Origin of the sequence: Streptomyces sp. A5-4, from assembly GCF_051131715.1 — a bacterium.
GTDB lineage: Bacteria > Actinomycetota > Actinomycetes > Streptomycetales > Streptomycetaceae > Streptomyces.
The window spans coordinates 3,503,243-3,558,375 of record NZ_CP178591.1 but is presented as its reverse complement, the minus strand read 5'-3'; the positions used below and the strand labels follow the sequence as shown (position 1 = coordinate 3,558,375).

55 protein-coding genes and 1 pseudogene are annotated in these 55,133 nt (G+C 70.0%); 27 read left to right on the top strand and 29 right to left on the bottom strand.

Features of this window, described 5'->3' with window-relative positions:
- Positions 1–360: 360 nt before the first annotated feature.
- A complete protein-coding gene (locus ACLLJJ_RS16305; protein WP_434591647.1) occupies positions 361–705 on the top strand; it encodes a VOC family protein in 345 nt (114 codons plus the stop codon).
- A gap of 81 nt (positions 706–786) precedes the next feature.
- On the opposite strand, the gene ACLLJJ_RS16300 is transcribed toward ACLLJJ_RS16305, so the two are convergent.
- The gene (locus tag ACLLJJ_RS16300) at positions 787–990 is read right to left on the bottom strand and encodes a hypothetical protein (protein ID WP_185299136.1); all 204 of its coding nucleotides are present in this window, start codon (positions 988–990) and stop codon (positions 787–789) included.
- A 512-nt stretch (positions 991–1,502) separates the two neighbouring features.
- On the opposite strand from ACLLJJ_RS16300, the gene ACLLJJ_RS16295 reads away from it, so the two are divergent.
- Complete coding sequence (locus tag ACLLJJ_RS16295) at positions 1,503–1,775, top strand: winged helix-turn-helix domain-containing protein (protein ID WP_258049941.1); 273 nt, start codon at positions 1,503–1,505, stop codon at positions 1,773–1,775.
- A 25-nt stretch (positions 1,776–1,800) separates the two neighbouring features.
- On the opposite strand, the gene ACLLJJ_RS16290 is transcribed toward ACLLJJ_RS16295, so the two are convergent.
- The gene (locus ACLLJJ_RS16290; protein WP_185299137.1) at positions 1,801–2,454 is read right to left on the bottom strand and encodes a hypothetical protein; all 654 of its coding nucleotides are present in this window, start codon (positions 2,452–2,454) and stop codon (positions 1,801–1,803) included.
- 242 nt (positions 2,455–2,696) lie between these two features.
- On the opposite strand from ACLLJJ_RS16290, the gene ACLLJJ_RS16285 reads away from it, so the two are divergent.
- Positions 2,697–3,101 (top strand): hypothetical protein, encoded by a 405-nt coding sequence (locus tag ACLLJJ_RS16285; RefSeq protein ID WP_185299138.1) that lies wholly within the window; start codon positions 2,697–2,699, stop codon positions 3,099–3,101.
- A gap of 3 nt (positions 3,102–3,104) precedes the next feature.
- Here ACLLJJ_RS16285 and ACLLJJ_RS16280 read toward each other — a convergent pair whose 3' ends face one another.
- Positions 3,105–3,677 (bottom strand): hypothetical protein, encoded by a 573-nt coding sequence (locus tag ACLLJJ_RS16280; protein ID WP_185299139.1) that lies wholly within the window; start codon positions 3,675–3,677, stop codon positions 3,105–3,107.
- Positions 3,678–3,736: 59 nt separating this feature from the next.
- Positions 3,737–4,285 (bottom strand): hypothetical protein, encoded by a 549-nt coding sequence (locus ACLLJJ_RS16275; protein ID WP_258049942.1) that lies wholly within the window; start codon positions 4,283–4,285, stop codon positions 3,737–3,739.
- Positions 4,286–4,426: 141 nt separating this feature from the next.
- Between ACLLJJ_RS16275 and ACLLJJ_RS16270 the strand changes: the two genes are divergently transcribed.
- Positions 4,427–5,767: a tetratricopeptide repeat protein gene (locus ACLLJJ_RS16270; RefSeq protein ID WP_185299140.1), complete on the top strand. Its 1,341-nt coding sequence runs from the start codon at positions 4,427–4,429 to the stop codon at positions 5,765–5,767.
- Positions 5,768–6,768: 1,001 nt separating this feature from the next.
- Here ACLLJJ_RS16270 and ACLLJJ_RS16265 read toward each other — a convergent pair.
- The 4 genes from ACLLJJ_RS16265 to ACLLJJ_RS16250 all read right to left on the bottom strand — a co-directional run bounded on the left by ACLLJJ_RS16265 (position 6,769) and on the right by ACLLJJ_RS16250 (position 11,417).
- A complete protein-coding gene (locus ACLLJJ_RS16265; protein ID WP_185297178.1) occupies positions 6,769–7,929 on the bottom strand; it encodes an IS4 family transposase in 1,161 nt (386 codons plus the stop codon).
- A gap of 118 nt (positions 7,930–8,047) precedes the next feature.
- Complete coding sequence (locus ACLLJJ_RS16260; RefSeq protein ID WP_185299141.1) at positions 8,048–8,545, bottom strand: hypothetical protein; 498 nt, start codon at positions 8,543–8,545, stop codon at positions 8,048–8,050.
- A gap of 2 nt (positions 8,546–8,547) precedes the next feature.
- The gene (locus tag ACLLJJ_RS16255; protein WP_185299142.1) at positions 8,548–8,784 is read right to left on the bottom strand and encodes a hypothetical protein; all 237 of its coding nucleotides are present in this window, start codon (positions 8,782–8,784) and stop codon (positions 8,548–8,550) included.
- Positions 8,785–9,650: 866 nt separating this feature from the next.
- Positions 9,651–11,417: a recombinase family protein gene (locus ACLLJJ_RS16250; protein WP_258050262.1), complete on the bottom strand. Its 1,767-nt coding sequence runs from the start codon at positions 11,415–11,417 to the stop codon at positions 9,651–9,653.
- Between the two features lie 365 nt (positions 11,418–11,782).
- Here ACLLJJ_RS16250 and ACLLJJ_RS16245 point away from each other — a divergent pair, with 365 nt between their 5' ends.
- The 3 genes from ACLLJJ_RS16245 to ACLLJJ_RS16235 all read left to right on the top strand — a co-directional run bounded on the left by ACLLJJ_RS16245 (position 11,783) and on the right by ACLLJJ_RS16235 (position 15,226).
- Complete coding sequence (locus ACLLJJ_RS16245; protein WP_434591640.1) at positions 11,783–13,009, top strand: 4-hydroxybenzoate 3-monooxygenase; 1,227 nt, start codon at positions 11,783–11,785, stop codon at positions 13,007–13,009.
- A gap of 178 nt (positions 13,010–13,187) precedes the next feature.
- Complete coding sequence (locus tag ACLLJJ_RS16240) at positions 13,188–14,213, top strand: NlpC/P60 family protein (protein ID WP_434591637.1); 1,026 nt, start codon at positions 13,188–13,190, stop codon at positions 14,211–14,213.
- 284 nt (positions 14,214–14,497) lie between these two features.
- The gene (locus ACLLJJ_RS16235) at positions 14,498–15,226 is read left to right on the top strand and encodes a phosphatase PAP2 family protein (RefSeq protein WP_434591635.1); all 729 of its coding nucleotides are present in this window, start codon (positions 14,498–14,500) and stop codon (positions 15,224–15,226) included.
- Positions 15,227–15,268: 42 nt separating this feature from the next.
- Here ACLLJJ_RS16235 and ACLLJJ_RS16230 read toward each other — a convergent pair whose 3' ends face one another.
- Positions 15,269–16,855, bottom strand: coding sequence for an FAD-binding oxidoreductase (locus tag ACLLJJ_RS16230; RefSeq protein ID WP_434591633.1), 1,587 nt, complete (start codon positions 16,853–16,855; stop codon positions 15,269–15,271).
- Between the two features lie 827 nt (positions 16,856–17,682).
- Here ACLLJJ_RS16230 and ACLLJJ_RS16225 point away from each other — a divergent pair.
- Complete coding sequence (locus ACLLJJ_RS16225; protein ID WP_434591630.1) at positions 17,683–18,513, top strand: hypothetical protein; 831 nt, start codon at positions 17,683–17,685, stop codon at positions 18,511–18,513.
- A gap of 93 nt (positions 18,514–18,606) precedes the next feature.
- Positions 18,607–18,873: a hypothetical protein gene (locus tag ACLLJJ_RS16220; RefSeq protein WP_434600690.1), complete on the top strand. Its 267-nt coding sequence runs from the start codon at positions 18,607–18,609 to the stop codon at positions 18,871–18,873.
- Positions 18,874–18,910: 37 nt separating this feature from the next.
- Here ACLLJJ_RS16220 and ACLLJJ_RS16215 read toward each other — a convergent pair whose 3' ends face one another.
- A complete protein-coding gene (locus ACLLJJ_RS16215) occupies positions 18,911–19,336 on the bottom strand; it encodes a metal-sensitive transcriptional regulator (protein WP_434591627.1) in 426 nt (141 codons plus the stop codon).
- A gap of 195 nt (positions 19,337–19,531) precedes the next feature.
- Here ACLLJJ_RS16215 and ACLLJJ_RS16210 point away from each other — a divergent pair, with 195 nt between their 5' ends.
- The gene (locus tag ACLLJJ_RS16210) at positions 19,532–20,152 is read left to right on the top strand and encodes a DUF47 domain-containing protein (RefSeq protein ID WP_283522732.1); all 621 of its coding nucleotides are present in this window, start codon (positions 19,532–19,534) and stop codon (positions 20,150–20,152) included.
- 6 nt (positions 20,153–20,158) lie between these two features.
- Complete coding sequence (locus tag ACLLJJ_RS16205) at positions 20,159–21,157, top strand: inorganic phosphate transporter (RefSeq protein ID WP_434591624.1); 999 nt, start codon at positions 20,159–20,161, stop codon at positions 21,155–21,157.
- A gap of 71 nt (positions 21,158–21,228) precedes the next feature.
- On the opposite strand, the gene pstB is transcribed toward ACLLJJ_RS16205, so the two are convergent.
- The 8 genes from pstB to mshD form a co-directional block, all read right to left on the bottom strand.
- Positions 21,229–22,005, bottom strand: a complete 777-nt coding sequence (pstB, locus tag ACLLJJ_RS16200) for a phosphate ABC transporter ATP-binding protein PstB (RefSeq protein WP_434600436.1) — start codon at positions 22,003–22,005, stop codon at positions 21,229–21,231.
- Between the two features lie 29 nt (positions 22,006–22,034).
- Positions 22,035–23,108, bottom strand: coding sequence for a phosphate ABC transporter permease PstA (gene pstA / locus ACLLJJ_RS16195; protein WP_434591622.1), 1,074 nt, complete (start codon positions 23,106–23,108; stop codon positions 22,035–22,037).
- Positions 23,105–23,998, bottom strand: coding sequence for a phosphate ABC transporter permease subunit PstC (gene pstC, locus ACLLJJ_RS16190; protein WP_283522738.1), 894 nt, complete (start codon positions 23,996–23,998; stop codon positions 23,105–23,107). Before pstC ends, pstA begins: the two co-directional genes overlap by 4 nt.
- Before the next feature lie 218 nt (positions 23,999–24,216).
- Positions 24,217–25,350, bottom strand: coding sequence for a phosphate ABC transporter substrate-binding protein PstS (gene pstS, locus ACLLJJ_RS16185; protein WP_434591619.1), 1,134 nt, complete (start codon positions 25,348–25,350; stop codon positions 24,217–24,219).
- 252 nt (positions 25,351–25,602) lie between these two features.
- Complete coding sequence (locus ACLLJJ_RS16180) at positions 25,603–26,031, bottom strand: NUDIX hydrolase (protein WP_434591616.1); 429 nt, start codon at positions 26,029–26,031, stop codon at positions 25,603–25,605.
- Positions 26,028–27,041, bottom strand: a complete 1,014-nt coding sequence (locus ACLLJJ_RS16175) for a CHAD domain-containing protein (RefSeq protein WP_434591613.1) — start codon at positions 27,039–27,041, stop codon at positions 26,028–26,030. Before ACLLJJ_RS16175 ends, ACLLJJ_RS16180 begins: the two co-directional genes overlap by 4 nt.
- The gene (locus ACLLJJ_RS16170) at positions 27,028–29,256 is read right to left on the bottom strand and encodes an RNA degradosome polyphosphate kinase (protein WP_434591610.1); all 2,229 of its coding nucleotides are present in this window, start codon (positions 29,254–29,256) and stop codon (positions 27,028–27,030) included. The genes ACLLJJ_RS16175 and ACLLJJ_RS16170 overlap by 14 nt, the downstream gene beginning before the upstream one ends.
- A 320-nt stretch (positions 29,257–29,576) precedes the next feature.
- Positions 29,577–30,503, bottom strand: coding sequence for a mycothiol synthase (gene mshD, locus ACLLJJ_RS16165; protein ID WP_434591608.1), 927 nt, complete (start codon positions 30,501–30,503; stop codon positions 29,577–29,579).
- A gap of 486 nt (positions 30,504–30,989) precedes the next feature.
- Between mshD and ACLLJJ_RS16160 the strand changes: the two genes are divergently transcribed.
- On the top strand, positions 30,990–32,861 hold the full coding sequence (locus ACLLJJ_RS16160) for a bifunctional metallophosphatase/5'-nucleotidase (RefSeq protein ID WP_434591605.1): 1,872 nt from the start codon (positions 30,990–30,992) through the stop codon (positions 32,859–32,861).
- A 95-nt stretch (positions 32,862–32,956) separates the two neighbouring features.
- Here the strand turns inward: ACLLJJ_RS16160 and ACLLJJ_RS16155 are convergent, their stop codons facing one another.
- From ACLLJJ_RS16155 to ACLLJJ_RS16130, 6 genes are all read right to left on the bottom strand, one after another.
- Complete coding sequence (locus tag ACLLJJ_RS16155; RefSeq protein ID WP_434591602.1) at positions 32,957–33,355, bottom strand: hypothetical protein; 399 nt, start codon at positions 33,353–33,355, stop codon at positions 32,957–32,959.
- A 224-nt stretch (positions 33,356–33,579) separates the two neighbouring features.
- Positions 33,580–35,079 (bottom strand): sensor histidine kinase, encoded by a 1,500-nt coding sequence (locus ACLLJJ_RS16150; RefSeq protein WP_434591600.1) that lies wholly within the window; start codon positions 35,077–35,079, stop codon positions 33,580–33,582.
- Positions 35,076–35,804, bottom strand: a complete 729-nt coding sequence (locus ACLLJJ_RS16145) for a response regulator transcription factor (RefSeq protein WP_434591597.1) — start codon at positions 35,802–35,804, stop codon at positions 35,076–35,078. Before ACLLJJ_RS16145 ends, ACLLJJ_RS16150 begins: the two co-directional genes overlap by 4 nt.
- Positions 35,805–35,909: 105 nt before the next feature.
- Positions 35,910–37,001 carry a S1C family serine protease gene (locus ACLLJJ_RS16140; protein WP_434591594.1) on the bottom strand — a complete coding sequence of 364 codons (1,092 nt, stop codon included), beginning with the start codon at positions 36,999–37,001 and terminating at the stop codon, positions 35,910–35,912.
- A gap of 91 nt (positions 37,002–37,092) precedes the next feature.
- Entirely contained in the window at positions 37,093–38,121 is a 1,029-nt protein-coding gene (locus tag ACLLJJ_RS16135; RefSeq protein WP_434591591.1) for a LacI family DNA-binding transcriptional regulator, read from the bottom strand.
- Positions 38,122–38,190: 69 nt separating this feature from the next.
- Entirely contained in the window at positions 38,191–38,991 is an 801-nt protein-coding gene (locus tag ACLLJJ_RS16130; RefSeq protein ID WP_434591588.1) for a response regulator transcription factor, read from the bottom strand.
- 513 nt (positions 38,992–39,504) lie between these two features.
- Here ACLLJJ_RS16130 and ACLLJJ_RS16125 point away from each other — a divergent pair.
- From ACLLJJ_RS16125 to ACLLJJ_RS16095, 7 genes are all read left to right on the top strand, one after another.
- Positions 39,505–39,759 carry a MoaD/ThiS family protein gene (locus ACLLJJ_RS16125; RefSeq protein WP_434591585.1) on the top strand — a complete coding sequence of 85 codons (255 nt, stop codon included), beginning with the start codon at positions 39,505–39,507 and terminating at the stop codon, positions 39,757–39,759.
- 10 nt (positions 39,760–39,769) lie between these two features.
- Positions 39,770–41,014 (top strand): hypothetical protein, encoded by a 1,245-nt coding sequence (locus ACLLJJ_RS16120; RefSeq protein WP_434591582.1) that lies wholly within the window; start codon positions 39,770–39,772, stop codon positions 41,012–41,014.
- Between the two features lie 95 nt (positions 41,015–41,109).
- Positions 41,110–41,808, top strand: coding sequence for an LmeA family phospholipid-binding protein (locus ACLLJJ_RS16115; protein ID WP_434591580.1), 699 nt, complete (start codon positions 41,110–41,112; stop codon positions 41,806–41,808).
- 191 nt (positions 41,809–41,999) lie between these two features.
- Positions 42,000–42,083, top strand: a complete 84-nt coding sequence (locus ACLLJJ_RS16110; RefSeq protein WP_434600435.1) for a putative leader peptide — start codon at positions 42,000–42,002, stop codon at positions 42,081–42,083.
- 160 nt (positions 42,084–42,243) lie between these two features.
- A complete protein-coding gene (locus ACLLJJ_RS16105; protein ID WP_434591577.1) occupies positions 42,244–43,083 on the top strand; it encodes a sulfurtransferase in 840 nt (279 codons plus the stop codon).
- A gap of 56 nt (positions 43,084–43,139) precedes the next feature.
- A complete protein-coding gene (locus tag ACLLJJ_RS16100) occupies positions 43,140–43,427 on the top strand; it encodes a DUF1416 domain-containing protein (RefSeq protein WP_283522498.1) in 288 nt (95 codons plus the stop codon).
- A 140-nt stretch (positions 43,428–43,567) separates the two neighbouring features.
- A complete protein-coding gene (locus ACLLJJ_RS16095) occupies positions 43,568–43,831 on the top strand; it encodes a DUF3099 domain-containing protein (protein WP_434591575.1) in 264 nt (87 codons plus the stop codon).
- A gap of 46 nt (positions 43,832–43,877) precedes the next feature.
- Here the strand turns inward: ACLLJJ_RS16095 and ACLLJJ_RS16090 are convergent, their stop codons facing one another.
- Both ACLLJJ_RS16090 and ACLLJJ_RS16085 read right to left on the bottom strand, forming a co-directional pair.
- A complete protein-coding gene (locus ACLLJJ_RS16090; RefSeq protein ID WP_434591572.1) occupies positions 43,878–44,753 on the bottom strand; it encodes a serine hydrolase in 876 nt (291 codons plus the stop codon).
- Positions 44,750–45,717 (bottom strand): annotated as a pseudogene (locus tag ACLLJJ_RS16085) (LysR family transcriptional regulator). Before ACLLJJ_RS16085 ends, ACLLJJ_RS16090 begins: the two are co-directional and overlap by 4 nt.
- 85 nt (positions 45,718–45,802) lie before the next feature.
- Between ACLLJJ_RS16085 and ACLLJJ_RS16080 the strand changes: the two are divergent.
- Positions 45,803–46,837: an alpha/beta hydrolase family esterase gene (locus ACLLJJ_RS16080; RefSeq protein WP_434591569.1), complete on the top strand. Its 1,035-nt coding sequence runs from the start codon at positions 45,803–45,805 to the stop codon at positions 46,835–46,837.
- 53 nt (positions 46,838–46,890) lie between these two features.
- Positions 46,891–48,537 carry a penicillin-binding transpeptidase domain-containing protein gene (locus ACLLJJ_RS16075; RefSeq protein ID WP_434591566.1) on the top strand — a complete coding sequence of 549 codons (1,647 nt, stop codon included), beginning with the start codon at positions 46,891–46,893 and terminating at the stop codon, positions 48,535–48,537.
- Positions 48,538–48,582: 45 nt separating this feature from the next.
- Here the strand turns inward: ACLLJJ_RS16075 and ACLLJJ_RS16070 are convergent, their stop codons facing one another.
- Positions 48,583–48,945, bottom strand: a complete 363-nt coding sequence (locus tag ACLLJJ_RS16070) for a DsrE family protein (RefSeq protein ID WP_434591564.1) — start codon at positions 48,943–48,945, stop codon at positions 48,583–48,585.
- A 259-nt stretch (positions 48,946–49,204) separates the two neighbouring features.
- Here ACLLJJ_RS16070 and ACLLJJ_RS16065 point away from each other — a divergent pair, with 259 nt between their 5' ends.
- From ACLLJJ_RS16065 to ACLLJJ_RS16055, 3 genes are all read left to right on the top strand, one after another.
- A complete protein-coding gene (locus tag ACLLJJ_RS16065; RefSeq protein ID WP_434591561.1) occupies positions 49,205–49,768 on the top strand; it encodes an FABP family protein in 564 nt (187 codons plus the stop codon).
- 61 nt (positions 49,769–49,829) lie between these two features.
- Entirely contained in the window at positions 49,830–50,279 is a 450-nt protein-coding gene (locus ACLLJJ_RS16060) for a Fur family transcriptional regulator (protein ID WP_434591558.1), read from the top strand.
- A 10-nt stretch (positions 50,280–50,289) separates the two neighbouring features.
- Positions 50,290–51,255, top strand: a complete 966-nt coding sequence (locus ACLLJJ_RS16055) for a YgfZ/GcvT domain-containing protein (protein ID WP_434591556.1) — start codon at positions 50,290–50,292, stop codon at positions 51,253–51,255.
- A gap of 25 nt (positions 51,256–51,280) precedes the next feature.
- Here ACLLJJ_RS16055 and dtd read toward each other — a convergent pair whose 3' ends face one another.
- Positions 51,281–51,706, bottom strand: a complete 426-nt coding sequence (gene dtd, locus ACLLJJ_RS16050; RefSeq protein ID WP_434591554.1) for a D-aminoacyl-tRNA deacylase — start codon at positions 51,704–51,706, stop codon at positions 51,281–51,283.
- 115 nt (positions 51,707–51,821) lie between these two features.
- Between dtd and ACLLJJ_RS16045 the strand changes: the two genes are divergently transcribed.
- The 3 genes from ACLLJJ_RS16045 to ACLLJJ_RS16035 all read left to right on the top strand — a co-directional run bounded on the left by ACLLJJ_RS16045 (position 51,822) and on the right by ACLLJJ_RS16035 (position 54,786).
- The gene (locus ACLLJJ_RS16045; RefSeq protein WP_434591552.1) at positions 51,822–52,436 is read left to right on the top strand and encodes an RsiG family protein; all 615 of its coding nucleotides are present in this window, start codon (positions 51,822–51,824) and stop codon (positions 52,434–52,436) included.
- A gap of 59 nt (positions 52,437–52,495) precedes the next feature.
- Positions 52,496–53,455, top strand: a complete 960-nt coding sequence (locus tag ACLLJJ_RS16040) for an asparaginase (protein ID WP_434591549.1) — start codon at positions 52,496–52,498, stop codon at positions 53,453–53,455.
- An 86-nt stretch (positions 53,456–53,541) separates the two neighbouring features.
- Positions 53,542–54,786: a GNAT family N-acetyltransferase gene (locus ACLLJJ_RS16035; RefSeq protein ID WP_434591546.1), complete on the top strand. Its 1,245-nt coding sequence runs from the start codon at positions 53,542–53,544 to the stop codon at positions 54,784–54,786.
- Positions 54,787–54,813: 27 nt separating this feature from the next.
- Here the strand turns inward: ACLLJJ_RS16035 and ACLLJJ_RS16030 are convergent, their stop codons facing one another.
- On the bottom strand, positions 54,814–55,002 hold the full coding sequence (locus ACLLJJ_RS16030) for a hypothetical protein (protein WP_434591544.1): 189 nt from the start codon (positions 55,000–55,002) through the stop codon (positions 54,814–54,816).
- Positions 55,003–55,133: the final 131 nt, after the last annotated feature.

The following is a 55,133-nucleotide window of genomic DNA, read 5'->3' as shown; positions in this document are numbered from 1 at the left end:
AACGGGACGAGAGCTTCCCAGCCATAGCTGGGCATACTGACCGGTGAACAGGTCGCCACCACCAGCCCATAGTTGGTCTAACTTGCGCAATAGGGATAGTCCAGGCGGTGCGCATATCGGATTTTTTGCTACAGAACGGGAGCGAACGTCCTCTCAGTCGCCGTTTTGTCGGTGGCTGCCCGTAAATTACTGATGGTGCGGTATGCGCGCGGTGAGTGGTTCCGTTACGGATCGAGGTATCGGGTGGCGGTACGGGACGGGAGGCGGGCCCGTGGGGACGGGGACGGCGTCCAGGTGCGGCGGCCCGCAGCGCGTCGAGCCCATTCCCCGGCCGCCTCGCCCTCACCCATACTGGCCCGCATGCCCTTGGCCCTGCACCACATTGTCGTCGACACCCACGACCTGCCACGGCTCGCCCGGTTCTGGGCGGAGGCGCTCCGCTGGCGCGTGCTCTCCGAGCGCGAGCGCGAGGTCGTCATCGGGCCGGACGAGTCCGCGCCCGTCGGGATGTGCTTCATGCCGGTGACGGACCCCAAGGCCGTCAAGAACCGCCTCCACCTCGACCTGACCACCACCGCCGAGGACCGTGACGCCGAGATCGACCGCCTCCTCACGCTCGGTGCGCGGCGAGTGGACGTCGGGCAGACCGGCGAGGAGTCGTGGACGGTGCTGGCGGACCCCAACACTCCTGACTACCAGTTCTGAGGATACGCGCACGTCAGCGCCAACGACAGAGCCCCGCACGGCACTTGGCCGAACGGGGCGTTTTGCTGTCTGTGCGCTTGCCTACCGGGCGGGTAGCTCGTCCTCGGGGGTCGGTCCCGCGCCGAGCGTCACGGCGTGCGTCGGGCAGGCGTACAGGGTGGTTCCGGGGCCGCTGGTGCTCTGTATCCATCGGACCGGGATCGGTGCGCGCGTGATGGTCTTGCACTCGACACAGAGCGCGACGAATCCCGCGAGGACGACCGGGAACAGTTCTTCGGCGGTCATGCGGACACCCCCGCAGCAGCGAACGCGGACCGGGGGAACGGGGCACCCTCGTATGTGTATGGGTAGTCCACGCCTTCCGTAGCAAGTACAGCAGCGCGCCGACGTTCCCGGATCACGTGCAGCTCTAGCGTCCGCTCCGCTTCCCGCACCAGTAGCCACGGCCCTATGCGGTGGTGCCATGGGGACGGAATGGAGCGAGCGAGGACGTGCGCGGGAATCGGGGTCGTGGGGGCGCAGATCACGAGGGGCAGGGGTGCGGGGGCAGGGGCGGGGACTGCCGCGTGTCGTCCACGGGCGGGCAGCAGTATCCGCAGCACCCAAAGCAGTGCATGGGCGATAGAATCGCGCATGTCGTTTCAGCTCCCTAAAGCTGTTTCGGCGGAGCCCCGGCGGACCGATACCAGCGGTCTTCCGGGGCGCTTTCGTATGCGGAGAATCACGCTAAGCCAACTCGTCTAACTCGTCTACCTGTCTAACTCGCCTATCTTTGGCCCGTTGTCTACGCTCTCCCCATGCCTGAGCACTCGCCCGACCCGTACGCGCCGCACGCTCCGTATATGCGGGTGCTGGACGCGCTCACGGCAGATATCAAGGCGGGCAGGCTCGGGCCGGGCGACCGCATCCCTTCCGAAGCTGATCTGTGCGAGCGGCACAAGGTAGCTCGGGAGACTGCCCGCCGAGCCGTGAGGATTCTCCGGGAACGCGGAGTCATCCGGACCGAATGGGGGCGGGGGTCGTTCGTCGCCGAGCGTGCCACCGAGGACGAGCGCCAGGGCGACGCGTAGGGCCCTTCCGGGGGCTCGCTGTCTCTCATGACGCTTGCACCAGGTCGGGGGGAAGGTCTGCGGGGTCCACTACGGTCACGCCCCGGAGCTTGCGATACAGCCGTTGCGCGAGCATCCCGGGGCAGCGTGGCTTGGTGAAGCTGGAATACGCGTCGCTGTCGGACGGAATCCAGGTCCGCAGATCATCGGCGACGCGGTAGAGAGTTCCGGATACTCCACTCAGCACCGACTTACGGGCGAGCAGCACCACAGCGGTTCTGTCGTCCCGTAGGAACGGGCACGCCAGGAACGCCAACGGGAGGCACGTCAGGCATACAGGGGGCGCGTCGGTCGTGATCCGGTTGAGCGGTGTCGGTTCCTCCCCCGGCCGCTCCCACTCCACGAACAGCGCGCCCGTGTCGGTCTCGGCCGGTTTCGCGCATACCTGGCACAGCAGCCCTTCCATGCACTCGCGCTGTCGCAGCGGGTCCATGGAAGCCCACATGACGCGCCCGCGCTCGCTCTCGGGCGGACGGGTCATGCGGGCCCACAGATTGCCGTGCGCGTCCCGGTCGTCCGGGCGAGGGTGTGTATACGCGATGTGGGGAACGCCGTTGCGCGGTACCTCCAAGCACATGTCGGACTCACGGGGGCCAAGCTCGTTGCTGTAGGCGGCGACGTAGGGAACGAGAGCGGGCACGGCTGAACTCTCTGCGTGAGGGCGGAAAGGGACGCCCCGCCCATGTGCCACCAGGGCAGTACACGAGCGGGGCGGCGGAACCTTGCACAGTGCGCACCGTGGGTTGGTCCCTCATCCGTTGCTGAACACGCCCAGCGGCCCCGCAACGGGTCTTGCAACCCGCTTGCGCCGCTCGTCCCCCGTGAGGGGGCGGTGCGGTCGGAACGGGCGTCTGTGGGGCTGGTGAGGGCTAGGCTCCGGTCATGCCCGAGCCTTTCGTGAACGGCGACGTACACCACCGCGCGTGCGGCATCTGTCCGTCCCGCGTCCACGCTGTTGGAGAGTTCGACGTGTTCGAGCGCCCGACTGCGGAATGCCCGTTCAACAAGGCTGACGGGCACCGGTACTTGAGCGACGGGACACCGGTCTGTGTCCACCCCGAAAAGGTCGGGCTGCCCGCGAGGCGCTACAAGAGCGAGAACGCCCCGCTGACTGTCGAGCTGCAACTACCGCCCGACCCTTCCGCGGTGGTGCCGTACTTGCATGACGTGCTGTACGGCGCGGCCCCGGTCCTGCTGGACGACCTGATCTCTCAGGCACAGCAGCAGATCCGGCAGCACTTCCCGGAGTTGGACCCGCTCGCGGTCATGCGGCAGGCACTCAGCTAGCCGCTACGCGGGGACGGGCTCGAACGTGATGCTGTGCGCGAGGCCCATCCGGCGGAAGCCCGCCGCCTCGTACTTCGCCCGCAGGATGCCGAGCCGGCGAGCAACCTCGGCGTGCGTGATCCAGTACCGGGCGGGCGGCTCGCCCCACGCGGCGCGGTACGCCTGGTGGGTGTAGTCGTCCCGCGTCCAGTCGGTGTGTTCCTGGTCGGTCTGGTGGATGATCTGCGCGCCGACCCTGGCCGTGATCCGGGCGAGGATCTGCGGCTGAGCGATCATCGCGTGTGTCATCTCGTCCACGGGCACGGCGACGGGGATTTCCGCCGCGCGCTCGTCGCCGGTCGCCTCGAACACTGCGGCCTTGAGGCAGAGCGCCCGCAGACCCTCGGTGAACAGCGGGGCCGCGTCGTCGGCCTGGTCGTACTCACTGATGACCGGACCGCCGGAAAAGCACGTCCAGTCTTCGTCATAGCGCAGGCTCGCGGCCCTGAACGCGGCGAACTCCGGATCGGCCGCAACGGCCGTCAGGATTTCGCGTGCGCGCTCTGCGGTGCGCTCGGCATGGGGAAGGGTGTTCACGACTGTTCTCCTTCGGTCATGGTGCGCGGTTGGACTCGGTGTCGAGCGGCCCGCCCTGATCACAGAAAGGGAATGAGCCAACCCGACGTGCGACGGGCCTTCCTGTGGCTCGTGTGACCAGGGCGGGGGTTTGTGGACTGTCCGTCATCGGCGGGCAGTGTCGGGCTGGACTCAGGCGGGGGCACAGCCACGGGCCACACGGTCAAGGTGAAGCGGCACCCCCTGTCAGGAATGACCACAGACAGGGGTGCGCCGTCCTTGAGCTGGTCCCGCGCGGCCTGGTGCTCCTCGGGGTCCTCGGCCCAGAAGCGCAGTTCCGTGGGGCAGTCGGGCACGGGCACGGTGTCCACCCGCATCCACGGCATGACCCACGCGGAGCGCCCGGGGTCGGGGTCGAGCCGGTCCGCGATGCGCTCGGCCTCGCCCTGTAACCACCGCAGCGCGAATTTCGGCGAGATCGTTCGGAAGGTGCCGAGCACGTACGCGACCGTTTCGCGCGTCCCGTACACCTCGCCTTCCGCGAGCACTTCGCACCAGTAGGCCCGAACCGGTATCCCCGTGGCGGACCGCTCGGGGTTCCCCGTTGCCGTTCGTGCGTGCGTCTCCATGTTCGGGCCCTCCTCGCGGTGTCATCCCTTGCGGTGGTGCTTGCTCGCACTAGGCAACCGTCTGACCACACACAGCGGTACCGTTGGGAAGAGGGCAGGAGTTAAGAGCGTTAAGCGGTGAGAGCACGGGAGTTGGGGCCAGTGACGACACGACAGCCGAACACCGGACTTGAGCGGCTGTACCGCGAGAGCGGGTGGACCCTGCGGCAGTTCGCCCAAGAGGTCAACCGCATCGGAACCGAACGCGGAACCCCGCTGAAGTACCAACAGCCCTCAGTTCACCAGTGGTTGAGCGGACACCTGCCGAAGGAGTCTGTCCGGCCGCTGATTCTGGAAGCGCTAGCCCGGAGACTGCTCCGCCCCATCACTCACGCCGAAGTGGGATTCCCCGCGCCCCCGAAAACGTCGAACAGCCACCCGACTACCGTGGAAGGGCTGATCGACCTCGGGAGGCAAGACATGGACCCATCACGCCGAAGCGTTCTGAGTGCAGGGCTGTTCTCTGTCGCGCTGACCGTTCCCGGATGGCCGGATGTAGTGGGCCGCATGGAAGCGGTTCAGGCTGGAAAGGTCCAGCGGATAGGAATGGCCGAAGTGAATATGGTCATCTCCATGACAGAGCGCGTATCTGACTTGGATGACCAATTCGGGGGGAGGCACGCTCGGCCGATGGCAGCCGCATTCCTCGTGAATACGGTGGCCCCGTACCTTCGAGCTGACGCTAAAGACGATGCACGCAAGGCCATGATGTCGGCTGCTTCCGATCTGTGTTACCTCACCGGATATATGGCGGTTGATGAGGGAATTCATGGCCTGGCGCAGCAGTACTACTTGAAAGCGCTGGAACTGGCAGGGTCCTCGGAAGATCACCTCACCTACTGCACGACGTTGCGGGGCATGAGCGTCCAAGCCGTTGACCTACGGCACGGAAAGGCAGCCATGCGTCTTGCGGACGCCGCTGCCTCCGCCTCTCCGCAGGCAGGGCCCCGCATGCGGGCATTCTTGGCCGGTCAGCAAGCGCACGCAGCTGCGCAACTTGGCGAGCGAACGAAAGCGCTCATGTACCTTCGTGAGGCAGAGGTAGCGATGGAGAAAGCCGAGTCTCAGTCATCGACTTTTGGTTCATACAATCCCTCATCGCTTACTTATCATGCAGGTCAGGTTCGCTACGAACTGGGAGACGTTCGCGGATCAGTCAAAGAACTTGAGGAGTCCGATAAGCTGCGACACGGCTCCTTCAAAAGGAACCGAATTCGCTATCTCTCAATGCTTGCTGAACGTCAACTTGAGATCGGTCACCTTGAAAGTGCGTGCGCCACATGGAGCAAAGTCGTGGAAATCTATCCGCACGTACAATCGGGGCAATGCGATCAGAGCATTTCCGCAATGCAGGCTCGGATTCGCCCATATCTGAACAATCAAGACGCACGGTCCCTCTATGAGCGTGCACGTCTTGTTGCCCCTGTGTCGGTAACTGTTTGAGCCGGAATAGGAAAAGCCCCCGCACGCGTCGCCCTGGTGTGGGTGACGAGCACGGGGGCTCTCTATCACTTCGGGTCAGTCCCAAACGTCAGCGTCGGGCTCGGGGCAAGGCAGTAATACGCATTCTCACGCCCACCGAAACGGCCTAATGAGCCACGCGAGTCTTTTGCCTCCCTGCCGCTCTGGAACGTGAGGGATCGGGAGTACCCCCCTGGCTCAGAACGGCGGACGCTCGGACGCCTCACGCCGTGAACGTGCTTCGGCAGCGAATCCGCCCGGCTGATTGCGTGCTGTCTCGCGGTTATGGCAAGCCGAACACAAAGGCCGAAGGTGCTTCGCAGCATCCGGATTCTTCTCGCCTCGCGCGATCAACTCACGCCGACTTAAAGGGAAATGGTCCGCCACATTCGCGGACTGGCCACACAGTACGCACCATGGGTTCGCGTACAGGTAAGCCTTGCGGATGCGCTGCCACTGCGTGGTGTATACAGCGCCACCGCGTGAGGCACGGTCCTTATTCGCCTGCCGCTGGTGTGCCTTGCAGCGGCCCCCTGCCGTCAGCTCGGGACACCCGGGTATCGGGCAGGGGGTGCGGGGCTTACGCGGCATGGGGGGTATCCGGCGGGATAACCGGGGGGTCGATTACGGACCCGTCCTGAAGGCGGGGTGTGATATCCAGGAACGTGAGCCGGCGAGGGTCGCCCGGGTCGCGCATGTACTGAATCCCGCGTGGCATGGCGGTCCCGCCTTCGGGGTTTCCGCTCGGCGAATCGGACCACACGGGGCGGCCCTCAATGGCCATGAGTTAGATCGGGTCGGGTGTCAGTGTGTGGAGCACGATGGTGCGGGTGACGCGGCGGGTTCCGGGGTCGGTTGAGCTGCGGGTTTGGTAGCTGAGATGGGGGCGTTTCGTGGTGCGGGGCGTGGTGCGGGTGGGGCGGTCTCGGATGTGCATGCCGGGGAGGTCGGCTATGAGGAAGTGCAGGGCCTTCGCGAGCTGGTCAGGGGGAAAAAGCCGTCCTGAGGGAGCTTTTGACGGCGTCCAGGACGGGCGGAAAGCTGATGCGGGCGGGGTCGATGCCCGCGATCACGGCGGCCCTGGCGATCAGGGTGCGCAGGGCCTGGTAGACGCAGAGTAGCGCCCACAGTTCTTGTCGTACTCCCTCGGGTTTGCCCGAGCGCAGGATGCCGCCACTTTGCCGCAGGTCGACCTTGAGCAGTTTGAAGAGCACTTCCACCGACCAGCGTTCGGCGTAGTTGCGGGCCAGCTCCAAAGCGGGCGCGTGCTCAGGGTCCAGCAGGGTGGTGATGAGGCAGAAGACCTCGCTGATTCCGCCGTCGTCGGCGACGGAGTACTCGATGACTCGTACCGTGACCCGCTGCGACTTCCGCTCGCCGCGCAGTTCGGACAGGTACGTGCCGTCGGCCAGCCGTTTCTTGACGGGCAGGGTGAAGGAAGCCGAGACGCGCCACAGCAGTTGTGCGCCCGTCGCGGCGGCAGCCCGGTACAGGCCGAACGAGGGGAAGCCGCGGTCGGCCAGCAGCAGCATGCCGGGCGCCAACCGGTCCAACAGGCGGGTGAACAGGGTGCGTTCACCGACCGCGATGGAGTCGAAGGCCGCCCCGGTCAGGGCCAGCGTGCCGCACTCGGCCAGCGCCACCAGGCGGACCTGCGGCCGGCTTCCACCGGCCGGAACCGCGAACGCCGCCTCGTTCCGCTTCCCCGAGGGCACATCGAAGACCGTGCCGTCCACCGCCATCAACCGCAGCCCCCGCCAGAACGCCTCCGGGGTGCGCTCATCGGCCACCGGGGCTGCGACCTCGTCGAACAGGTTCCGCAACGGCGCCTCACCCAACCGGTAACGGGCCAGCGAGATCGCCCCGTCACTGGGCACCCGGTATTCGCCCCAGCCGCCCCGCGACCACCGCAGCCCCTCCAGCAGGCCCCGCAGGGTGCGCACGTACCCCTTGCCCGGCTCCAACCACAACGCCAGCGACAAATACATCATCAACTTCGCCGGCAACGACCGCGTTCGCTCCTCACGCGCCCCCGCCTCATCGATCGCCGCCCGCACGGCCTCCTCCGGGAACACCGCCGCCAGCAACCCGATCGACACGTCATCCGTCAGCCGCCCCGCGGCCACACCCTCAATCCGCTCCACCCCAAGATCATCGCACCCCGGGCAGCTAACTCAGGACCATTGGGGCGGCCCTCGGCATCGCGCGGAAAGTACGGGTAATCCCCATTCGGTCCGGGGTCGAGTGCGTCAGTCGCCATGGTCAGTTCGTTCCCGAAATGTAGGTGTCGCGCTTGTCTGTCAGTTCCTGGTCGAACTCGGCACCGAGTTCGGCAGCCTTTCGGTCTGCGTGCGACACCATGTCTTCCAGCAACATCGCGTCATACCAGCGCTGTTCGGGAACGGTCTGCACCTCACCCAATGCTGTCTGCGCACGCTGCGCCTCAGTCAGTACGTGCCCGCGCTTGTGGCGGGCTGCCCGGTATTCGACGTATGCCGCGAACCAGGGCTCTGCGGAAAGGGCAGCGAGGAAGGTTTCCCGCGCGGTGTCACCGGAGTTGGTTGCATCGTCGGCGCGCTCGCGCCACGTCTCAACAACCTCACGGTTGTACTCTGCGGCGCGTTCCGCACGCCGTGCCGATTCCGCTTCCTGCGCTGCCCGCAACTGTGCTTCAGCGTCCGCAAGTGGGGCGGAAGCCTTCTCTGCCTGTGCCCGCAGCTTCGCGACTCGCTCGGCTGCCTTCTGAATGTCGGTCGTCATAATCAGTTGTTCCCCTTCGTCACGTCGCGGCCGTGCTCGGTTGCAATCTTCTTGTCGTTCTCGTAGTAGCCAAGGCTCATCCGTACGGAAGTTCCCATCGTCTCGAATACCTCGGGGTTAGAGTCGCGCAGTTCGGCGAGCGCTTCCATGCGCTCATCGCGCTTGAATGCATCGGTGCGAATCTTGCTCTTATCCCGCTTTCCGTCCAGGAATTCGACCTGTCCGAGAAATTCACTCATGGTTGCTTCCTTACTGTATGTTCGGGCATGAAAAAGCCCCTGCGTATGGAACGGCAGGGGTTCGTGGTTGGAACTCTGAATTACGCTGGAACTCTTTCCGGCGCGCCGATTAGCGCCCGCGCAGCCATCTGCGTGGCCTGGTACACGTCCGTGCGGCAATCCGCCGAGCAGTAGAGCGGGCGACGCCCCCGCCCGACGTAGTGCAGTTTGTTCGAGCAGTTCGGGTGCGCGCAGCCGGAACCCGTGTCCTCGGCGCGCTGCCGTGCGTCGGCCACGAGAGCAAGAGTTGTGCGCGCGGCGGCCTGGTCGCCGTTCAGTGCGTCCCGTGCGGCGCTTTCAGCGCGTCGCAGCAGCGCGCAGACCTCTATGTGTCGTGTGGTGTCCATCGTTCCTCACTGAGGCAGGGAGAGCGCCGTACAGGCACTCTCAGGGGTTGGGGGAGCGGAGACCGCCCCCCGTGTCGGCGGTCCGCGAACATGGGCCGCTTCCTGGTTCCCCGGTAGTAGGGACCGAGGAGTTCCCGCAAATTTATTCAAGGCGGGCGAATCGGACACCAAGTGTGATGCACGCAACATTTCAATGCCTTCGAATCGTTGAAACAGCACAAACAGCAGTGGCTAGCGGCGGAGGGGTGTTGCGATGACGAGATGACCCCGCTTCTCTCTTCTCTCTAGGTTTTTCTTGGCTATCCCAAAAACTGTCGAAGTTCGACACCCTCAACACCTTTTCGCCTCTCGCTGTCCAGCGGCCCCGCCAAAGGCGAGCCAGCAAGAGAAACCACGTGCGCCCGTTGGCGGGCACGTCAGAGCCCCGGCAGACCCGAGGACCGTCCGGGGCTCTGGAGGGGCGTAGGAGGCGTTCTGGGGCTATGCGGCCACCAGTTCGCGAGCGGGCTCGGCCCCGGTGGCGGGCTCGACCAGACGCACGCTCGCGCCCGGGGTCGGGGAGTCTCCGCGCACTTCGGACGCAAGCTCGGTGACCTCTCCCGCGAGTGCTTCCGCTGCGGGGTCCAGCTCACCGGACATGGTGAAGTCCACGCGCCGTACGTCGAGCTTGCGCCAACCGCCACGGACACCGCGCCGCACGTCGAGCCGAATACCTGCTTCGTTCAGCATCGCGCGCCGTCCCGCCGTGTCCTTCTCCGCCCACTCGTCCGCGAACGTCCGTCCCGTATTCGTGACGATGCGCTGCGGCTCGACCTTTTCGGCTGCCTCCAGCGTGGCTATGCGGTTGTCGAGCGCGTCCGCACGCTTCTGCCACTCGGCCGCAGCGTGCTTGGACTTCTGGCGTCCCTCTTGCTCCTGGTGCTCCGCGAACTCCGCGATCGTGGCGAGTAGTTCGGGTTCGGGGTCGTACCCGGGAATCTCGACTACGTGTGTCGTCTGGACCGGACCGACCACCCGCAGGAACTCGGCTTCAACGTACTCATCCACCCACGATGCCCGGATGTTCGCGGGCAGCGCGCACAGGTCGCCCCGCGCGTGGCTGTTGCACTTGTAGAACGGGTTCACGCTCGCGCCGTTCTTCGTGGGCTTGGACATGTACATACGGCCCCCGCACGAGTCGCAGTGGATCACGCGCAACAGCAGCGCGTCCGTGTCCTTGCGCTCCCCGTTCTCGATGCTGCGGGAGTCGAGCAACGCGCCGATGCGGTCGAACTCGGTACGCGTCATGATCGGCGTTTCCGTGCTCATGATCGGGTCGCCCTCGGCATCGCGCACGGGCTTGCCCTTGTGCATCTTCCAGCCGAGCAACGTCGGGTTGCGGAGCATCCGAGAGATAACGGCGGGGGTCCACTTAAACACGTCACGCACAACGTGCGACCCCTTGGCCCCGCCGGTCTTCCCGCCCTTGTCGCGCTCCATCTTCACGGCCCAGTGATCACGCGGACTCGCCTTACCGTCCACGTTGAGACCGGCAGCCACCGCCGATACGGTCGCCCCCTCCAACAGCTCTCGGGCGATTCGTTCAATGACCTTCACTGCGTCCGGGTCGGGGACGAGCGTCCAGCCGATACCGCCGTGTTCCTTGGGCATGGGGGCGGGCATGTAGCCGTACGGCGGGCGACCACCACCACGCCACCGAAGCACCATCTTTCGGATGGCAGCCATAGCGCCGGTAACGCGGTCACTGATGCTCTGCGATTCGACCTGTGCCGCAAAGGCAAAAAAGGTCATCATCAGTTCAGAGACAGGGTCCATGGGGTTGCGGAAGTCAAAGACCAACTTGCCCCCGCCGATGCCCTCGGCAAAGACCAACATCTTTCGGTGCTGCTTCGCCCACTTCGCAAGGTCGTGCATGTCGCTCATGGACCGGATAGCACGGTCAAAGCGCCACCAGACAAGCGCGTCGTACTCGTCCGGGCGGGCAAGCCACGAGCCGAGCGCCGGACGGTCGAACGGGGCAACCTTGGACGCGCTCACGTCCAGGTCTACGGCCTCGCGGAGCGCGTCACCGGACCCAAAGTCGATGTTGAGTTCTGCGGCTATCGCGTCGTCGGCCTCGCGCTGCCGCTCGGGGCTGGTGGTCTCGTCGGTGAGCACGGAGAGGCGTACGCACCGCACACCCCGGAGGGTCCGCGTTTCGGAGACCGTGCCCGCGAGAGAGCTCCGGGGGTCGTGCCTTGGTTCCATATTCTTTGTGGGGAGCGGAGGTTGCTTCATCCCCCCTTTAGGGGCCGAGACATTCCCGCTACCAGGCTTGACCAGGGGCGATGCCACCATGCCGACACTCCAGAACCTCTAGTTCTGAGTGTTGGGAGATCCGGAGGGCAACGAATTCTGCGTCGTACGCCCGAAGACGACGCTCGTCGGCTGAGCCGCGGGGTTTCCACGGCCGCGCGGCTCGGGCTGGTCCTGCGCGGGGGCCGGTGCGCCCGACGCGTTCCGGGCCGCCCGAACGGCACGCGGCGCAGTGTCCGCGTCCCGCCCGTCCTGCTGGTCCTCGGCGCGCTCGGGCGGGTTGACCGGCCCTGCCGGGCCACCGACATACTGTTCGAATGCCCGCCCCCGCCGCCTCCCCTTCCTCCGCCGCGCCGTTACCCCGCACCCGCGTGGTCGTCATCGGCGCAGGTCCCGCAGGGCTCACCGTCGCCAACATCCTGCGCGCCGCCTCCGTCGACTGTGTCGTCCTGGAGGCGCAGAGCCGGGAGTTCATCGAACAGCGGCCCCGCGCCGGCTTCATCGAGGAGTGGGCGGTACGCGCCCTGGCCGCACGTGGGCTCGCGGACCGGCTGCTGGCGAACGCGCCGACCCACACCGAGTGCGAGTTCCGCTTCGAGGGCGAGCGTCACAGATTCCCGTACGCCGAACTGTCCGGCCGACGCCACTTCGTCTACCCGCAGCCGCTGTTGGTGACGGACCTGGTGGCCAAGTACGCCGACGAGGCGGCCGGGGACATCCGCTTCGGCGTACGCGACGTGCGGCTGCACCATGTGGACACCGAGCACCCCGCCGTCTCCTACACGGACCCGGCGACGCGGGAGCGTCGACGTATCGAATGCGAGGTGATCGCGGGCTGCGACGGTGCGCGTGGCGTCACGCGCGCGTGCTTGCCGCCCGAGCGCACCACCGTCGCCCGGCACGACTTCGGCATCGGCTGGCTCGCGCTCCTCGCCGAGGCGCCGCCGTCCTCCGACTGCGTCGTCTTCGGCATCCACCCGCGTGGCTTCGCCGCCCACATGGCGCGCACGCCTCAGGTCACCCGCTACTACCTGGAGTGCCCGCCCGGCGACTCCCCGGACAACTGGCCGCACGACCGGGTCTGGTCCGAGCTCCGCGCACGCCTGAGGGTCGACGGCGGGCAGCCGCTCGCCGAGGGCCGGCTGATCGAGAAGCGCGTGCTGGACATGCACAACCACGTGGTGGCGCCGATGGCCTACGGGCGCCTGTACTTGGCCGGTGACGCCGCCCACCTCGCGGCCCCGATCGCGGCCAAGGGCATGAACCTCGCGCTGCACGACGCCCTGTTGCTCGGCGACGCGCTGGTCGCCTACTGCGGCAAGGGCGACGGCGACGGCCTGAGCGGGTACTCGGAGGCGTGCCTGCGGCGGGTGTGGCAGTACGAGGAGTTCTCGCAGTGGCTGTCGGAGTTGCTGCACGGCGCGTCGTCGGGCGATCCGTTCCGGGCGGGCACCGCCGGTGCGCGGTTGCGGCGCCTCCTCGGGTCACCGGCCGCGGCGTCGGCGTTCGCCGAGATGTACATCGGCAAGGACGTTGACCACTGAGGCGGGTCGATCGGCGGCGGCAGGGGTGGCTTGGGTCTTTCGCGGGCCGTGGTGCGCGGCTGCGCCGGCATTCGCTTGCTCCGGGTTCCGCGCGGAGTGGTCCGAACTGATGGAAGAGACAGCGGGCGCGCGGGTCAAAACAGCAGTGAACCCGGCTTCGATGGGGGAGGGTTGAGGGGTGCGCAAAGTCTGGTTGGCCTCCGGTATAGGGATCGGGCTCTGCCTGAGCTTCGTCGCGCTGCTCGTCGTCGGGACCTTCTCCGCGGCCGCGGGGCTGGCCAGTGGTGCGGGCGGCGGCAGGGCCGTCGGGCTGGCCAAGGGCGCCGTGCCCGCGCTCTATCAGCCGATCGTGCAGAAGTGGGGCAATCTGTGCCCCGCGATCAACCCGGCGCTGCTCGCCGCGCAGCTGTACCAGGAGAGTGGTTGGGACCCGACGGCGAAGAGCCCGGCCGACGCGCGTGGCATCGCGCAGTTCATCCCCGGTACGTGGGCGGCCCACGGCGTCGACGGGGACAAGGACGGCGACCGGGACATCTGGGACCCCGCCGACGCGATCCCGTCCGCGGCGACGTACGACTGTGAATTGGCTGGATACGTCAAGAAGGTGCCCGGCGATCAGACCAAGAACATGCTCGCCGCGTACAACGCCGGGTCGTACGCCGTCATCAAGTACGGAGGCGTTCCGCCGTACCGTGAGACCCAGAACTACGTGAAGATCATCACGACTCTGGAGCAGAGCTTCGCCAAGCCCGTCGGCCGGGTGCAGCCGTCGCGGCAGGCCGCCGGGGCCATCTACTTCGCGCAGAAGAAGCTCGGCACGAAGTACCTGTGGGGCGGAAACGGAACCCCTGATCAGGGCGGTCGCTTCGACTGCTCCGGGCTGACCCAAGCGGCGTACCGGACCGTGGAGATCGAGCTGCCGCGCGTCGCCAACGACCAGTACAACGCCGGGCCGCATCCCTCGCGCGAGGAGCTGCTGCCCGGGGACCTCGTCTTCTTCTCGGACGACCTCACCAACTCGCGCACGATCCGGCACGTCGGGCTGTACGTCGGCGGTGGGTACATGATCAACGCGCCGTACACCGGCGCGGTGATCCGCTTCGACAAGATCGACACCCCGGACTACTTCGGCGCCACGCGGGTCACCGAGGATGGCGCGAAAGCACTGCCGAAGCGGCGGGCGGGCGAGCCGGGTGGAGCGTGAAATCAGGCGTAACGTGGCTGGAACTCTCCGTTAAGAGCAGGCCCTGAGCTGCGGCTATGTGTCTCTCTTCGATAACGTGATGGTGATCTTTCCGTGGAGAGTGGAACGGCCGGAGGCAGTGGCGCGTTTCCTTGGAGTGGGACAGCCGTCGTGAAGTCTTCGGGCCGTGCGCTGTTCCGACACGCTGACCACGGCATCGGTTGTGACGGACCAACGGGGGTTCGCAGGAGCGGCACGCACCCCGTGTGTCGCGGAGCAGGTAACAAGGCAAGGGGCCGCGGCAGATGGCTGGACTCGCACTGGACAGGGCGAACCCCGATGTCAGTCTGCTCTACGACATCAACGGGCTCGCCACGGACGCACCGGGCTGGCTCGACCGGGTCATGGAGTTCGTCGGTGAGTACGGGATCATGCTCGGGCTCGTCGTCGTGGCCCTCTGGGCGTGGTGGAGCGTGCGCAGGCGCGAGGACGCGGTCGTGTCCGTGGCCGGGCTCGTCTGGGCGCCGCTGGCGGCCGGTCTCGCGCTGCTGATCAACATCCCGATCCGCGGGTTCGTGGAGCGGCCCAGACCCTTCCTGGACCACAAGGGCCTTGAGGTCCTGGTGGCCGGCAAGACGGACTACTCGTTCGTCAGCGACCACGCGACGATGGCCATGGCCATCGGGGTCGGGGTCTTTGTCGCCAACCGGAAGTTCGGGCTGGCCGCGATCGGCTTCGCCGTGGCCGAAGGCTTCTGCCGGGTCTACATGGGCGTCCACTACCCGACCGACGTGATCGGCGGATTCGCCCTCGGGACGGCGGTGGCGCTGCTGCTGGCGCCGCTCGCGATGATGCTGCTGACGCCTCTCGTGACGGCGATCTCCCGTTCGGAGAAGGCCGGTTGGCTCGTACGGTCCAAGGAGTCGGTGGCGGCTGCGGCGGCCTCCGCGCAGGCCGCCGCAGCCGGTGCCGCCCCTGCTGTCCCCGGGCCGCGGGCCGAGGACAGCGCGCGCAGCAACGATCTCGCCGCGTGAGGTGACACGGGTTGACGGGCGCCCGGCGGGGCGTGCCCGCCCCTACAGCGCCTGCGGGAAGTCGAAGAGCCTGTCCGGGTCGTAGCGCTTCTTCAGCTGGGTGAGGCGGTCCGCCGCAGCGCCGTAGTAGGCCTTGCGCCAGTCGGTCAGGGTCGCGTCCGTGTAGTTCTGGTAGGCGGCCCCCGAGGCGTGGCGGCGCATCGCCCCGTGCGCGGTTTTCAGCCAGGCCTGCTGCGCCGTGCCGGATGTGCCCGCGCGCCAGGAGCCGATGTACTGGGCCAGCATCCGGGAGCGGCGGTGCACAAAAGCCGTCGCGAGCGGGTCGACCCGGTTGACCGCCCCGCCGAGCGCGGTCAGCGCGACGCTGCCGCCGCCACCGCCCTGCGCCGCGGTGACGCGCGTGAAGGCCTCCGTCTGGGAGAGCAGCGCGCGGATCCCGGCGGGCGAGAGCGAGCGGTCGAAGAAGTCCGAGCGGGCGGCGTACGTCTCCCGCCCCAGCGCGCCCGTGCCGGTGCGGCCGGGTGTGTTGCCGGGGAGGTGGCACTGGGCGTCGCTCAGGCCCGAGCAGCCCGCGTAGATGAGCATCGCCTCCTGGTACGTGCGTCGCCGCAGCGAGACGGAGCGGGCCGGGGCGCCGACCTTGTCGGCGAGGCGGTCCACGGCGTTCTGGAGATCACCGTACGTCCCCAGTGAGAAGGCCGAGACGGACACGGTGGGCGTCCCGCCGCCCGCGCCGGCGGCGAGATGCGCCGACGACCAGATCTCGTCGGGCTGGCCCGGGCCCCATTCCTGCCAGGCCGCGAGGACGGCCTGGGCCTTCGACCAGGGCCAGGACAGGTACGCCGTGACCGCGGCCGGGGCGGGGTGGGTGCGGAAGGTGAGGCTGGTGACGACGCCGAAGTTGCCGTTGCCGGCACCGCGCAGGGCCCAGAAGAGGTCGGCGTTCTCGGTGGCCGTGCAGTTCAGGCGCTTGCCCGCGGCGGTGATCAGCGTCGCGGAGGTGAGGCTGTCGCAGGTCAGGCCGTATGCGCGGGAGACGACGCCGTGGCCGCCGCCGAGGGTGAGACCGGAGATGCCGACGGTGGGGCAGGAGCCGGCGGGGATGGTGCGGCGGTGGCGGGCGAGGCCCTGGTAGACGTCTATGAGCTTGGCGCCGGCGCCTATCGTGCCGTCCGCCTTGACCTGGGCGAGCTTCGATACGTCGATGACCAGGCGGCCGTTGCCGCTGGACCAGCCCGCGTAGGAGTGGCCGCCGTTACGGATGGCCACGGGGGTGCGGTGCGCTCGGGCGAAGGCGAGGCACTCCTGAATGTCGGTCTCGTTCGACACATAGGCGACGGCGGCGGGCTTCAGCGTGTCGAAGCGGGTGTTGTAGAGCTGCCGGGCCGTCTTGTACGTGGCGTCGGTGGGGCGGACGAGTGTGCCGTCGAGGCCTCGGGTCAGAGCGGTCCAGTTGGCTGCGGCGGCGGGGGCGCGACTGGGTCGGGCGGTGGTCGCGTTGGCCGCGGTCGCTGTGGTGGGGGTGCTGGTGCTGCTGCTGGGACTGCTGCGTTCCTTGCTGCCTGTGCAGGCGGTGGCTGCGGTTGCGGCGAGGGCGGTTGCCGCGGTGAGAAGTGTGCGCCGGTGCATGTGGCCTCCTGGGGGACGAGACGACACTGCGGGGCGGTGGGTTCCGGTGCGGTGGGTCTTTTCCCCGCCGCCGTCCCCGCCCCCGCCGCCGTCCCCGCCCTTTTCCGGAACCTGGGGGCCGCCCCTCGCGGCGGGGCGTTTGCCGCCGGGTGGCCGGATGTGTGCGCGGGGGAGGGGCGGGTGCCCCGGCTGGGGCTCCGGAGGCGTACGCCCTGGCGCGGTAGGGGGTGCTTGGCGCCGGAGGCGGGGGTGGGAGCCGTGGGGTCGGGGCGCCTCGCGCCGGGTCCCGGGAGCCATGTCTCGTGGGGTGGGGGCGTCGCGCCGGGGTCAGAAGGCTGCCGCGTGCGACTCCGCGTCCTTGCGGGCCAGGTCCCGGGAACGACGTGCCGGGCCGCGCCAGCCGCAGGTGCAGTGCGCGACGCAGAAGGAACCGCGGTCAGTGGTGTCGGTTCGGTGGGGGTGGGCTTCCGGTGGGGCTTGTTGGAGCACTCGTTCACCGTACTGGGGTGACGGTGCCCGCGAACAGCCAATGGGGGGTCGGTTGTCGTCGGCCGACGGTTCTCGGCCGCTGGTCGCCGAAGCCCGGAGGATCGGGGCCAAGGGGGCGAGGCCCGCGTGCAGAGGGAGCTCGGGCGGTCGGGGGTCGGAGGCCGCCGCAGCGCGCCGAAGCCCAGGAGGCCCCCGGGGCCGAGGGGCGCGAGGGGTGTGTCAAGAAGGGGAGCGGCGCCGACACGCGGTGCGCGTCGGGTACGCGTGACCGGGGGGCCGCCGTGGTCGTTAGGCGGGGCGGACACAGTGCGCGGTACGGCGTGGGGGGATGGGCGGCCATGGTGGGGCAGCAGCACAGGCTCAGGGGTGGGGCAGTCGCAGTCACAGCCGTGGCGGGGCTGATGGTGAGCACCGCCGGGTGCTCCGGCGGTGGTGGCGCCGTCGCCGAGGACCGGCAGGGCGGTGATCCCGTCGATGTCGTGCACCGCGCCGCCGAGGTGCTGGCCGGGGCCGGGAGCTCCAGGACCCGTACGTCCATGGAGATGGCCGCGGGCGGGACCCGGGTCACCATCCGGGGCGAGGGGGCGTACAACTTCCGCAAGCGGATGGGGCAGCTGAAGGTCCGGCTGCCGAAGGACTCCGCGGGCGTCGACGAGCACCGGCCCATCACCGAGCTGCTCTCGCCCGGCGCGCTGTACATGAAGAACCGCGGCGCCGGCGTCCCCGTCGACAAGTGGGTGCGGATCGACGCGGCGGCCCTCGACGACGGGAACCTCGTCACTGGCGGGGCGACCGATCCGCTCGTCGCCGCCGAACTGCTGCGCGGGGCAAGGACGGTGACGTACGAGGGCCGGACGGAACTGGACGGCCGGCGCGCGCGCCACTATCGCGGTGTCGCCGACATCGGGCGGGCCGCGGCGGCCGCTTCGCCGCAGGTGCGTGGGGCGCTCGCGGCGGCGGCGAAAGGATTCGCCAAGGATGCCGTCCCCTTCGACGCGTACCTCGACGACCAGGGGCGGCTGCTCAAGGTCCGGCACCGCTTCAGCTACGTCAACTCTGGCCGCGCGGTCGCGGTCGCCTCTACGACGGTGCTGTACGCGTTCGGGACGCCGATCCAGGTACGGCTCCCCGAGGAGGGGGACATTTTCGCCGGGAAGATTCGGTCATAGCCCTTGCGCCCCGGCCGAAATGGTCCGTCCGTGCCATGCGCATCAAGTGTCGCGCTGCCTACCCTGGGAAGCCGACGACGGCAGGAAGAGGTGATGCACGTGGCCCCGATGCGCAGCATGGCCGTCCAGGACCACATCGCCCTCGCCGAGATCGAGCTGTGTGGTGAGTTGATGATCGCGGCGTCGGCCGCGGACGGAGAGCGGCTCAGCCCGGACCGTATCGACGAGGTGCTGGAAGTCGCAGCGGCCGGGGGAGCGGGAGCCGGGGCAGCGGGAGTGAGAGGGCCGGCGGTCGCGGGACCAGGAGTGGCCGGAGCGTCGGGCGGGAGCGTGGGAGTCCCCGGGCCGCCGCGCGGCTGACCGGGGCGGGGCGCGGGGGTTTCGCGCCCCCCGGGGATCACGTCCGCAGCAGGCGGGCGATGGCCTTCGTCGCCTCTTCGATCTTCTCGTCGATCTCCTTGCCGCCCTTGAGCGCGGCGTCCGCGACGCAGTGCCGCAGGTGCTCCTCCAGCAGTTGCAGCGCGAAGGACTGGAGCGCCTTCGTGCTCGCGGAGACCTGGGTGAGTATGTCGATGCAGTAGACGTCCTCGTCCACCAGCCGCTGCAGCCCGCGGACCTGGCCCTCGATCCGGCGCAGCCGCTTGAGGTGCTCGTCCTTCTGCTTGTGGTATCCGTGCACCCCGCGGTCGTGATCGGTGACCACTTCCGGAGCCGATGCGGCAGATGCGGCAGATGTGAAGGAAGCGGCTGATTCAGGGCTTTCGGAGGGCGCTTTGGCCGTCCCCGCGCCAGTCGTCGTGCCGGCCGCCTCGGTGGTCGTCATCGCGTCCTCCCGTTGTCCTGAAAGGGGTTTTATACCCCTGATGGGTATATGGTAACGAACTTTGCGGGTAGGGGCCCGGGGCCCTGTGCTGATCACTGTGCCTGATGCGCGACACTGAAGAACGCCGGTTAGCCGTGGCCGGATGATGCGCCTAGCATCACCCTGACCGATCCCAATGCACCCCGAGGACCCCACGTGCGCTTTCGTCTGACCCCCAGGGAGACGAGCTTCTACGACATGTTCTCCGCATCTGCGGACAACATCGTCACGGGCTCCAAGCTCCTGATGGAACTGCTCGGAGCGGATTCCTCCGCCCGGGTCGAGATCTCGGAGCGGATGCGGGCAGCGGAGCACGCGGGGGACGATGCCACCCACGCGATCTTCCACCAGCTGAACTCCTCGTTCATCACTCCGTTCGACCGCGAGGACATCTACAACCTCGCCTCGTCGCTCGACGACTGTATGGACTACATGGAGGAGGCCGTCGACCTGGTCGTTCTCTACCAGATCGAGGAGCTCCCGAAGGGCGTGGAGCAGCAGATCGAGGTGCTGGTCCGGGCGGCCGAGCTGACCGCCGAGGCCATGCCGCACCTGCGGACCATGACCAACCTCACCGAGTACTGGATCGAGGTCAACCGCCTGGAGAACCAGGCCGACCAGGTCCACCGCAAGCTGCTCGCGCAGCTGTTCAACGGCAAGTACGAAGCCATGGACGTACTGAAGCTGAAGCAGATCGTGGATGTGCTGGAAGAGGCGGCCGACGCTTTCGAGCACGTCGCCAACACGGTCGAGACCATCGCCGTCAAGGAGTCCTGACCCCCGGTGGACACGTTTGCGCTCATCGTGACCATCGGGGTCGCGCTCGGATTCACCTACACCAACGGCTTTCACGACTCCGCGAACGCCATCGCGACTTCTGTCTCCACCCGGGCGCTGACTCCGCGCGCGGCCCTTGCCATGGCCGCCGTGATGAACCTCGCCGGTGCCTTCCTCGGCAGCGGCGTCGCCAAGACCGTCAGCGAAGGTCTGATCGACACCCCGCACGGCTCCAAGGGGATGGGGATCCTGTTCGCGGCGCTGGTCGGCGCGATCGTGTGGAACCTGGTGACCTGGTATTACGGGCTGCCGTCCTCGTCCTCCCATGCCCTGTTCGGCGGCATGGTGGGTGCGGCACTCGCGGGTGGCACCCAGGTCATCTGGGACGGCGTCCTGGAGAAGGTCGTCATCCCGATGTTCCTCTCACCGTTCGTCGGGCTGATCCTCGGCTATCTGGTGATGGTCGCGATCCTGTGGATGTTCCGCAGGTCCAACCCGCACAAGGCCAAGCGCGGCTTCCGTATCGCGCAGACCGTCTCGGCCGCCGCGATGGCGCTCGGTCACGGTTTGCAGGACGCGCAGAAGACCATGGGCATCGTGGTGATGGCCCTGGTCATCGCCGATGTCGAGGGCCAGGGCGACGACATCCCGGTCTGGGTCAAGATCGCGTGTGCGCTGACGCTGTCGCTCGGTACGTACGCGGGCGGCTGGCGCATCATGCGCACGCTGGGCCGCCGGATCATCGAGCTGGACCCGCCGCAGGGTTTCGCGGCGGAGACCACGGCGGCGTCCGTGATGTACACGGCGTCGTTCATGTTCCACGCGCCGATCTCCACCACGCATGTCATCACCTCCGCGATCATGGGCGTGGGCTCCACCAAGGGCTCACGCGCGGTGCGCTGGGGTGTCGCCAAGAACATCGTCCTCGGCTGGTTCATCACCATGCCGGCCGCGGGACTCGTGGCGGCGCTGAGCTACTGGCTCGTCCTGCTGGTCTTCGGATAGCCGACCCCGGGCCCTTTGCCTTGCGGAGGCACCGCCATGCAGCACCGCAGGCAAGTGCGGGGTGGGCCGGTCTAGCCGAAGCGGCCCGAGATGTAGTCCTCGGTGGCCTGCACGGACGGGTTGGAGAAGATCCGCTCCGTGTCGTCTATCTCGACGAGCTTGCCGGGCTGGCCGACCGCCGAGAGGTTGAAGAAGGCCGTACGGTCCGAGACGCGCGCCGCCTGCTGCATGTTGTGCGTCACGATGACGATCGTGAAGCGCTCCTTCAGCTCGCCGATCAGGTCCTCGATCGCGAGGGTCGAGATCGGGTCCAGCGCCGAGCACGGCTCGTCCATCAGCAGGACCTGCGGCTCGACCGCGATGGCGCGGGCGATGCACAGGCGCTGCTGCTGGCCGCCGGAGAGGCCGGAGCCGGGCTTGTTCAGGCGGTCCTTGACCTCGTTCCAGAGGTTGGCGCCCTTGAGGGACTTCTCGACGACGTCGGCCAGGGCGTTCTTCCGGTACGAGCCGTTGAGGCGCAGGCCGGCCGCGACATTGTCGAAGATCGACATCGTTGGGAACGGGTTGGGGCGCTGGAAGACCATGCCGACCGTACGGCGCACGGCGACCGGGTCGACGTCCTTGCCGTACAGGTCCTCGTCGTCCAGGAGGACCTTGCCCTCGACCCGGCCGCCCGGGGTGACCTCGTGCATGCGGTTGAGGGTGCGCAGGTAGGTGGACTTGCCGCAGCCCGAGGGGCCGATGAAGGCGGTCACCGAGCGGGGCTCGACGGTCATGGAGATGTCGTCGATCGCCTTGTGGGCGCCGTAGTAGGCGCTGAGGCCGCTGATGTCGATTCGCTTTGCCATCGTGGTCACTTCGCTTTCGGTTGGTCGCGTCAGCGACCGGACTTGGGAGCCTTCCAGCGGGCGATGCCGCGAGCCACCAGATTGAGGATCATGACGAAGGCGATCAGGACCAGGGCGGCGGCCCAGGCGCGGTCGTACGACGCCTCGCTGCCGACCCGGTACTGCTCCCAGATGTAGAAGGGGAGCGAGGACTGGGCGCCGTCGAAGGGGTTCGGGTTGATCAGCTGGCTGCCGAAGACCAGCAGCATGATCGGCGCGGTCTCACCGGCGATACGGGCGATGGCGAGCATCACACCGGTGGTGATTCCGCCGACCGCGGTCGGCAGGACGACCTTCAGGATCGTGCGCCACTTCGGTACGCCCAGGGCGAGGGAGGCCTCGCGCAGCTCGTTCGGTACGAGCTTGAGCATCTCCTCGGTGGAGCGGACCACGACCGGGACCATCAGGATCGTCAGGGCCAGGGCTCCCATCAGGCCCGACGGCTTGAGCTCGGCCATCAGCATGATCGACAGGATGAACAGGCCCGCCACGATGGACGGGATGCCGGTCATGACGTCCACGAAGAACGTCACCGCCTTGGCCAGCTTGCCCTTCCCGTACTCCACCAGGTAGATCGCGGTGAGCAGGCCGAGCGGGGCGGCGATGACGGTGGCCAGGCCGACCTGCTCCAGCGTGCCGATCAGCGCGTGATAGACACCGCCGCCGGTCTCGAAGCCGGGAACACCGGCCATCGAGTGGCTGAGGAAGTACCCGTCCATGACCTTCATGCCGCGGCTGGCCGTGACCCAGATCAGGGAGAACAGCGGGATGATCGCGAGGAGGAAGCAGACCCATACGACGCTGGTGGCGACCCGGTCCCTGGCCTGGCGCCGGCCCTCGACCGCCGAGGAGATCGAGTACGTGAGCACGACGAAGAACAGGGCCGAGACCATGCCCCACTGGACGCGGCTCTGCCAGCCCGCGACGTAACCCAGGCCGCAGCCCAGGACGACGGCGGCGGCGGCGAAGGCGGTGGGTGCCCAGCGGGGGAGGCCCTTGCGGGACAGGCTGACCGTCCGCACGTGGGGCGTGGGGCGCTTGTCCTGGATGGTTGCGTTGCTCATGCGTTGGCCCCCGAGTACTCCTTGCGGCGGGCGATGATCAGGCGGGCCGCGCCGTTGACCAGCAGGGTGAGGAGGAAGAGCACCAGGCCCGACGCGATCAGGGCGTCACGCCCGTACTCGTTGGCCTCGTCGAACTTCGCGGCGATGTTCTGCGCGAACGTGCCGCCGCCCGGATCCAGCAGATGGCCGGAGATCAGGAAGCTCGGGGACAGGACCGTGGCCACGGCCATCGTCTCGCCCAGTGCGCGGCCCAGGCCCAGCATCGAGGCGCTGATCACGCCCGAGCGGCCGAAGGGCAGCACCGAGATGCGGATGACTTCCCAGCGGGTCGCACCGAGCGCGAGCGCGGCCTCCTCGTTCATCTTCGGAACCTGCAGGAAGACTTCGCGGCTCACGCTGGTGACGATCGGCAGAATCATGATCGCGAGCAGGATGCCGACGGTGAAGAGGTTGCGGGCCGCGCCCAGCTCCGTCTTCTCGAAGAGGTACGTCCAGCCCAGGTACTCGTCCAGCCAGGAGTTCAGGCCGCCGAGGTAGGGGACGAGGAAGAGGGCGCCCCAGATGCCGTAGATGATGCTCGGCACGGCGGCCAGCAGGTCCACGACGTACGCGAGGGGCGAGGCGAGCTTGCGCGGCGCGTAGTGCGAGATGAACAGGGCGATGCCGACAGCGATCGGAACCGCGATGACCATCGCGATGATCGAGCTGACGACGGTGCCGTAGAGCAGGACCGCGATGCCGAAGACCGGCGGGTCGCCGGCCGGGTTCCAGTCGAAGGTGGTGAGGAAGTTGCCCTCGTCCTTCGAGATGGCGAGTACGGCGCGGTAGGTCAGGAAGGCGGCGATCGACGCCATGACCACCAGGAGCAGGATGCCCGAGCCGCGGGACATGGCCAGGAAGACCTTGTCGCCCGCGCGGCCCGTGGACGTACCGCTCGCTTCTATGACTGGTGGAGGCTGTGGCGCCTGCGGGGTGGCCGTGGGTGTGAATGCCATGCGTCTTTCCGGTCTGTGTGGGGGAGCGGACTCCCCTGGCGGCGGTGCACCGGATGGAGGGTGGCGGCCGGCCCGGTGAGGTGCGCCGGGCCGGCCGCCGGTGGCTCTGTGGGTCAGTTCAGGGAGGTGACCGTCTCGCGGACCTTGGCGTTGATCTCCGCCGGGATCGGGGCGTAGCCGGCGTCCGAGAGCAGCTTCTGGCCGTCGGCGCCCGCGGCGTAGGTCAGGAAGGACTTGACCGTGCCCAGCGTCTCGGGGGTGTTGCCCTTGTCGCAGACGACCTCGTACGTCACCAGGACGATCGGGTAGGCGCCCTCGGCCTTGGTCGCGTAGTCGAGCTTCAGCGCGAGGTCCTTGCCCTGGCCCGCGACCTTGGCGGCGGCGATGGCCTTCGAGGCGTTCTCGGAAGTGGCCTCGACCGGCGTGGCCGCACCGGTGTCGATCTTGAGGGTAGAGATGTCCTGCGAGGCGGCGTACGACAGCTCGAAGTAGCCGATCGCGCCGTCCTCCTGCTTGACCTGCGCGGCGACACCGGCGGAGCCGGACGCGGCCTGGCCGCCCGGGGCCGGCCACTTCTTCTCGGCCTCGTAGGGCCAGTCGGCCTTGGCGGTGGCGCTCAGGTACTTGCCCAGGTTCTGGGTGGTGCCGGAGTCCTCGGAGCGGTGGAAGGCCTGGATCGGCTTGTCCGGGAGCTTGGCGTCCGGGTTGAGCTTGGCGATCGCCTCGTCGTTCCAGTTCTTGATCTTGTTGTTGAAGATCTTGGCGATCGTGGAGGCGTCCAGCTTCAGGTCGTCGACGCCGTCCAGGTTGTAACCGAGGGCCACCGGGCCGCCGACCATCGGCAGGTTGATGCCCTGGCCGCCCTTGCAGATCTTCTTCGAGTCCTCGACCTCGTCGGGCTTGAGCGCCGAGTCGGAGCCGGCGAAGCCGACCGTGCCCTGGTTGAACGCGACGATGCCTTCGCCCGAGGAGGAGGACTTGTAGTTGATCTCCACGCCCGTGCAGCCGGCCATGTAGTTCTTGACCCAGAGGTCCATGGCGTTCTTCTGCGCGCTCGAACCCGAGGCGAGCAGCTTGCCCTCGGCGTCGTCACACTTGATGGTCTTGCCGGCCGTCGTCTTCTCGCCGGAGCCGCCCGTGGAGCCGCTGTTGTTGTCCGAGCCGCACGCCGTGAGGACCAGGGCGCCGGAGACGGCGAGTGCGCCGAGCGCGGTGGCGCGAAGCCGGTTCTTGCTCTGAAGCTTCACTTTCGGGTGTTCCTTCCAGGAGCCGCCGGGTCTCGTGTCGTGGCGGCGTGCGAGGTGGTTCGGACGTTTCAGCTACGCAGTCGGGCGAGCATCTCGCGATGTGCCGCGCACTGTGTAAGTCCGAAATTAGGCAGAACAGGTGAAGCGACCAACGGGGGAGGGTGAACGGGAGGTGAACCGTGACGGTCGGACCGGGGTGGCCGCCCCGGGCGGGTCCGGTCGTCCTTCGGGCCGGGGCCCGGGGCGGCCCGGTCAGGTCGCGTGCAGCGACTCCAGGAGCGCTGCCAGCAGCTCGCGGTCGCGGGGCTGCGTCAGGCGCTGGGTCGCCGCTGTGGGGGAGAGCCACAGGACGCGGTCGACCTCGTTGTTCGGGACGAAGGTGCCTGCCGTCGCCTCCGCTGCCCAGTAGTCGACCCGCTTGGGGCGGCCGTTCGCGAGGTAGTGGGTGGTGGGGAGGCGGGGGCCCGGTGTGGCGGCGTGGCCGGTTTCCTCCAGGACCTCGCGCAGGGCGCCTCGGAGCGCGTCCTCGTCGCGCTTGAGTTTGCCTTTCGGGTGGGACCAGTCGTCGTATTTCGGTCGGTGTACGAGGCAGATCTGGAGGCCGACGGCGGAGGTGCGGCGCCAGAGCACGCAGCCCGCGGCCAGGACGGCGGGCTCGTGGGCCGGGTTCGCGGTGGTCACGGCGCGGGCCAGACCTGCTGGAACGCGAAGCGGGCCGCCTCCACCTCGTGGCGCTGGTCCGCGTGCAGCACGCCCAGGGCGTACGCCGTCGCCGGGGCGATGCGCGGGGTGCGGGCCGCCGAAGCCGCCGCTGCCGCGGCCTCCGCCGCGTCCCGGTGGCGGTTCAGGGCGTGGGCCGCGGGGAGGGTGTCGGCTGCCGGGGACCGTACGACGTCCTGCGCGTAGCGGTGCAGGCGCAGGAGGAGACGGACCTGGTGCCAGGGGGCGTCCTGTGCCTCGGCGGTCGGTGTGGCGGCCAGGCCGTGGATCAGCGCCTCCGCGTTGTACGGGTGCGCCGCGCGGTTCAGCGGGAGTGTGGCCACCGCGTCGGTCAGGCGCTGCCGGGCCGCGTCGGCGAGCGGGACCAGGACCTCGTCGGCGGGCGCCGCGGCGGCCGGGCCCAGCGGGGCGTCGGACGCGAGGAGGGCCACGGCGTCGGCGACCGCGTGGAAGCGCGAGGAGCCCAGGGCCTGGAGTGCGGCGGAGTGCGCGCGTGTCCTGGCCAGGGTCAGTTGGCGGTCGAGGAGGGCTCCGGCGCGCGCGGCCCCGACGGTCAGGGCTCCGGCGGGCTGCGCGGTGCCTCGTGCGGCCGGTACCGGGGTCGTGCCGGAGAGGCGGTTCAGGGCGTCGAGGAGCCGGCTCTGGCGGGCCGCGCAGGAGTGCTCGCGGGCCAGGGTGCCCGACAGCCAGGACAGCTCCGCGCGCAGCGGGTCGGCCCAGTGGGTGTCGGTCAGCGGGCGGAACGTGTGCAGTGCCCCGCCGATCCGGCGTGCCGAGCGGCGCAGCGCGCCGGCCGCCTCGGCGGCCGCGGTCCCCTGCGGGTCCTGGCCGCTCTCGCGGTGCATGCGCAGGCTGCGCAGGAAGTCCGCGGCCCGGTCGTGCAGATACGGCGAGAGGACCTCACCGGCGGGCCGGTGACCGGTGAACGGGCGGGCCGCCGCGTTCCTTGATGCGGTGTCATGGTGTTGCACGCCGGCGCCTCCGGGCGTCTATGAGCATCTCCTGGACGTTCCGCAGCGGCGAGCCGTCCGCGTCCGTCGCGTGCCGTGTCCAGTTGCCGTCGGCACTGAGGTGCCACGAGGACGTGGCGTCGGACATGCCGGTTTCGAGGAACCGGGTCAGGGCCGCGCGGTGGGACGGGTCGGTCACCCGGACCAGTGCTTCGATGCGGCGGTCGAGGTTGCGGTGCATCATGTCGGCGCTGCCGAACCAGACTTCGGGCTCGCCGCCGTTGCCGAAGGAGAAGATCCGCGAGTGTTCGAGGAAGCGGCCGAGGATGGAGCGGACCCGGATGTTCTCCGAGAGTCCGGTGACCCCTGGGCGGATCGCGCAGATCCCGCGTACCCAGATGTCGATCGGCACGCCTGCTCTGGACGCCCGGTAGCAGGCGTCGATGATGGCCTCGTCGACCATCGAGTTGACCTTGATGCGTACGTACGCGGGACGCCCCGCCCGGTGGTGCGCCACTTCTTTGTTGATGCGGGCGACCAGGCCGTCCCGCAGCGACTTGGGGGCGACGAGGAGGCGGCGGTACGTCTCGCGGCGGGAGTAGCCGGAGAGCCGGTTGAAGAGGTCGGAGAGGTCCGCGCCGACCTGCGGGTCCGCGGTGAGCAGGCCCAGGTCCTCGTAGAGGCGGGCCGTCTTGGGGTGGTAGTTGCCGGTGCCGACATGGCTGTAGCGCCGTAGCGTCTCGCCCTCCTGACGGACCACCAGGGACAGCTTGCAGTGGGTCTTCAGGCCAACCAGGCCGTAGACGACATGGCAGCCGGACTCCTCCAGCTTGCGCGCCCACTTGATGTTCGCCTGCTCGTCGAAGCGGGCCTTGATCTCGACCAGGACCAGCACCTGCTTGCCCGACTCGGCCGCGTCGATCAGCGCGTCCACTATCGGGGAGTCGCCCGAGGTGCGGTACAGCGTCTGCTTGATCGCCAGGACGTCCGGGTCGCCCGCGGCCTGCTCCAGGAAGGCCTGGACGGAGGTCGAGAACGAGTCGTAGGGGTGGTGGAGGAGTACGTCGCGTTCGCGCAGGGCCGCGAAGATGTCGGGCGCCGACGCCGACTCGACCTCGGCCAGGTCACGGTGGGTGCCGGCGATGAACTTCGGGAACTTCAGCTCGGGGCGGTCGAGCGCCGCTATGCCGAACAGCCCGGTCAGGTCGAGGGGGCCGGGCAGCGGGTACACCTCGGCGTCGGACATCTTCAGCTCGCGGACCAGCAGGTCCAGGACGTACGGGTCGATGGACTCCTCGACCTCCAGGCGCACCGGCGGCCCGAAGCGGCGCCGCATCAGCTCCTTCTCCAGCGCCTGGAGGAGGTTCTCGGTGTCGTCCTCCTCGACTTCGAGGTCCTCGTTGCGGGTCACCCGGAACATGTGGTGCGCGAGGACCTCCATGCCGGGGAAGAGCTCTTCGAGGTGCGCCGCTATGACGTCCTCAAGGGGCACGTAACGCTGCGGGGAGGCCTCCAGGAACCGGGAGAGCAGCGGCGGGACCTTGACGCGGGCGAAGTGCCGATGGCCGCTGACCGGGTTGCGGACGACCACCGCGAGGTTCAGGGACAGCCCCGAGATGTACGGGAAGGGGTGCGCCGGGTCGACCGCGAGGGGGGTCAGCACCGGGAAGATCTGCTGCCGGAAGAGCGTGAAGAGCCGGGCCTGCTCCTTCTCGGTCAGCTCGGGCCAGCGGATGAGGTGGATGCTCGCGTCGGCGAGGGCCGGGGCGACATCCTGCTGGTAGCAGGCCGCGTGCCGGGCCATGAGCTCACGGGAGCGGGTCCAGATCAGGTCCAGGACCTCGCGGGGCTGGAGGCCGGACGCGGAGCGGGTCGCCACGCCGGTCGCGATGCGGCGCTTCAGGCCGGCGACCCGGACCATGAAGAACTCGTCGAGGTTCGAGGCGAAGATGGCGAGGAAATTAGCCCGTTCGAGGAGGGGCGTGCCGGGGTCCTCGGCCAGTTCGAGCACCCGCTCGTTGAACGCCAGCCAGCTGCGCTCGCGGTCCAGGAAGCGGCCCTGCGGCAGTTCCTCGTCGCCGTCGGGGTCCTCGACGTACGTATCCAGGTCGGCGTCGATGTCGGGGTCCAGCGGCACCGGCGACGCGGCCACGGTGTGCGGGCGGTGCGCGGCGATGGAACCGACGGACGGCTGAGCATGCTGGACGGGGACATCGGCGCTCGGCTGCTGGCTCATGGCCCCATTCTTCCGCTTCCGGGTGCCTACGGGCGCGCCGAAGGGGGCGGATACGACGGGCGCTCTCCCGTTGGGGGCGGGTGGCTCGGCGGGCTGCATTCCGTGAGGGTCGCAAGCGTGTCTGAATAGCCGGTAACGGGGACATGACGTCCGGGCGCGGGTGGGCGGGCGGACGGGAAGCGGTGCGGGCGCGTGTGGGCGGGGCTTGTCCCCTGCCTGCCCCTCCCGCAGCCGGGGCCGCAGCCGGGGCGGCCAGGGCCGCGAGAAGGGGCGGTGTCGATCGACGCCGCCCCCGGGGTGTTGCTGCGCGCGGTGCTGTCCTAGGACTCCGTGCGGTACATCAGGTCCACTCCGTGCGTGGTGAAGCCGAGTCGCTCGTACACCGTGACCGCCGCCGCGTTGTCCGCGTCGACGTACAGCATCGCGGTCGGCAGGCCCGCCGCCGCGAGGTGCCGCAGGCCGGTCGCGGTCAGTGCCTTGCCGAGGCCGCCGCCCTGGGCGTCCGGGCGGATCCCGACGACGTACACCTCGCCGAGCCGCTCTTCGGCGTGCACCTTCGTCCAGTGGAAACCGATCAGCTCGCCGTCGCGCTCGGCCAGGAAGAAGCCCTTGGGGTCGAACCACGACTCGGCCTCGCGGTCGGCCAGGTCGCGCTGTGTCAGCGAACCCTGCTCGGGGTGGTGCGCGAACGCCGCCGCGTTCACGGCGAGCCAGGCCGTGTCGTCCCGGCCGGACACGAAGGTGCGGATGCTCACACCCTCGGGAAGGACCGGCTCGGGGATGTCCAGCGGGCTCAACGGGCGGCGCAGTTGCCGCAGTTCGCGGAAGAGGGTCAGCCCGAGCACCTGCGCGAGGTGCCGCGCCGCGGACCTTCCGCCGTGCGCCCACACCCGCAGCCGCTTTCCCGAGGCGTTCAGCACGGCCGATCCGAGCGCCCGCCCGTGACCCTGCCCGCGATGCGAGGGATGTACGACCAGCTCGGCGGCCGGGGCCTCGACGGGGTCGGTGTCCTCCAGCTGCGCGTAACCGAGCAGCATCCCGTCGGCCCGCGACAGCAGGAAGTGCCGGATGCCCGCACGGTGCCCGCCCCGGAGCTGCAGCCTGCCCTGCTCGGACACGGCGTGTACGCCGTCCTCGCGGGCGGCGTCGGTCAGCAGGCCGATGACCTGTCGCGCCTGCTCGTCGGTGAGCTCGTCGAGGGTCTGGATCCGGCGGTCGGGGGCGGGGGCTACGGGGTCAGTCGTCATGGGTACGAGCGTACGGCGGTGATGGCGCGACAGGCTGCTGGGCAAATCGGTCGAGAGGTAGCCGATGGCCGGGTGCCGCACTTCTCGCGGCGCTGCCGCGCCGGGATCGTCCGATCTCCCGGCCGGCCCGGAGCGTCTCGGCGCTGGCCCCGGGCCGACCGCGCAGGCGCGCGCCCCGCCCGATCGACTTGATGACGTCGGCCAACTCGCGGATGAAAAACGGCAGTTACGGGCCGGGCGGGTGCGGTGGCCCTCGGAGGGGTCTCGTTCTTCTTGCCGTGCACACCGCGGCGCTCGCGCGTGCGACGACGTTACTGCGCGTACATGTCCGGCATGCGAGCGATACGCACTGAATGCCCCGTTGACGAAATGATGGCAACCAGCTCGTAACCCGGGACCCCTGTCGCTCTACGCGCGTTGACTTTAAGCTGCCGCGTCAAGCCACGTTCACACCCAGCTCACCACGCTGAACTCACAAGGGGACAGATGTCAGCGAACCCCCGCTCCACCCGTACGCAGCGGACCTCGCGCAGCGGTCGCGCGACCCGGCGGATCCTCGCGTCCGCCGCCGGTCTCGCCACCGTCGGCGCGCTCGTCGCCGCGATGCCGGCCGGCGCCCAGGACGGCGGGCGGCACCACAAGCCGAAGCCGTCGCGGACCGTCGATGTGCAGTTGCTGTCCTTCAACGACCTGCACGGGAACCTGGAGCCCCCGGCGGGCTCGGCCGGCACGGTCAACGAGACGCAGCCCGACGGGACGACGAAGGCCATCCCGGCCGGTGGCGTGGAGTACCTGGCGACCTCGCTGCGCGACGCGCGCGAAGGCAACCGGTACTCCGTCACCGCGGCCGCCGGCGACCTGGTCGGCGGCAGCCCCCTCATGTCCGGGCTGTTCCACGACGAGCCGACCATCGAGGCGCTGAACAAGCTCGACCTCGACGTGTCCGCCGTCGGCAACCACGAGTTCGACGAGGGCTCCGCCGAGCTGGGGCGCCTGCAGAACGGCGGCTGCCACCCGGTCGAGGGCTGCTTCGAGAAGGGCAAGAAGTTCAAGGGCGCGGACTTCCCGTACCTCGCCGCGAACGTCACCCGCGAGAAGACCGGCAAGCCGATCCTCAAGCCGTACACGGTGTGGAAGAAGAACGGCGTCAAGATCGGCTTCATCGGGGTCACCCTCGAAGGCACCCCGGACATCGTCACGGCCAACGGCGTCAAGGGACTGAAGTTCCACGATGAGGTCGAGACCGTCAACAAGTACGCCAAGGAACTCGACCGCCAGGGCGTCAAGTCGATCGTCGCGCTGATCCACGAGGGCGGCTCGCCGGCCGGCAGTTCGTACAACTACGACTGCGACTCCCCGGGCGCCGGTGACGGCATCTCAGGACCGATCACCGACATCGCCAAGGGCATCACGCCCAAGGTCGACGCGCTGGTCACCGGGCACACCCACCAGGCGTACGTGTGCACCATCCCGGACCCGGCGGGCAAGCCGCGCATGGTCACCTCGGCGTCCTCGTTCGGCAAGGTCTACACCGACACCACGCTCACCTACGACCGCAGGACCAAGGACATCGTCCGTACGTCGGTGAAGTCGTCCCAGTCGGCGAAGTCCGCTGATTCTGTGAAGTCCGTGAACCACATCGTCAGCCGTGACCAGGCCAAGGCCGCGGACATGACCTCGCTCATCGGCCGCTGGAACATCCTCGCCGCGCCCGTCGCCAACAGGCCGCAGGGCTTCATCTCCGCCGACATCAACGGCCGCGGTTCCACCGCCCCCGAGAAGCCGCTCGGCGACCTGATCGCCGACGCGCAGCTGGAGGGCCTGGCCCCGGCCGACAGGGGCGGGGCGCAGATCGCCTTCATGAACCCGGGCGGGATCCGTTCCGACCTGGTCTTCAAGGCGAGCGGCAGCGAGGGCGACGGGGTGGTGACGTACGGCGAGGCGTTCACCGTCCAGCCGTTCACCAACATGATGAACGTCGTCGACCTGACCGGCGCCCAGCTGATCACCGCGCTCCAGCAGCAGGTCAGCGGCGGCAACGACGCCTCCCCGAAGGTGCTTCAGGTGTCCAGGGGCTTCACGTACACCCTGGACATGACCAAGCAGGGCGCGTCCCGTATCGTCGTCGCCTCGGTACGGCTGAACGGCGTCGCGCTCGACCCGGCGAAGACCTACCGCGTCGCGATGAACGAGTTCCTCGCAGGGGGCGGCGACGGCTTCGCGGTCTTCAAGGACCACAAGAACAAGCTGGTCGGCGCCTCCGACCTGGACCTCTTCAACGCCCACCTGGCGGCGAACTCCAGCGCGGCCGAGCCGATCGCACCGCCGGCCGCCGACCGAATCACGGTCGTGAAGTAGGACAGCACCCCCCGCAGCGCATGCGAACGGCCGCGCCCCCACGGGAAACCGTGGGGGCGCGGCCGTTCGACGACGGCGCGGAGCCGTCAGTCGTTTCAGCTGCCGTGGTGACCGAAGGCCGACTCCCACTGGAAGGCAGACTTCGAGCCGCGGGTTCCGGTGATGCCGTAGGGCCCACCGACGTTGTGGTGCTCGAACCTGGCCTTCATGCCCTCGCCGCGGTGCCCGCCGGAGAGGTCGTAGCCGCGGTCGTGGTCGTAGCCGCGGTCGTGACCGCCGAAGAACGACTCGCTCTCGTATCCGGCCTTCGCTCCACGGGCCGTGGTGATGCCGTACGGGCCGCCGACGTTGTAGTACTCGAACCCGGCCGACATGCCGCCGCTCCGGTGGGCGGGGCCATCGTCGCCGCCCATCGTTGCGGCGGTGGCGGGGCCGGCCGCCATGAATCCGGCAGTGGCGATGGCGGCGACGGTGATGGCGAGGCGACGAAGCATGAGAATTCCTCCAGAACGTGAGGGCTGATTACCTGACCTCATCGCAATCTGGTGCGCCGGAACGCGCCACACGCCCGGAGGGGACGTAAACAGGCGCGGACTGTACCCGATTGGCGGGCGCACCGCAGGCGGGGCTGGGCCATCGGGGTGGCCCAGCGAGTGGGCGCGGTCGCCGGCGACGCACACCGCGTCGAGCCCGGCGGCGCCGGCTCCAAGGACCCGCCTCACATCACGTCGGCCGGTGGCGGTGTGGGCGCCCCCGGCAGGCCGATCAGGGCCTCCGTGCCGCCGCCCCCGTCCGGCGGGCGCCGCAGCTCGATCGTGCCGCCCGCGTGCTGGACCGTACGGGCCACGATCGACAGGCCCAGGCCCGAGCCCGGCAGGGCGCGGGCGGACGGGGAGCGCCAGAAGCGGTCGAAGACGAGGGGGAGTTCGTCGGCGGGGATGCCGGGGCCGTGGTCGCGGACGGACAGCCTGCCCCGGCGCAGCACCACCTCGACGGCGCCGCCCGGTGGGCTGAACTTCACCGCGTTGTCCAGAACGTTGACCAGCGCCCGCTCCAGCGTGGCGGGCTCGGCGCGCACGTACCAGGGCGCGAGGTCGGAGGCGATCGTCAGCTCGGGGCCGCGCAGCCGCGCCCGCTCCAGGGCCGCCGCCGCGATCTCGTGCAGCGCGACGACCCGCGCCGGACTGTCGTGCATGGCCGTGTCCGGCCTCGCCAACTCCTGCAAGTCGCCGATGAGAGCGGCCAGTTCGGTCATCTGAGCCTTGACCGAAGCCATCAGCGCCGCCCGGTCGGTGGGCGGAATGGCCCGGCCCGTCTCGTCACTGCGGGCCAGCAGCTCCACGTTGGTGCGCAGCGAGGTCAGCGGCGTACGCAGCTCGTGCCCCGCGTCGGCGATCAGTTGCGCCTGGCGGTCGCGGGAGCTGGCCAGGGCGGTGGTCATCGCGTTGAACGACAGCGAGAGGCGGGCGATCTCGTCCTCGCCCTCGACCGGGATGCGTACGGTCAGGTCCTCGGTGCGCGCCACATGCTCGACCGCGTCGGCCAGCCGGTCCACGGGCCGCAGCCCGGTCCTCGCCACCCACAGTCCCGCGGCGCCCGCGCCGAGCACCCCGAGGCCGGCGACGGCGAGCAGGACGAGCGCGAGCTGGTTCAGCGCGCCGTCGACCTCCGCGAGGGGGCGGGAGAACGACACGGTGAGCCCGGTGCCGCTGTCCTGGTGGGTGAAGACGCGGACCGCCTCGCCGGTGTCGGTGACCCCGTCGCGCCAGGCCTGATCGGCGAGGTGCCTGGCGACGTGGGTGTCGGCCTGCTGGACCTTGACGGGGGTCGACCCCGGGCCGACACAGCGACCGCCGTCGAGGCGTACCAGCTGTACGTATGTGGTGCTGGGCGGGGCGTCCTTGCTGGGCGCCGGGCCCGACTCCTGGCAGTTCGACGCGGCCAGCTCCAGGTATCCGCGCGACACGGACAGGCTCTCCAGGGAGGAGTCCAGCTGGGAGCGCAGCTGGCTCTCGGTGAGCAGCCAGCAGGCCACCGCGGCCAGCGCGACCGCGACGGTCACCGCGGTGGTGACGAGCAGCGCGAGGCGGGAGCGCAGCGGCAGCGAGGCCAGCCGGCGCAGCGGGCCGCGCCTGCCGGGCTCCGGGGCGGGGGCCTCCGGGTCGTCGGCGCCGTCCGTGGGGTGCGGGGCGTCGTGCGGGACGTGCGTGGTGGTCACTCCGTACCGCCGCCCGTGCGCAGCGCGTACCCCACTCCCCGCACCGTGTGCACGAGGCGCGGCTCGCCGGCCGCCTCCGTCTTGCGGCGCAGGTACATCACGTACACGTCGAGCGAATTCGAGCTCGGCTCGAAGTCGAAGCCCCAGACCGCCTTGAGGATCTGCTCGCGCGTCAGGACCTGGCGCGGGTGCGCGAGGAACATCTCCAGGAGCGTGAACTCAGTCCGGGTCAGCTCCACTTGGCGGCTTCCGCGGGTGACCTCGCGGGTCGCGAGGTCCATTCGCAGATCGGCGAAGGACAGCACATGGCCGGGCGGCTCCTCGCCGCCCGCGCCCTGGGTCGCCGCGTACGAACTGCGCCGCAGCAGGGCCCTGATGCGGGCGAACAGTTCGTCCAGCTCGAACGGTTTCACCAGGTAGTCGTCGGCGCCCGCGTCGAGTCCGGTCACGCGGTCGCCGACCGTGTCGCGGGCGGTCAGCATCAGGATCGGGATGGTGTCGCCGGACGACCGGATGCGGCGGGCGGCGGTCAGGCCGTCCATCCGGGGCATCTGGATGTCGAGCACGATCAGATCCGGCTCGTATGCGGCGGTCTTGGCGAGCGCGTCGACGCCGTCGACCGCGACCTCCGTGCCGTAGCCCTCGAAGGCGAGGCTGCGCTGGAGCGCCTCGCGCACGGCGGGTTCGTCGTCGACGATCAGGATGCGCTCGGCGGGGCTGGTCATCGGGGGTCCTCGGCGGTGGTGGGTGACGTGGTGGGGGCGGCCTTCAGCGTCGCACGGAGGGAGGCGGGGGCGCCTGCGGCGGGCTGTTCCCCTGGAAAGGTCTCCTCAGCCACCGCTCCGCAGCTTCGCCAGGTCCGCCTTGACCGTGTCCACCGGGATCGCGAAGCCGAGGCCCACGCTGCCCGTCGTGGAGCCCGTTGCGCCGCTCGGGGCGTACATCGCCGAGTTGATGCCGATGATCTCGCCGTTCATGTTGATGAGCGCGCCGCCGGAGTTGCCGGGGTTGAGGGACGCGTCCGTCTGGAGCGCCTTGTACGTCGTCTTGGCCGAGCCCGTCTCCCCGTTGAACTGCTTTCCGCCGAACTCGAACGGCCACTGACCCTGCTGATCGCCCTGGCCCTGGCCCTGGCCCTCGTCCTGGTCCTTCGCGACCGTCACGTCACGGTCGAGCGCGGAGACGATTCCGCTGGTCACGGTCCCCGTCAGGCCCTCGGGCGAACCGATCGCCACCACCTCGTCGCCGACCTTCACCTGGTCGGAGTTGCCGAGGGAAGCCGTCTTGAGCCCGCTCGCGCCCTCCAGCTTGATGAGCGCGAGGTCCTTGTCCGCGTCGGTGCCGACGACCTTCGCCGTGTACGTCTTGCCGTCGCTCAGCTTGACCTTGATGCTCGAGGCGCCCGCGACGACGTGGTTGTTGGTGATGATCTCGCCGTCGGCGGTGATGACCACACCGGAGCCCGTGGAGTCTCCCGCCGAGGACGTCGCGCCGATCTCGACGATGCTCGGGCTGACGGCCTGCGCGACCCCGGCGACGGTGCCCTTGCTGCTCTGCGCGACGTTGGTGCCGGTGACGCCGGTGCCGACGCCCGGGTCGCTCTTCGGCAGGTTCTGGACGAGCGCGCCCGTGCCGCCGCCTATCGCGGCGGCGGCGAGGGCGACCGCGGCCAGCATCGCCACGGGCCGCTTGGCCCGCCTGCGGTGCGGCGGGTGCGGGTGCGGCGGCGGCCAGGCAGCCCCGGCCGCGTTCGCCGCCACCGGCTGCGCGGGCTCGTGGGCGGGCGGCGGCGGATACGCGGCGGAGAACGCCTGCGCGTCCCGCTCCGCCTCGTTCCTGGCCCGCTGCCAGGCCTCGTCCGGGTAGGGCTGCTGGTGCTCGGGCTCCGGGTTCTCGCCGCTGCGGCGGTGGCTGTCGGTCATGTCTCAGAGCTTGGCCACCGGTTATGAGAACCGTCTGAGGAGGTGGTGAGAAGCCGCACAGAAGCGCGTATGCCGGACATAAAGAGGTGCGTTACGCGCCGTGGCACCCGCACGAGCGGCGTACCACCAGTGCCGAGGGGAACTGCTTCAGGCGCTCGCGCCGCGACCCCGCCACCCGCAGCGCGTCGTCGAGGACCAGGTCCACCGCCGCCCGCGCCATCGCCGGCCGGTCGGAGGAGACCGTCGTCAGCGGCGGGTCGGTCAGCGCGGCCTCCTTGACGTCGTCGAAGCCGGCCACCGCCAGCTCGCCCGGTACGTCGATGCGCAGCTCGCGCGCCGCCCGCAGCACGCCGATCGCCTGGTCGTCGGTGGCGCAGAAGATCGCCGGGGGTCTGTCGGGGCCGGCCAGCAGCCCGAGGGCCACCTGGTACGCGTCGTAGCGGTTGTACGGGGCCTGGAAGAGGCGGCCCTCGGTGGAGCGTCCGGATTCCTGCATCGCGCGGCGCCAGCCCTCGACGTGGTCGGCCACCGGGTCGCCGACCGCCGGGGTGGACTCCACGCCGCCCAGGCACGCCACGTACGCGTACCCGTGCTCCAGCAGGTGACGGGTGGCGAGCTGGGCGCCGCCGACGTCGTCCGTCACCACTGCCACGTCGTCGATCGCCTCGGGCCGCTCGTGCAGCAGCACCACTCGCGCGTCCCAGGCCTCGATCTCGGCGGCGGCGTGCTCGCTCGGGCCCTGGCTGACCAGAATCAGCCCGGAGACCCGCATGCCGAGGAAGGCCCGCAGATAGTGGACCTCGCGCTCGTCGCGGTAGTCGGAGTTGCCGACGAGGACCATTTTTCCGCGCTCGGCGGCGGCCTGCTCGACGGCGTGCGCCATCTCGGCGAAGAAGGGCTGCCTGGCGTCGGGGACGATCATTCCTATGAGGTCCGTGCGCCGCGAGGCCATCGCCTGGGCCACCCGGTCGGGCCGGTACCCCAGCTCCTTGATCGCGACGAGCACCCGCTCGCGCGTGGCCGGGGCGACCGGCCGCGGTCCGTTGTTGATGACGTAACTGACGACCGCGGTCGACGTCCCCGCCAGTCGTGCCACATCGTCCCGCGTCACCTTGGCCACGCGCGGCAGTCTACGCGTGGTGACTACCGGCCGGGAGGCTCTGCGCCCACCGGCCGGCAAGCCCCGCGACTAGCGCTCGGCAGCCCGTGCGGCCGACCCGACGGGAGCCTCGTCCCGGGGGTCGGTGTCCGCCGGCCGGGCCGCCGGCGAAACCGGTGGAGCGGCCTTTCCGCGGGGGCCCCCGCCTCCCCGGTCCGCCTTCTCCGGCGTCACGAAGCGGTAGCCGACGTTGCGGACAGTGCCGATCAGCGCCTCGTGCTCGGGCCCGAGCTTCGCCCGCAGCCGCCGCACATGGACGTCGACCGTGCGCGTACCGCCGAAGTAGTCGTAACCCCACACTTCCTGGAGCAACTGCGCGCGGGTGAAGACCCGGCCCGGGTGCTGCGCCAGGTACTTGATCAGCTCGAACTCCTTGAAGGTCAGGTCCAGGACCCGGCCCTTGAGCTTCGCGCTGTAGGTCGCCTCGTCGACCGAGAGGTCGCCGTTGCGGATCTCCATCGGGCTGTCGTCCGAAGCGATCTGCCGGCGGCCCGTCGCGAGGCGCAGCCGCGCCTCGACCTCGGCGGGTCCGGCGGTGTCGAGCAGTACGTCGTCGATGCCCCAGTCGGCGGTGACGGCCGCGAGGCCGCCCTCCGTGACGACGAGGATCAGCGGACAGCCGGGGCCGGTGGACCGCAGCAGCTGGCACAGCGACCTGACCTGCGGAAGGTCACGGCGGCCGTCGATCAGGATGATGTCGGCACCAGGGGTGTCGACGAGGGCCGGGCCCTCGGCGGGAGCCACCCGCACACTGTGCAGAAGCAGGCCGAGGGCGGGGAGCACCTCCGTCGAGGGCTGAAGGGCATTGGTCAGGAGCAGCAGAGAGCTCATCGTCCGCCACCTGCCTTGTTCGGACTGTCATGCACGGTTCGCTCGCCCATTACGTCGGTTCCTCCTCGGTCCCTGCGAGGACGTATGCGGCACTGCTTCGTACGTACGGACCTTCGCGCCCTGAGGTCCGTCTGTCGTGTCGCGTCTGTCGTGTCTTCCGTCCGCCATAACGGCCAGAAAGCACAAAAGGACCCGGGGGCAACATTGCCCAGGTCCTCTGCCCAGCAGAATAGCCCACCCTGCTTCCGGGCCAGAGGGACAATTCCGGAGATCATTTGTCTCCTTGGTCACGCTGCGGACACCAAGCACACCCTCAACAGCACCCATCTGTGCAGGTCGCGGCCATGATCGCGACCTGATTCCGGTGGCGCGCGGGCCTCGTGTCGCCGTTGCACGGGGGGCGCACGGAAGCGCGTGCGACTGAGATGGCCGCCGTGAGCGCCCCTCGGGCGTAGGGGCCCGGGGGCGGAGGCGTCATCATGGAGGCGGTAATTCAACGAAAGGAGCGCCGCCATGGCAGCGGTCACCATCCGCTACTGGGCCGCGGCCAAGGCCGCGGCCGGGGTCGCGGAGGAGCCGTACACGGCCCGGACGCTCGCCGAAGCGCTCGACGCGGTGCGCGAGCGGCACCCCGGGGAGCTGACCCGCGTACTCCAGCGGTGTGCGTTCCTCATCGACGGAGACCCCGTCGGGACCCGCGGTCATGAGACCGTACGGCTGGCCGAGGGCGGCACGGTCGAGGTGCTCCCGCCGTTCGCAGGAGGATGACCCCCAGACCATGAGCAACCAGCAGCCTTACCCGTACGAGGGTCAAGAGGGGCCGGAGGGGCGCGAGGGGCGCGACGGTCACCAGGACCCGTCCTACGGGCAGCAGCAACCCCCGTACGCCCCGCAGCAGCCTCCCTACGCGCAGGAGCCCTACACCCAGACCTGGGAGGGGCGGACCTGGGACACCCAGTACCAGCCGGTCCAGCCGCAGCAGCAGTACCAGCCGCAGCAGGACCGGCAGGAGCCGTACGCCCAGCCGTACCCGCAGCCGGACCCGTACGGGCAGCAGCACCGGCCGCAGGCGCCCGCTCCGGCCGCCGCCGACACCGCGTACCTGCCGCCGCGGAACGCCGCCCACCCGCCGCCGCACGAGGCCCCCGGCCCCGCGGCGTACGAGCCCGCGCAGGCCGCGTACGAGCCGCCCCCGGCCCCCGCGCCGTACGAGCCGCCCGCCACCGACGCCACCTGCAACTCACCCACCACCATGGGTGATACGCACGTCACCGACGCCCAGCGCGCCCGCGCCGAGGGCCGGTCGCCGGTGATCGCGCCGGGGATGCAGCCCGCCGTCCTGACCGCCGCCCTGGCCCTGCTGATGGCCGTCGCCGCCGGGCTCGGCCCGTACGCGCTGGCCGTGCCGCTCGTGCTGCTGCAGGCCGTCACCGCCGCCGGCTGGTTCCGGCTCAACGGCATGTGGCCCGCCAGGCAGGGCATCATGCTCGCCTTCCTGGGCGGCGTCACCGCCGACATCGCGCTGCTGGCCGTCGACGCGGCGCACGCGCCCGCCGCGATCATCGGCACGCTCGGCGTCTGGGTGCTGCTCACGCTCGTGCTCCAGCTGCGCAACCGGGCACCCGCCGACGAGCGGATGTACGGGCTGACGGCCACCGTCACCTCGGCCGCGCTCGCCGTGGTCGCGGCCGGGCACCTCGCCGCGGCTCCGGAGGCCGTGGCCATCGGCGGCGTCGCCGTCGCCGTGGCGGTGCTGGCCCGCGCGGTGCCGCTGGGGGCCGTTCCCTCGGTGATCGTGTCGCTGCTCGCCGCGGCGGGCGCCGGGATCGCGGCCGGCCAGCTGACGGACGTCGGCTCCAAGGGGGCGCTGCTCGGGCTCGCGGCCGGGGTGTGCGCGCTGATCGGCCTGCGGGTGGCCAGCTACGACTACCCGTCCCGGTTCGTCCACATGACGGCCGGGGTGGCCCTGCCGCTGACCGTCGCGGCCCCTGCCGTCTATCTGATCGGCCGGGCCATCGTCTGATCGTCCGCCGATCGCGGGCAGTAGGCTCGCGTCGTCAGGGGGCTTGACGACGTTTTGACGACTACTCAGGCGATACAGGTGGGGGACCCAGAGCAATGCGCGCACTGCGAATACTGCTGATCTTCGCTGTGGTCCTCGGCGGCATTTTTGTCGCCGTGGACCGCATCGCGGTCAACATGGCCGAGTCGGAAGTGGCCGACCGGGTCCAGAACCAGCAGGGGCTCGGCGGGGGAGCCGAAGTCTCGATCAAGGGTTTTCCCTTTCTGACCCAGGTCGCGGCCAAGCGGCTCGACCAGGTCGACGTCACGCTCAAGGACGTCGAGGCGAGCGCGGCAGGACGCAAGGTCCGGGTCGGCGAGCTCGCCGCGGAACTGCACGACGTGAAGCTGCAGGGCAGCCTCACCGGCTTCACCAGCGCGAAGGCGGCCCGTGCCACCGGCACGGCCACCGTCTCGTACGCGGACCTGACCCGGGCGTCCGAGGAGGGCGTGCGTGTCTCCTACGGCGGCAACGGCAAGGTGAAGGTGACCGGCTCCATCGGCATCCTCGGCCGTACGGTCACGCGCAGCGTGCTCTCCACCGTGAGCATGGTCGACGGCAACACGATCCGGGTGCGGGCGGACGAGGTTCCGGGTGAGGGCATCCCCGGCCTGGAGGGCCTGATTCGTAAGAGGACCGACTTCGACCGGCAGATCGGCGGGCTGCCGGACGGGCTGAAGCTCGAAAAGATCGAGGCGCGCGAGGGCGGCGCGGAGATCTCCGTCACGGGAACGGACGTGGAGCTCGCCGGCTGAGCGACCCGCACGGCCTCCGGCCGGATCGTGAGACATGGACGTCCGCCCCTCAGGAGAGGGGCGGACGTCGTGCGTCCGGGGAGGGGCGCCGAGCACCTCCGGCCGACTCGCATCCCAATATTCGGACGATCTCGTCTCACGATATGACACGTCGGTGACATGGCGGACGTAACGTCCCTACGATCGGTCCCATGCAGGAGCGACAGGCGGACCTCACGAAGCGGCGGGCAGTGGACCTGTGCCGCGTTTCCGCCATGCTCTGTCGAACTCTCTGAGCGGGTCCCGCACCCGCCTCCGCCCGGCCCTTCCCGACTCGATCGCAGTCGAAGTCAGGCCACCCCGTGCCGCCGAACGCCGGTACCGCCCGCGTATCCACAGCGGCCGGCACACCCCCCTCGCGCATAACCCCCGCATCCTGCCCCGGAGGAGAACAGCATGAGCCGCAGCGACGTCCTGGTAGACGCAGACTGGGTCGAGGCCCACATCGAGGACCCGAAGGTGGCCATCGTCGAGGTCGACGAGGACACCTCCGCGTACGAGAAGAACCACATCCGCAACGCCATCCGGATCGACTGGACCAAGGACCTCCAGGACCCGGTACGCCGCGACTTCATCGACCAGGCCGGCTTCGAGAAGCTCCTGTCGGAGAAGGGCATCGGCAACGACACGACGGTCGTTCTCTACGGCGGCAACAACAACTGGTTCGCCTCGTACGCCTTCTGGTACTTCAAGCTCTACGGCCACAGCGACGTCCGTCTCCTCGACGGCGGCCGCAAGAAGTGGGAGCTCGACTCCCGCGACCTGGTGGACACCGTGCCCGAGCGCACCGCCACCTCGTACAAGGCCCAGCCCCAGGACAAGTCGATCCGCGCCTTCCGCGACGACGTGGCCGCGGCGATCGGCAACCAGAACCTGGTCGACGTGCGCTCGCCCGACGAGTTCAGCGGCAAGCTGCTCGCCCCGGCGCACCTGCCGCAGGAGCAGTCGCAGCGCCCCGGCCACGTGCCGAGCGCCCGCAACATCCCGTGGTCGAAGAACGCCAACGACGACGGCACCTTCAAGTCGGACGAAGAGCTCAAGGCGCTCTACGAGGACGAGCAGGTCGATCTGGCGAAGGACACCATCGCCTACTGCCGCATCGGTGAGCGCTCCGCGCTCACCTGGTTCGTGCTGCACGAGCTGCTCGGCCAGAAGAACGTCAAGAACTACGACGGTTCGTGGACCGAGTACGGCTCCCTGGTGGGCGTGCCGATCGAGCTCGGCGCCAACAAGTAATCAGGCCGCCGACTCAACTGCTGCCTACGACCAGACGACTTGAAGGACGGTTCAACATGTGTGGAGCACAGGCCGGTGGCCCCGACGCTTCGACGATCAAGCCCGGTGAGACGACGATCCAGGGCAACGTGACCCGCGACGGCGAGCCCGTCACCGGTTACGTGCGCCTGCTGGACTCGACCGGCGAGTTCACCGCGGAGGTCCCGACCTCGGCGACCGGACAGTTCCGCTTCTACGCCGCCGAGGGCACCTGGACGCTGCGCGCCCTGGTCCCGGGCGGCACGGCCGACCGCACGGTCGTCGCGCAGACCGGTGGGCTCTCCGAGGTCGCGATCGCGGTCTGAGCCCGCTTCTTCACCGGCCGTAGGGCCGCACCCCAGGGGGTTGGACGCCACTGGAACGGGGTGCGGCCCATCGGTCTGTCCGGAGCCGGTTCACCGGTCAGTCGGGAGCCGCACGGGCCGGCTGGTCGTACGCTGGGGGTATGTATACGCGGCGCCGTCGCGGCTATTTTCTGCTCATGGGCGGATGCATCGTCCTTTTCGTCTCCGCCTGGTCCTTCGTGCGTCTGTGGTCCATGCCGGTGGCCGTCGGGATGTGCGTCGTCGCCATGGTGATCCCGCCGGTCGCGGCGATGTTCGCGAACCGCCGGGGGCCCGACGACCGCTGGTGGGACGACCCGTCCGGCGATCCGAAGTCCGACGACTGGTGGTCCGAGCTGGACGGCAAGAAGCACCCGCACGAGTAGCGGCCCCCGGGCCGAGCGCGGGAGTGGCGGCCCCCGGCCCCCGCCCCTACGATCCGCCGCGCAGCGCGTCGACGGCGATGGCCGCTGTGGTGCCGATGACGGCGTCCGCCCGCGGCAGGTTGGCCGCGGTGCTCGCGGCGCGGGTGAAGACGGCGACGGCGTAGCGGCCCCCGTCCGGGTATTCGATGACGCCCACCTCGTTGCGTACGGTCGGCAGGCTGCCGGTCTTGCCCGCGACGTGGATGTCGTCGAAGGGGAAGCCGGACGCCATGCGGTGGGGCCACACCTGCAGGCCGAGGAGTCGGCGCAGCGCCGCCCCGTGCTCGGGCGGGCAGGCCTCGTCGCGCCACACGGAGCCGAGCAGACGGGTCATGTCGCGTGCGGTGGAACGGTTGGTGCGGGCGGGGTCCAGTGCCCGCAGGCGGGCGATGACGTACGGGTCGGCCAGCGCCTGCGCGCCGCCGGGGCCCGCGTCCTCCTTGATGGTGGCGAGGAACTCCCCGAAGGTGTGCACGGCGTACGTGTGGGTCAGGCCGAGGCCGGCCGTCGTGTCGTTGACGGCGTCCAGGCCGACGCGTGCCAGCAGGACGTCGGCGGCGCCGTTGTCGCTGACCGCCATCATCAGATAGGCCGCGTCGCGCAGTGACATCCGGACGGGGTCGAGCATGGCGCCAAGCCCGGTGGGGCCGGACGTGCGGCCGGCCGGCGCGCACTCCGTCTGCTCCGTGAGGTCCAGGCGCCCTTCGGCGGCGTGCTGGTGGAGCGTCACGAGCAGGCAGAGCTTGTGCACGCTGGCCGTGACGACGGGCTGGTCCCCGCCGAAGCTGATCTCCGCGCCGGAGTCGATGTCGACGGCGTGCAGCCGGCCGGTGACGCCGGCGCCGTCGAAGGCGGCCCGGATGCGGGCGAGGGCAGTGGTCACAGCCAGTACTCCGCCGCCGGGCGCAGGTGGAGCGGGTGCGCGGGCGGGTCGGCGCTCAGCGCGTCACTGCTCCGCAGCGCGCGCGTGGCCGCTTCGGCGAAGGCGCCGACCGCGGTGTCGCTGCGGCCCTTGGGCCAGGCCACGGAGTGGCGCCAGGCCAGCGGGGCGCCGACGAGGGGGCGCCACACGAGGTCCGGGTCCCGGTCGGCGGTGTCCGTGGCGTGGACGTCCCTGGGGCTGAAGGCGACGGCGTTCGCCGAGAGGATCAGGCCGCGGATGAAGCTGGCGCCTGGCCGTGCCGGACGGCGGCGGGCGTGTAGCCGTTGCGGGCGCAGGTGGTCAGTACGTCGTCGTGCAGCGCGGGGGCTCCGACGCGGTGGAAGAGGATCAGGTCGTAGCCGCCGAGGGCGGCGAGCGGCACCTCGTCGAGCGCCGCCGCCGGGGCAGCGCGCGGCAGCAGCACGCCCACCTCGCGGCGCAGGACGGGTCCCAGTTCCAGGCCGGACACGTCGCACGGGTGGTGGATGAGCCCCACGTCCAGGTCGTGCGAGGCGAACTGGGCCAGCTGCTGCGCGGTGGACAGCTCACGCAGCTCCAGCTCCACTCCGGCATGGCGCTGCCGGAAGTCCGCCAGGATCGCGGCGACGCTCTCGCCCGCGATGTCCGGCGGGAGGGCGGCGCGCAGCAGCCCGACATCGCCGTCCCGGATGCGGCGGGCGGCGGCCATCAGGGCGTCCGAGCGGATCAGCAGTTCACGGGCCTCGTCCAGGAGCAGGGTGCCGGCCTTGGTGATCGTCACGTGTCGGCTGGTGCGCTCGAAGAGCCGCACCCCCAGCTCGCGCTCCAGGCGCTGGATGCGCTGCGAAAGGGGTGGCTGGGCCATGCCGAGGCGCTGTGCGGCGCGGCCGAAGTGTGACTCTTCTGCAACAGCCACAAAGCACTCCAAGTGCCGCATCAGGTCCACAGCCAGCAACGATATCTTGAATTGATCAATCCGAGAACGATATCGGACTTGGACATCGGGCAAACCGCCCTGTTTTTCTCGGGTCATGACCTTGCTTCCTACGTCGTGGCGCGATCGCCGTCGAGGCCGCACCGGATCCACGCGCTCCCGCCACGGCGCCCTGCTGCTTGGCGTCCTTCTCGTCGCCGGCCCGGTCGGCTGCACCGGGGCGGCCGAACCGTCCGGCCCACCGGCTTCGGCCTCGCCCGGCGCCTCGCCCGGCGCCTCGCGGGACGCCGGCCGCCCGGCCGCCGCCGCCGACTCACGGGAGTGGCTGCGGGTGGACGGCGGCACCCGGGAGTACCTGCTGCACCGCCCCGCCGGGGGCGCCGGTCCCAGGCCGCTCGTCGTCGCCTTCCACGGACGTGGCTCGGACGCCGAGGAGCTGCGTGGGGTGAGCCGCCTGGAGAAGGCGGCCGCGGCGCGCGGCATGCTCGTCGCGTACCCCGAGGGCCTTCGCGACGCGTGGGGCGCGGGCAGCGCGGCCACGAAGGAGCGCCCGGACCCGGATGCCGATGTGCGCTTCGCCGAGGCGCTGGTCGGCGAGCTGGTGCGGGCCGGGCGGGCGGACCCCGAGCGGGTGTACGCCGCCGGGTTCTCCAACGGGGGCGCGATGGCGTTGCGGGTGGCGGCCCAGCGGCCCGGCCTGATCGCCGGAGCCGCCGCCGTCTCGGGCCAGCTGCCCGCCGGTCGCGCGGTGGTCAGGCCCACCGGAGCGGTGCCAGTGATGATCATCTACGGGGAGAAGGACCCCGTACGCCCCCTGGGGGGTCTGCTCCGGCCCGGCCCGGCGCCTGCCGGGGAGGAGCCGATCACGCCGACCATGTCGGCCCGTGACAGCGTGGCGGCGTTCGCCGACGCGGGAGGGGCGCGCGGTCCGGTGACGAAGTCCGCAGCGGGCTACGACCGCACGGTGTGGGGCCCCGGGCCCGCCGGCGCCGCCGTCGAGCTCCTCGTCATGCACGGCGCGGGCCACACCTGGCCGGGCTCGACGATCACCCCGCCCAAGGGCTTCGGCCGGATCAGCACCGCTCTGAACGCCGCCGACACCATCGTCGACTTCTTCGCGGCCCAGCGATGACGGGCGCACCCGGGTCCAGCGCATACGAACGCAGCGAACACAGGGGGACTCCGATGTCCGAAGCCGGATATTCCACAGCCGGACACGCCTCCACCGGGCGCCGCAAGCCACGCGGGGCGGCCCGCTCGGCCGCAGCGGTGGCCGTCGTCCTGGGCCTCGCGGCAGGCGGGGCGTACGCCGCCGGGCTCGGCCCCTTCGCCGACGCGGCGGAGGCTCCCGACCCCGCGGCCACGACTCAGGCCCGCGCGTTCCTGGCGGACTGGGCCGGCGGCCGGCTGCCGGGGGCCGGGGCACGCACCACCAGCCCCGAGCGGGCGGCGGAGGTGCTGCGCAATTTCACCGCCGGGCTCGACATCGGCAGACCGGCCCTGACCCCGGCGGCGGCCACGGTGGACGAGGACGGCGCCGTCACGGTCCCCTTCACCGCCAGGATGCCCGTCGAGGGCCTGGGCACCTGGACCTACGCGTCGAAGCTGCCGCTGCGCAAGCAGCAGGACGGCAGCTGGAAGGTGGAGTGGGACCTGTCCCTGGTCCACCCGAAGCTGAGCAGCACCGAGAAGTTCCGCCTGGAGCGCGAGGAGGCCGCCGAAGCCCGTGCGGTCACCGACCGGGAGGGCGCCCCGCTCTCGGGCGCCGCGACCCCTTCCCTGGGGCCGGTCGTCACCCGGCTCGCCGGGGGCGCGGGGGGCGGTCCGCGGGGGGCGATCCAACGGGTCGACCGGGACACCGGCGAGGTCAGCGGCACCGAAGCCGACTTCGGCAAGAAGTCCGCCCAGCCCGTCGAGGGACCCGTACGCACCACCATCGACTCCGGCTGGCAGGCCGCCGCCGAGAAGGCCCTGACCGCCGGGGCCGACGGCAAGGACGCCGCGGTGGTCGCCCTGCGGGTCGACAACGGGCAGATCCTGGCCCTGGCCAACTCCCCGTCCGCGGGGTTCAACCGGGCGGTCTCCGGCACCTACGCGCCCGGCTCCACCTGGAAGCTCGTCACCACGGGCGCGCTGCTACTCAAGGGCGCCGTCGCGCCCGAGGACGTCGTGGACTGCCCCAAGTACCTCACCGTGGGCAAGCGGTTCCACAACGTCGAGACCTCCGAACACCGCGGCGCCACCTTCCTCAAGGACTTCGCCGAGTCGTGCAACACCGCGTTCATCAGCCTGCGCGGCAAGCTCGGCGAGGAGGAGATGGGCGAGGTCGCGGGCAAGTACTTCGGCATCGGCCAGCGGTGGCACGTCGGCATACCGTCGTTCGACGGGTCGGTTCCGGCGCCGCGGGACGAGACCGAGAAGGCCGCGTCGATGATCGGGCAGGGCCGGGTGCTGGGCAACCCGCTGACCATGGCGTCCGTCACCGCGACCGCCGTCTCCGGCACGTTCCACCAGCCCACGATCACCAGCGGGACCAAGGACACGACGACCACCACGGCGCTCCCCGGCAACGTGGTCGGCCAACTGCGCACGATGATGCGCGCCACCGTGACCTCGGGCACCGCCCGGGGCCTGGCGGACCTGCCCGGCGACATCGGCGCGAAGACCGGTACCGCCGAGGTCTCCGAGGAGGCCCCCAACAACGGCTGGCTGGTCGCGCACCGCGGCAATGTCGTCATCGCCTGCGTCGTCGAGGGCGGGATCACCGGCGGCTCGTCCGCGCTGCCCGTCATCCACGACATGCTGGCGGAGGTCCCCGGCGACCCGTCATGACCCCCAGGGCCGGCACCGGGAGCCCGAATGGGGGAGGGCGGTGACTCAGTACACGAGCGCCTGCGCACCGTCCGCCATGATCTCGCTGACGAAGACCTGGGCCCCCGCGATCCGCACGCCCTCGATCACGTCCTTCTCGCCGATGTCCCGGCGGGCCGCGCACTGCGTGCACAGGGTGACCAGCCCCGCCCCCAGGATCGAGTCGATCAGCTCGGGCAGCGGCGCCGCGTGCGGCAGTTCGAACTCCGCGGCCCGTCCGGGCAGCGCGAACCACGCCGATTCCCCGGTCAGCCAGAGCGAGACCTCCACCCCACTGGCCACGGCGACCGCCGCCACCGTGAAGGCCTGCGAGCAGCGCTCCGGGGCATCGGCCCCGGCGGTCACCTTGATCACGAGCTTCTTCGCCATGCCCGAACTGTAATCCGCGGCCGGGGCGACCTCACAGAGAGCGCCGGGCGCGGGCCGACTAAGCTGGTGCCCGGCCCCGTACTGCCCACCGTTCGTGCAAGGAGCAACCCCGTGCTGACGATTTTCTTCGAAGCCCTGCTGGTGCTGGTCTGCGTCGGTGTCCTGGCCTTCACCGGCCTGGCCGTGAAGAAGCTCTACCAGGGCCAGCGCTGACCCAGCCCGGCCCACCCCGTCTCCTCACAGATCGCCTGAGCAGCTCATGATCGAGATCCCGTCCGACCTTCACCCGGACCTTGTCCCCCTCTTCTTCCTCCTCGGAAACTGGGAGGGCGCGGGCGTCGCCGACTTCCCCGGTGCCGAGAAGTGCAACTTCGGCCAGGAAGTGACCTTCACCCACGACGGCCGGGACTTCCTGGAGTACGTCTCGCACACCTGGGTGCTCGACAACGAGGGCAAGAAGGTCAGGCCCCTGGAGAGCGAGTCCGGTTACTGGCGCGTCGACAAGGACCGCAAGGTCGAGGTCGTCATGATCCGTGACCAGGGCGTCGTCGAGATCTGGTACGGCGAGCTGGCCGCCCAGAAGCCGCAGATCGACCTGGTCACCGACGCCGTGGCCCGCACCGCGGCCTCCGGCCCGTACACCGGTGGCAAGCGTCTCTACGGCTATGTGAAGAGCGATCTGATGTGGGTCGGCGAGAAGGCCACCCCCGATGTCGAGCTCCGGCCGTACATGTCGGCGCACCTGAAGAAGGTCGTCGACCCGAGCGAGTGGGCGAAGGACCTCAAGGACCTGCCCGACGACGGCATCGCGTTCTTCAAGTAGGCCGGACAAGCGACGGACGAACGTACGGTCAGGTGCTTGCCCCACTGCCTACACTGGGCGTGTGGTGAGCACCGACTGGAAAACCGACCTGCGGCAGCGCGGCTACCGGCTGACGCCCCAGCGCCAGCTCGTTCTCGAAGCTGTCGACGCCCTGGAGCACGCGACACCCGACGGCATCCTCGTCGAGGTGCGCCGGACGGCGTCCGGGATCAACATCTCCACCGTGTACCGGACCCTTGAGCTCCTGGAGGAGCTGGATCTGGTCAGTCACGCGCATCTGGGGCACGGCGCCCCCACGTACCACCTGGCGGACCGCCACCACCACATCCATCTGGTCTGCCGCGACTGCACGAGCGTGATCGAGGCCGATGTCGAGATCGCCGCCGAGTTCACCGCGAAGCTGCGCGAGACCTTCGGATTCACCACGGACATGAAGCATTTCGCCATCTTCGGCAGCTGTGCGAAGTGCGCCGCGGAGGCGACCTCCGAAGGATCAGCCGCCAAGTCGTAGGCTTGCGGACATGAAGAGCCCTCTGCTGTCCCTGCCCGGCGCCGTCCCCGCCGAAGGGCGTGACGAAGGTGTCGCCGCGCACTACGGTGACCTTTTCCGTGAGCAGCGCGCTCTCGCCGACGGCTCCGGCTTCGTCGACCTCTCGCACCGCGGTGTCATCGCCGTCACCGGCGACGACCGGCTGAGCTGGCTGCACCTGCTGATCACCCAGCACGTCAGCGAACTTCCGGTCGGCCGGGCCACCGAGGCGCTGGTCCTCACCGCGAACGGCCACGTCGAGCACGCGCTCTACCTCGTCGACGACGGCGCGACGACCTGGATCCACGTCGAGCCCGGGACGCAGGGCGACCTGCTCGCGTACCTGGAGTCGATGAAGTTCTTCTACCGCGTCGAGGCCGCCGACCGCACCGACGACTTCGCCGTCGTGTACCTCCCGGCCGGCTCGATCGCCGAGGTGCCCGACGGGGCGGCCGTGCGGGAGACGCCGCAGGGCCGCGACCTGTTCCTGCCGCGCGCAGACCTGGAGTCGTACGCCGCCGCGCACGGCCCCGCGGTCGGCATGCTCGGTTACGAGGCGCTGCGCGTCGAGGCCCACCGGCCCCGCCTCGGCTTCGAGACCGACCACCGCACCATCCCGCACGAGCTGGGCTGGATCGGCAGCGCCGTGCACCTCCAGAAGGGCTGCTACCGGGGCCAGGAGACGGTCGCCCGCGTCCAGAACCTGGGGAAGCCGCCGCGCCGCCTGGTCTTCCTGCACCTCGACGGCAGCGAGGTGCTGCTGCCGGGCCACGGGACCCCGGTGCGGCTCGCCTCGGACGGCGAGGAGGGCCGCCAGCTCGGCTTCATCACCACCTCGGCCCGCCACCACGAGCTGGGCCCGATCGCGCTGGCGCTGATCAAGCGCAATGTGCCGCTGGACGCCGAGCTGATGGTCGGGACGACCGCCGCCGCCCAGGAGGTCGTCGTAGAGCCGTAGCGGCATCCGGGGGCCCGAGGCGCCTTCAGACCTCCAGGAACACCGTGAACGGGCCGTCGTTCGTGAGCGAGACACGCATGTCCGCTCCGAACCGGCCCGTCTCCACGTGCGCGCCCAGCGCCCGCAGCCGCGTCACCACCTCGTCGACCAGTGGTTCGGCCACTTCGCCGGGCGCCGCGGCGTTCCAGGTGGGGCGGCGACCCTTGCGGGCGTCCCCGTAGAGAGTGAACTGTGAAATGACCAGAAGTGGCGCATTCACGTCGGAGCAGGACTTCTCGCCCGCAAGGATGCGAACCGACCACAGCTTACGGGCGAGCTGTGCCGCCTTGTCCGTTGTGTCCCCATGGGTCACTCCCACCAGCACACACAGTCCCTCGCCGACGATCTCGCCGATTTTTTCGCCCGCCACGACGACGCTCGCGCCGTCGACTCTCTGCACCACTGCACGCATGCGGACCAACCTATCGGGGGCCGAACGGGGGCAGAGCGCCTGCGTAGCCGTGGCCATGAGTGGCACGATGCTCGCAGGCGGTGCGCGCCGCACCGGTCCGAGGGGACGGAAATCCATGAGCACACCAGGCGCCGGGCACCCGCCCGGCCCCGCACATCTGCCGCTGATTCACCCGATCTCTGCCGCTGCCTCCGTACGGCCACCCGCCCAGCGGGCCGACGGCGGTGTGGCCGGTGCCGTCGCGGAACGCGATCCGCGGGACCTGCCTGTGCTCCGGCTGCCCGCGCTGCGCGAGCTGCGCCGCGATTCGCAGCGCGACGAGGCGGACCTCAGTTACGTACGGCGTCTGCTGCACGGGCGGATCGACATTCTGCGGGCCGAGCTGTCCCGGCGTACGGGCCCCGACTCGCCGGTCGTCGACCGGCTCTCCGAGATCCTCGCGGACGCCCCGTCGCTGCACCGGTCCTCCGCCCGGCACGTCACGCTGTCCACGCCGCACAGCGAGGAGTACCGGCTGCTCGCCGCCGAGATGCTGGCCGAGGTCGAACTCTCCGACCTCGACGCCCGGACGGACGAAGAGCTGCACGCGGCGATGGGGCGCCTGGTCCGCTACGAGCAGCGGGTCTCCAGCCGCCGGCACCGCCTCCAGCGGACGGCCGACGATTGCAGCGCGGAGATCGCCCGCAGGTACCGTGATGGCGAAGCTCAAGTGGACGATCTGCTGACCTGAGGCCGTGACCCGGCCCGAGGGAGGCGGCTCGTCCCCCTCGGATCTCCGGAAGGCCGACGATGTCCTCCAGCACCACCGCCATATCCCCGGTCCTCGCCGAAGTCATACGTTCCGGTTTCGTCGAGGGCCACCACCGGGGATCGCTCGTCGTGCTGGCGGCGGACGGCAGTGTGGACACCGCGGTCGGCGACCCGTCCGCCCCGGTCTTCCCGCGCTCCAGCAACAAGCCGATGCAGGCCGCGGCGGTGCTGCGGGCCGGGCTCGACCTGTCGGGGCAGCGGCTGGCGCTGGCGTCGGCGAGCCACTCCGGGGAGCGCTTCCACCTCGATCTCGTACGCAAGATGCTGGCGGAGGCCGGGCTCGCGGAGACGGACCTGCAGACCCCGCCGGACCTGCCGCTCGACCCGGTGGAGGCGGAGGCCTATCTCGCCGCCGGCGGGGTGCGTGAGCGCATCACCATGAACTGCTCGGGCAAGCACGCCGCGATGCTGGCCGTCTGCGACCTCAACGGCTGGGACCGGCAGTCCTACCTGGACCCGGCCCACCCCCTCCAGCGGCTCGTCCTGTCCGTGGTCGAGGAGGCGAGCGGCGAGAGCGTGCCGGTGGTCGGCACGGACGGCTGTGGCGCCCCCCTGATGGCGATCAGCCTCACCGGCCTCGCCCGCGCCTTCCGCCACTTCGTCCTCGCCGAGCCCGGCACGGCGGAGCGCCGGGTCGCGGACGCCATGCGCGCCCACCCCGAGTACGTCGCGGGTACCCGCCGCCCCGACACCTGGCTGATGCGCGAGGTGCCCGGCGCGCTGTCGAAGATGGGCGCCGAGGCGGTCCAGGCGGTGGCCCTGCCGGACGGCCGCGCCCTCGCCTTCAAGATCGACGACGGCGCCACCAGGGCGCTCGGCCCGGTGCTGGCCCGGGTGCTGCGCCAGCTGGGCGTGGAGGGCCCCGTGGTGGACCGGATCGGGTTCGCTCCGCTGCTCGGCGGCGCCGCCGAGGTCGGGGAGATACGCGCGGTGTTCTGACCGGCCCGGCAGGGCGGCGCGGGGGCGGCGCGGGGGCGGCGGAAAATCATGCGACAGGGCGCGCGGCCCGTGCCTAGCGTGTGCGCATGAGCGTAGACGTCCGCCTGATCACCGAATCCGAGTTCCCCGACTGGCTGCGTGCCCTGGCCACCGGTTTCTTGCGGTCCCCCGTGATCCCGGCGGAGGACGTCGCGCGGGGCCGGGAGCACAAGGACCTGACGCGGATCCGGGGCGCCTTCGACGAGGGCCGCTGTGTCGCGACGTTCCGCTCCTTCGCGCAGGAGCTCACGGCGGTCGGCGGGGCCCCGGTCCCGGCGAGCGCCGTGTCCAATGTGACCGTGTCGCCCACGCACCGCCGCCGCGGTCTGCTCAGCCGGATGATGGACGCGGACCTGCGGGAGGCGAAGGAGCGCGGCGACGTCCTGTCGACGCTGATCGCCGCCGAGTACCCGATCTACGGGCGGTTCGGGTACGGGCCCGCCGCCTCCACCACCGAGTGGGAGATCGAAGTACCGCGCGCCGGGCTGGATCCCCGCCGGTCGGGTCCCGACGACGGCGGCCGGGTCGACCTGGTCGACGGGGCCGATGCGCGCAAGCTCGGTCCCGAACTGCACGAACGGCTCCGGGCCGCGCAGCACGGTGCGATCGGCCGGGACGCGTACTGGTGGCAGATCAGCACCGGGCAGATCGCGCTGGACCACGCGCCGTGGAGCGAGCCGTACTACGCGGTGTACCGCTCGGCGCTCGGTGAGGTCGAAGGGATGATCGTCTACAAGGCGGACGACAACTGGGGCGACGCCAAGCAGCCGCTCAACAGGGCGACCGTGCGCGACATGATCGCGGTGACGCCGGCGGCGGAGCGCGCGCTGTGGCACTTCGTCTGCTCGGTCGACTGGATCACGACGGTCCGGTCCGGCCTTCGCGCGAGCGACGATCTGCTTCCCCTCCTGCTCCCGGATCCCCGGGCTGCCAGGATCGTCACTCAGGCCGATTTCCTCTGGGTGCGGCTGCTGGACGTCGTACGGGCCCTGGAGGCTCGTACGTATGCGGTGCCCGCCTCGCTGGTGCTGGAGGTGCATGACGCGGCGGGCCTGGCCGGTGGGCGTTTTCGGCTGGCCGCCTCACCGGATGGCGCGGTCTGTGCGCCGTCGAGCGATTCGGCTGATCTGGCTCTGGACGTACGGGAGTTGGGCGCGCTGTACCTGGGTGGGGAATCCGCGGTGCGGCTGCTGGCGCTGGGCCGCGTGGCGGAGGGGTCCGTGGGCGCCGCCGCCGTTGCCGACGCCCTGTTTCGTACCCCCAGGCGCCCTTGGTGCCCGGACGTCTTCTGACGACCGCCTCCCCCCTGATGCTCTCCTTCAGCCGATGACCGGTTGGAGGAGCAGGACGAGGACGATGGCGCCCACGCTCAGGCAGGCGGTGTTCTTCGCCTTGACGCCGATGGACAACAGGGCGACGGCGGCCAGGCCCATGATGCCGAACTGGCCCTGGATGAGCTCTTCGATCACGAAGAAGAGTGCTGCGAGGAGGATGGCGATGAGCGGCATTACGGGTCCCTCCCTGAGTCGGTCCCACTTGGCAGCTGATCCGCCAACCCCTGATGGCTGTCGCGTACTCCCGCCATGTTGTTCAAGTTGGCCGCCAACTGTAAGTGAGTTGTCCCCTACTTGGGCTGTGA

Excerpts from the sequence above, each read along its gene's own strand:
- ACLLJJ_RS16245 (WP_434591640.1), top strand. The coding sequence starts at position 11,783 with ATGCCCGCCCCCGCCGCCTCCCCTTCCTCCGCCGCGCCGTTACCCCGC.
- dtd (WP_434591554.1), bottom strand. The coding sequence starts at position 51,706 with ATGCGTGCAGTGGTGCAGAGAGTCGACGGCGCGAGCGTCGTCGTGGCG.
- ACLLJJ_RS16230 (WP_434591633.1), bottom strand. The coding sequence starts at position 16,855 with ATGCACCGGCGCACACTTCTCACCGCGGCAACCGCCCTCGCCGCAACC.
- ACLLJJ_RS16140 (WP_434591594.1), bottom strand. The coding sequence starts at position 37,001 with ATGACCGACAGCCACCGCCGCAGCGGCGAGAACCCGGAGCCCGAGCAC.
- ACLLJJ_RS16110 (WP_434600435.1), top strand. The coding sequence starts at position 42,000 with ATGCAGGAGCGACAGGCGGACCTCACGAAGCGGCGGGCAGTGGACCTG.
- ACLLJJ_RS16115 (WP_434591580.1), top strand. The coding sequence starts at position 41,110 with ATGCGCGCACTGCGAATACTGCTGATCTTCGCTGTGGTCCTCGGCGGC.
- ACLLJJ_RS16145 (WP_434591597.1), bottom strand. The coding sequence starts at position 35,804 with ATGACCAGCCCCGCCGAGCGCATCCTGATCGTCGACGACGAACCCGCC.
- ACLLJJ_RS16275 (WP_258049942.1), bottom strand. The coding sequence starts at position 4,285 with ATGGAGACGCACGCACGAACGGCAACGGGGAACCCCGAGCGGTCCGCC.
- ACLLJJ_RS16220 (WP_434600690.1), top strand. The coding sequence starts at position 18,607 with ATGCACGTGGCCCCGATGCGCAGCATGGCCGTCCAGGACCACATCGCC.
- ACLLJJ_RS16120 (WP_434591582.1), top strand. The coding sequence starts at position 39,770 with ATGAGCAACCAGCAGCCTTACCCGTACGAGGGTCAAGAGGGGCCGGAG.
- ACLLJJ_RS16300 (WP_185299136.1), bottom strand. The coding sequence starts at position 990 with ATGACCGCCGAAGAACTGTTCCCGGTCGTCCTCGCGGGATTCGTCGCG.
- ACLLJJ_RS16155 (WP_434591602.1), bottom strand. The coding sequence starts at position 33,355 with ATGCTTCGTCGCCTCGCCATCACCGTCGCCGCCATCGCCACTGCCGGA.
- ACLLJJ_RS16040 (WP_434591549.1), top strand. The coding sequence starts at position 52,496 with ATGTCCTCCAGCACCACCGCCATATCCCCGGTCCTCGCCGAAGTCATA.
- ACLLJJ_RS16255 (WP_185299142.1), bottom strand. The coding sequence starts at position 8,784 with ATGAGTGAATTTCTCGGACAGGTCGAATTCCTGGACGGAAAGCGGGAT.
- ACLLJJ_RS16105 (WP_434591577.1), top strand. The coding sequence starts at position 42,244 with ATGAGCCGCAGCGACGTCCTGGTAGACGCAGACTGGGTCGAGGCCCAC.
- pstA (WP_434591622.1), bottom strand. The coding sequence starts at position 23,108 with ATGAGCAACGCAACCATCCAGGACAAGCGCCCCACGCCCCACGTGCGG.
- ACLLJJ_RS16125 (WP_434591585.1), top strand. The coding sequence starts at position 39,505 with ATGGCAGCGGTCACCATCCGCTACTGGGCCGCGGCCAAGGCCGCGGCC.
- ACLLJJ_RS16295 (WP_258049941.1), top strand. The coding sequence starts at position 1,503 with ATGCCTGAGCACTCGCCCGACCCGTACGCGCCGCACGCTCCGTATATG.
- ACLLJJ_RS16065 (WP_434591561.1), top strand. The coding sequence starts at position 49,205 with ATGATCGAGATCCCGTCCGACCTTCACCCGGACCTTGTCCCCCTCTTC.
- ACLLJJ_RS16285 (WP_185299138.1), top strand. The coding sequence starts at position 2,697 with ATGCCCGAGCCTTTCGTGAACGGCGACGTACACCACCGCGCGTGCGGC.
- ACLLJJ_RS16215 (WP_434591627.1), bottom strand. The coding sequence starts at position 19,336 with ATGACGACCACCGAGGCGGCCGGCACGACGACTGGCGCGGGGACGGCC.
- ACLLJJ_RS16100 (WP_283522498.1), top strand. The coding sequence starts at position 43,140 with ATGTGTGGAGCACAGGCCGGTGGCCCCGACGCTTCGACGATCAAGCCC.
- ACLLJJ_RS16095 (WP_434591575.1), top strand. The coding sequence starts at position 43,568 with ATGTATACGCGGCGCCGTCGCGGCTATTTTCTGCTCATGGGCGGATGC.
- ACLLJJ_RS16045 (WP_434591552.1), top strand. The coding sequence starts at position 51,822 with ATGAGCACACCAGGCGCCGGGCACCCGCCCGGCCCCGCACATCTGCCG.
- ACLLJJ_RS16305 (WP_434591647.1), top strand. The coding sequence starts at position 361 with ATGCCCTTGGCCCTGCACCACATTGTCGTCGACACCCACGACCTGCCA.
- ACLLJJ_RS16070 (WP_434591564.1), bottom strand. The coding sequence starts at position 48,945 with ATGGCGAAGAAGCTCGTGATCAAGGTGACCGCCGGGGCCGATGCCCCG.
- ACLLJJ_RS16035 (WP_434591546.1), top strand. The coding sequence starts at position 53,542 with ATGAGCGTAGACGTCCGCCTGATCACCGAATCCGAGTTCCCCGACTGG.
- ACLLJJ_RS16170 (WP_434591610.1), bottom strand. The coding sequence starts at position 29,256 with ATGAGCCAGCAGCCGAGCGCCGATGTCCCCGTCCAGCATGCTCAGCCG.
- ACLLJJ_RS16080 (WP_434591569.1), top strand. The coding sequence starts at position 45,803 with ATGACCTTGCTTCCTACGTCGTGGCGCGATCGCCGTCGAGGCCGCACC.
- pstC (WP_283522738.1), bottom strand. The coding sequence starts at position 23,998 with ATGTCCCGCGGCTCGGGCATCCTGCTCCTGGTGGTCATGGCGTCGATC.
- ACLLJJ_RS16260 (WP_185299141.1), bottom strand. The coding sequence starts at position 8,545 with ATGACGACCGACATTCAGAAGGCAGCCGAGCGAGTCGCGAAGCTGCGG.
- ACLLJJ_RS16250 (WP_258050262.1), bottom strand. The coding sequence starts at position 11,417 with ATGGAACCAAGGCACGACCCCCGGAGCTCTCTCGCGGGCACGGTCTCC.
- ACLLJJ_RS16160 (WP_434591605.1), top strand. The coding sequence starts at position 30,990 with ATGTCAGCGAACCCCCGCTCCACCCGTACGCAGCGGACCTCGCGCAGC.
- pstB (WP_434600436.1), bottom strand. The coding sequence starts at position 22,005 with ATGGCAAAGCGAATCGACATCAGCGGCCTCAGCGCCTACTACGGCGCC.
- mshD (WP_434591608.1), bottom strand. The coding sequence starts at position 30,503 with ATGACGACTGACCCCGTAGCCCCCGCCCCCGACCGCCGGATCCAGACC.
- ACLLJJ_RS16055 (WP_434591556.1), top strand. The coding sequence starts at position 50,290 with ATGAAGAGCCCTCTGCTGTCCCTGCCCGGCGCCGTCCCCGCCGAAGGG.
- ACLLJJ_RS16235 (WP_434591635.1), top strand. The coding sequence starts at position 14,498 with ATGGCTGGACTCGCACTGGACAGGGCGAACCCCGATGTCAGTCTGCTC.
- ACLLJJ_RS16030 (WP_434591544.1), bottom strand. The coding sequence starts at position 55,002 with ATGCCGCTCATCGCCATCCTCCTCGCAGCACTCTTCTTCGTGATCGAA.
- ACLLJJ_RS16130 (WP_434591588.1), bottom strand. The coding sequence starts at position 38,991 with ATGAGCTCTCTGCTGCTCCTGACCAATGCCCTTCAGCCCTCGACGGAG.
- ACLLJJ_RS16225 (WP_434591630.1), top strand. The coding sequence starts at position 17,683 with ATGGTGGGGCAGCAGCACAGGCTCAGGGGTGGGGCAGTCGCAGTCACA.
- ACLLJJ_RS16075 (WP_434591566.1), top strand. The coding sequence starts at position 46,891 with ATGTCCGAAGCCGGATATTCCACAGCCGGACACGCCTCCACCGGGCGC.